The organism is Paenibacillus sp. P4_E11 (assembly GCF_056401635.1).
The window spans coordinates 1-57,671 of the sequence record NZ_JBFUIX010000025.1 but is presented as its reverse complement, the minus strand read 5'-3'; the positions used below and the strand labels follow the sequence as shown (position 1 = coordinate 57,671).

Sequence of the window (57,671 nt, the reverse complement as noted above, 5' to 3'; positions counted from 1 at the left end):
CGGCTGTTGGCGCTGCGCTTCACGAATTTCCGAAAAACTTGCTGCAGCGGCCTCGGGAAGCTTCCGATCTCCTCTTCCGTTACGGTCCGAGTGACGAACAGAAGAACGACATACAGCATGCAAGCAAACGCACCTACAATAATGGCATTGCCCATATCGTTCAGTCGGGAAGCGAACGGCTGCAGCCAATTGAACGTGGCCAATTCCAGTGCAGCACCGGCAGCAGCCGTTACAAGTACCGTGACAATTACTCCGCCCCATTTGCGACCCAGTACCGTAAAGTTCACTTGGCGTTTCAGGATGCGTAAGTTCAAATGCGCCATCACGATAAAACAAAGCGCTGTCGCCGCAATGATACCGTAAATGCCCAACCACGGAGCGAGCAAGAAGCTCGCCACAAGCTTAATCACCAGTCCGACGACAACATGGACGATCAAGGGCTTCATCTTTCCCATTCCCATCAGAATCGCGCCAGACGTCTGCATCACGATCTGGTACATGACACTGATCGTCAACAGCACGATAATGGACGTGCCTTCGTGATTGCCGAACAGGAATCCGTTCAGCGGTCGAGCCGCCACACATATCGCTAACACCATGGGCAGTCCCGTTACTACTGACAAGTAGAGTGCCTTGGAAGCCTGCTTCCGCACCAGCTCCATATCCTTGCGCGCGAATGCCGCCGATACGACAGGAACCGCCGATTGGCTAAGGGCAATGGCCAGAATGATCGGAATACCTGCGAGCGATTGGGCTCGTCCACCCAACAGGCCAAGCGCTTCCTTCGCCGCATCGTATGTAAGATCCGGCTGAAGCAGACTGATCGTAATCGAAGAGTCAATCAGGTAGATCAGCGGCACCGCTGTTGAGAACAGCACAATCGGAACCGAGACGCGGAACAGTCTGCGGTAGATGTCCGCATAGCGAAGCGGTTGCACCGCTGTCGCATTGCCAGTCAGACCGGTCCGTGCATCCTCGCGGCGCAACGCGAGCGCGTAATAGCCCATCACGAGCACCGCACCGATACTGCCCATGACGCCGCCGAACGAAGCGCCCGCTACTGCCTTGACGTGACCGAAGTCGAACGACAGCAGGAAGTAAGCCAACCCGACTGCGGTAACAAGCCGGAGAATTTGCTCAATAATTTGCGAAAGCCCGTTGGGCAACATCCGTTGCCGCCCTTGGAAATATCCCCGCATAATCGCGATTAACGGGAACAGCAGTAGGGCTGGGGCAAGCGCCCGGATGGACAGCACAGCATCAGGGTCGTGACTGATATGATTCGCATAGAAGGGCGCGAATGCAAGTAGAAGCAGCGTCATCACGACGCCGGCCCCCAACGCGAATAAGCCTGCCGCGCGATAGATACGATTGGCCTCTGCATGCTGGCCTAGAGCCGTCTGTTCAGACACCAGCTTACTTAGCGCGCTTGGAATACCGGCTGTAGCTACTACGAGCAGGAAGCTGTATATATTGAAGGCGATCGAATACGTCGCCATGCCGGGGTCGTCCAGCAAATATACGAGCGGAATGCGCTGTACCGCACCTAACACACGGGCAATCAGCGCAGCCAACGCCAATATGATCGTGCCTTTGACAAGTGAATCTTTAGACAATGTGTTACCTTCTCCCTATTATTTCATGACTTCCATTATACAAGTTTTCGGTAATAGGGGCTACCGCGCAAGAATGGTTATGCGAATACTTTACAATTGACGTCTCCTGCATATCATAGTAGGATTGATTCCATGCCATTTATATGTAAATCCGTACACATGGATGACAAAATAGACAAGCGGAGGAAAATCAAGATGAAAGATGCATCCCTAGATGCAACCAAAGAAACACCAAAGGAACCCACTCACAACTTGCCGTTCTGGCCTATTATGATTGCGATATTTTTCGGTTCCTTCGTTACCATTCTAAGCATGAGTACCATTAATGTAGCCATTCCGGTTCTCATGACGCACTTCGACTCGGAGCTCAGTACCATTCAATGGACGATTACCGGCTTCATGCTCGCCACGGGTACGATCGCTCCGTTGACAGGCTACCTGGGGGAACGGTTCAGTTACAAGAAGCTGTATATGTTCTCACTCATCGGGTTTACCTTGTTCTCCTTGCTTTGCGCTCTTGCTTGGGATCCGACATCGTTAATCGCCTTCCGTATTATTCAAGGCGCGTTCAGCGGACTCATTATGCCTGCGACGATGACTATTATTTTCCAAGTCGTTCCTAGGGAAAAACAAGCGTTCGCCATCAGTTTATGGTCGCTGTCTGCGATGCTCGGGCCTGCATTCGGCCCCACACTGAGCGGCTGGCTCATTCAGAGCTTCAGTTGGCAATGGTTGTTCTTCATGAACGTCCCGATCGGCATCATCTCGATTATCCTTGTTGCCAAGCTTATTCCTTACTACAGGCTGAATGTCCCCAAATCGCTGGACGTTCCAGGCCTGCTGACCGTTATGCTCGGTAGCTTGTCGCTTCTGATCGCCTTCAGCAAAGGGAACACTTGGGGCTGGTCCAGCTGGGAAACGTTAACGACACTCGGAGCCGGAATCTTGCTCTTGCTCGCCTTCGTGATTCGCGAACTGAAGACACCGGTGCCTCTGCTCAATCTGCGTGTGTTCAAGAACACCAGATATACCCTTACGCTGATCATCAGCTGTATTATCACGGTTAGCCTGTACTCCGGAACATACTTGACCCCGTTGTTTCTGCAAAATATTCAACACGTTACACCGCTCGACACGGGACTTATCCTGCTGCCGGCCTCTCTCGTGATGGCGATAGCCATGCCTGTTGTTGGTAAGCTATATTCCCGAATCGGCCCTATGCAGCTTATGATTGCCGGGATTGTGCTCATTGCTGTAGGCACGCTAGCCTTGAGCTGGTTAAGCGTAAATATATCCCACGGCTACATCGTGTTCTGGATGATCGTGCGTAATCTCGGAATCGGGATGGCTACAATGCCGGCAAGTACTGCCGGAATGGAGCAAATCTCACCCATATTGTCCGGACACGCTTCGTCGATCAGTAACTGGATTCGTAATGTGCTGGGCTCCTTCTCAATCGCGCTATTCACTGCTATGCTGGGCTCCCGCATGACCGCCCATGTTACAGACATGAGCAAGTCTGCTGCCACTACCGGAGTGGATAAAGCAACGATTCAGCTAGCCTCTTTCACAATGAGCGTGAATGACGTCTATTTGCTTGCTACCCTCGTCGTGTTGATCGGCCTGCCGCTTTGTTTCTGGATTCGCAAAAAACAATCGGCCCCAACGACCAGTCCCACTGCACAGAAGCAGAAAGAAGTCGTTGCCTGATCATAATGTCATCCGTATGAACCAAATCTGGGCGCTTGCATATTATAATCATGACTATACACGGAGGTGCATGACGTCATGGTGATCTATGAAGCAAAGCCAGAATGTAAGAAAGCGGTCCACCAAGCCAAAGAAGAGGCGTTCCACGCTTGCTCCCAATATGTGAACCGGTATGTACGGCTGCAACGCATGAACGGCAATACGCATGAAGGGTACATCGTTCACGTCGATCCAGAGTTCGTATACTTACATGTTCCACAACAGGACACTAACCGCCTTTACAGTCCTTTCCAGAACTACTATTACAACACCACGGTGCTGCCGCTCGTCTTGTTCGATCTGCTGGCCATTACCTTATTGCTGTAGTCGGATCGTAAGTGAGAACGTAAGTCGTTCGTGGCGGGAAGAGAAGAAAGACCTTTACAGGGCTTTCTTTTTTTCTGCGTGTTTATAGGATACAGTGGTGTAGAAGGTTGTGCGCGACTGGCGGTGCTTCCAGCCCCACAGGAGCGGCTGCCGCTGCTTGGAAAGACTTAATCAATTTGTATCGACAGTACTAACCTGGGAGAATCTAATGAAAAAAGGGTGTTGGTCATGTCCTTTACAATAATTGTGCTGTTATTGATCATCCTCACGTTCGCTAGCAACTACTTTTATCACGTCGCTATTGCTCGCGCGGATAAGAGCTTCCTTAATGGCAATCCGGATCTGGCAGTCAGCTCTACCGCCGAGAATCCATACAAGATCGATCAGGATTGGTGGGGTCAGCAAGGTTTTGAGGAGTGGAACATGACGTCAGACGATGGGATCATGCTTCATGCTTATTATTTGGCAACTGATCGACCATCAGACAAAACTGTCATTCTCGCGCATGGATATTCTGGACAAGCCGTTCAGATGAGTAATCTGGCTGAGATGTACAGAGACAAGCTAGGCTTTAACGTCCTACTCCCCGATGCCCGCGGGCATGGGAAGAGCAAGGGGAAATATATCGGTTTCGGTTGGCCGGAACGCAAGGATTACGTCCTATGGATTAACAAAGTTATCGAGCATACCGGCACCCACGTTCAAATCGTTCTGCATGGCGTGTCCATGGGAGGAGCGACTGTCATGATGACAAGTGGTGAAGCTCTGCCTCCGAATGTCAAAGCGATTGTTGAGGATTGTGGGTATACATCGGTTAAAGCTCAGCTGGCCTATCAGTTGAAGCGAATGTACCGCCTCCCATCATTCCCGCTCGTGCAATCGACCAGTCTGGTGACCAAACTTCGCGCGGGGTACTATTTCGGAGAAGCCTCGGCTTTGAAGCAAGTGAAGAAATCCACTACGCCGATGCTGTTCATTCACGGTGATGCCGACTCGTTCGTGCCTTCCGAGATGGTGTACGAGTTGTACGAGAACGGTCCAGCGAACAAAAAGTTGTTTATCGTACACGGTGCAGGGCATGGACTGGCAAGACAAGTCGATCCCGTAGGATATGACCGAGAGGTAGCTCAATTCATCGGAACATTCGTGAATGAATAGAATCGTTATTTCGATAAATATTATTTATCACTCATAAACAATATAACAATTATCGTTTATGATGATTCACGGATATACTGAAATCAATCCATTTCCATGTGAGAAATGATCGAGGAGGTATTCCGAATGATTGTAAAAGGATTGGAAGGTATTGTTGCCGCTGAATCGGCCATTAGCTTAGTTGATGGTATTAGGGGGCGTTTGGTATTTCGCGGGCATTGGGCTCGAGAGCTGGCCGTCAACCGTACATTTGAAGAAACGGCGTACTTACTCTGGTATGGAACATTGCCGAATGAAGTCGCGCTGCGGGATTTCAAGATCACCATGTCCGAGTACCGGACGTTACCGGTCTACATCCGGCAAGTGCTCGATGTGTTGCCCGAGGGTACACCGATGATGAGCATCCTGCGTACCGCCGTGTCTGCCTTGGGCGACAACCGTTTCGCTTGGCCGCCTACTGTCGAGCAGGCTATGCAATTGACTGCCGTTCTTCCCTCCATCATCGCGTACCGCTTCAGAAGGCTGCAAGGCAAGTCGTATGTTGAGCCGCACCCGCAGCTTCGTCACGCTGCCAATTACTTATACATGCTAACAGGAGAGGTACCCTCCGAAGCTCACGTTCAGGCGCTTGACGCATACCTGATCCTGACGATGGAGCATGGTTTGAACGCTTCTACATTCGCCAGCCGAGTCGTCTGCTCGACGGAATCGGACATGGCGTCCTCTATCTGCGCCGGCATCGGTGCGATGAAGGGGCCTCTTCATGGCGGTGCACCTTCGGAAGTCATCGCCATGCTGGAGGAGATCGGCACGATGGAGAACGCCGAGTCCTGGATTCGGGACAGGCTCGAGAATCGCGAGAAGCTGATGGGATTCGGACATCGCGTCTACAAGACGATGGACCCGCGAGCCGAGGCGCTGAAGGAAGTAACTTCACGGCTGAATAATGAAGATCCATGGTTCGCGTTTGCGCTCCATGTGGAGGCAACCGCGATCCGGCTACTTAATGAATACAAGCCCGGACGGAAGCTGTATACGAACGTGGAGTTTTTCGCAGCAGCTGTTCTGAAGGCCGTACGGCTTGATCCTAGCTTGTTCACCGCAACATTCACTGCAAGTCGGATCGTTGGTTGGACGGCACATGTGCTCGAACAGGCGGAGGACAATCGAATCTACAGACCACAATCTGCCTATACGGGCAGTGTGCCTCAATAAAGACTGTCGATTCAATGTTGAGTTCCAAGTGAAAAAGGACCCCTACGCTTTACCCCACAAAGTGAAGACTAGCTCTGTAGATAACGCCGAGTACTTTGCGGGGACCCCGTGAGCTCAAACATCTTGTTTGAACCTCCCTGATTGTATAAGGCATCAAGTGGTATGGAGGTTCAAGCCAAAACTCGCTGGGGTCCTCTTTTTCACTCTCCACTCCTATTGTCCTCAGTTAATCGACAGCCTCATTTCCGACCTTGCATGCTCCCTCTGCGTCGACTTTGCGGCCCTAAGACGAAAAAATCGTCTTGCAGCCTCTCCCCTAATCAATAGCTCAAATGATTGGCCACAAGCAACAGATCTGCCTTGGTTACCTTAGCCGAGGAAGACTGGATGTGGTACATAACGGTACGTCCACCCTCTTGTTCGATCCAATTTAAATCCTGCATGTAACCCGATTCACTAAACACATTGTTCGGATTCATCGTGTAATACCCTTCCAAGCTGCCCTTTACCGAAATCTTCTCCATAGTCGTAGATTCACCTGTTTTCATCCTCACGTCCAGCTTCTTCATCGCCTCAGGCATAACCTGATAACGGATTTCGATCTGATCCTGCTGCTCATTCGTGTAGACAAGCCCCGGTGAATCTAAGGCATCCCGGAGAGAATTGTCCGTCACACTTACTGGTAAGACAATCGCTTGTTTCCCGTCCACCTTCTTGATCTGCTTGTTCAGAGTCGGATACACTTCCGGATCTATCATGCCGAGTGGCGACTGCAGCTCACCTCTGGTGAAGTGGAATCCATCCGGTGCTGCTGTCGGTGTTTGCAACCGTCCCCCATACTTGCCCGCCGCTTGCTCGTTCCATTGCACAATGTCCGTGAAGGCTAGAGGCCGGACTACCTTTAGAAAAGGCTTCACCTTAGCTTGCTCCAGCTCAGGCAAGTACACATAAGCAGACTCTCCCGGCTGCAACTGCTGCCTCGTCTCTGCAAGGAAGGAGTGAATCGCAGTCGCCTGCTCAGCCTTCACATTAAAAGCGGAGCTGGAGGTTAGTTCCACTCGCACGCTATTCCCTTGCAGCTGGTAGAGCAAGCCAGAGGCATAAGCGATTCCGGAGAACAGGAATACACAGGCAGCAACAACAGCTATGCGCGCCAGCCTTCTACTCCCCCTGCGATTGGTCAATTTACGGTCGGACCGTTGCACAGCTTCGCGATACGTGTCGTACAGCCGGTCAATGCGGCTATCTAACACTGAAGGAACCTTCAATTGTTCAGCAAAACGCTTGAGCTCGTGTGTTAATTGATTTTGGATGGACATATGGCCAAGCCTCCCTGGTCTTCATGGATCGAGTTGATGGTCGCATGCTTGCGGAGCTTATCGAGGGCATGATGATGTCTCGATTTCACGGTACCGACTGGAATGCCCAAATGCTCCGCGATTTCTTCAAAAGCGCATTGCTGATAGTAACGCAGCACGACGACAATTCGCTGCTTGTACGGCAGCTTCTGCACGAGGCGAATCAACTCGCCCTGCTCTTCCTGCTGCAGGAGCAGCTCCTCCGAGCCGGGAGTTCGATCTTCCTGGGCATAATGCTTACTGCGCTCGAACAGCCTGAATTTCCGCCATAGCTTACGGTTCCAGTTGTGAGCCTGACGAATGACGATACCTGTCAACCATGCCCGGAATGGCTTCTGGGCATCATAACGGGCGACGGATTGGAACAGCTCCGCATACACCTCGCTTATAACATCGTGAACATCTTGCTTGTTGTTCACGAGCATAGCTACCGTACGGTATACATGATCCTTGGTCTGCTCATATACGGTGTGGAAAGCGTCCTTGTCTCCCTCTTTCAGTCTTCGTAGATCATCCTGCAATTTGTCCAAAGTGTGTGTCATGGGCGGCCGGCCCCCCTATTGATTATTTCACTCTATATTGGTCCGATGGCCGGAAAAGGTTCAATCTGTACAAAAATAAAAAGCCGCAGACTAGCTGCAGCTTGGGGTGATCCGATGTTCTTCAATTTATTAGGTAGTGAATAATGCCTATATTCCCTTAATCGGTTCAAGCGGCTTCGCGTTTCCGTATACCGGCTTCTCCCCGAGCTTAGGCGCTGCCCAATGCACCGCATTGGAAATGACACGCAGCACGTTCTCGTTGTAGTAAGTCGGGTACGTTTCGTGACCGGGACGGAAGTAAAAGATTTTACCCTGCCCACGACGGAATGTGCACCCACTGCGGAACACTTCCCCACCTTCGAACCAACTGACGAACACAAGCTCGTCCGGTGCCGGAATATCGAAGTGCTCCCCGTACATTTCTTCATGCTCGAGCTCGAAGTGCTGCCCAATCCCTTGAGCGATCGGATGGGATGGATCGACGACCCATAAGCGTTCTTTTTCCCCTACTGCTCGCCATTTCAGATCGCAAGACGTCCCCATCAGCTTCTTGAAAATCTTAGAGAAATGTCCGGAGTGCAGCACGATCAGCCCCATGCCTTCCAGGACACGCTTCTGAACGCGGTTCACGATGTCGTCAGACACAAGATTATGCCCACGATGTCCCCACCAGATCAGCACATCAGTCGCATTCAGCACCTCTTCCGTCAGACCGTGTTCCGGCTCCTCCAGGGTAGCGTAACCGATCTGCACGCCCTCCTGCTGGATTCCCGCTCCAATCGCACCATGAAGCCCTTCCGGGTATAGCTTGGCTACTTCCTCATTCTGCTTCTCATGCAAATATTCATTCCATATTACGACGCGGATCAACTTGCATCCCCTCCTTGTCCGTATGTAGATTGATTAATTCCAAATGACCCAACCTATAAATAACACAATCATGATGAATTGTAAAATGAATTTTACGACTACACTTGACAAAAAACCAACCAAAGAGCCTACTCCGACTTTCACAGCCTGATCTGGCCTCGTTCCGATAAGCAGTTCCCCGATCAGTGCTCCAAGAAAAGGACCGACTAGTAGACCTACACCAGGAATGATGAACGGACCGATTAGAATTCCGATCGTGCTGCCTATGACGGAAGCCCGCGAGCCCCCGAACTTCTTCACCCCAAGCGCGCTGACTAGATAGTCGGCTACGATGACAGCCACGACGATGGACGTCTGGAACAACCAGAACCAGAAGCCAAACTCGCTGAATCCGATGAAAAAGCCATACACGAAGAAAGCAGCATAGATGGCAAGCACACCCGGAAGAATCGGAAAAATCGCTCCGGCCATCCCAACGACGAACAACACTATGACAAGAATCCAGCCTGTAATTACCATCCCTGCACCTCCTCCTATACGATAGGCAGTCACCCAGTATGTTTCCCGCTTCTGCGAATTTACCAGCTCTCTCCCCACTTTTCGCCATGGTCCGTGCGAGTTAGGCAGAATTCCCTAGCTTCTGCCTCTACTCTTCAGCTAGCTGCTGTTAGCTGCTAATTAGACAAGAATATGCTCGCGAATGACCTTGGCTACTGCAGACTCCTGATTCGTTACTGTGACTAAGTCCGCAGCCCGCTTCAATTCCTCCTGGGCATTGCCCATCGCCACACCGAGGCCTGCGGCCCGGATCATCGCCATATCGTTCAAGCTATCGCCCATCGCCACAACTTCCGACATCGAATACCCGAGCAGCTTGCATACCTCTTCAATCCCGCTCGCCTTGCTGATCCCCTTCGGGTTGATCTCCAGATTATGAGGGTGTGAATTCGTGATCTCGAATATCCCCCACTCGTTCAGCGCATCCAGAATGCGATGGCGGCTGTCGTCGTTCTCGGTGTAGTAACCGAACTTCAACCACTGGATCGACTCCAGGTCCTCTTGTACCCAATTGTCCTTGTTATGCACGCCTTCCACGGAATAGCTCCAGAACCAGGTGTCATATTGAACCGCCATCTGATGCAAGCTGCGAATCCACTCTACTTCCATCAGATGCCGCTGCAGCAGCACCCGTGGTTCCTTCCACACTTCGCTGCCATTCACGGCTACGATCGGTGTCTTCAAGCCAATTTCATCTGTGTACGGATATACTTTCTGCACCCCGCGTCCGGTCGAGAGAATGACGGTAATGCCAGCGTCCAACGCCTTCTGCATCCAATTCCGGTTGTCCTCGGAAATTATCGATTCCTCGTTCAGCAATGTCCCATCCATATCCAGTGCAAGTAATTTATATCTTCCCATGTTGGTTGATGTCTCCCTCGCATTTGTCTGAATCGCTCTATGAGCCCGTCGATTGACGTCCTAATTGTCCGCTACTCCCACTGTATCCCGTTCCGAACCCTGATCCGAATGCGGACCCCAGTCCCAGATTAGGCACTTCTTTCATATAGGTCGCGTGCCACAAGCCGAATACGTACACCGCCCAGATGAGTCGTGCATAGTCGCCCTGACCGGCCGTATGCTTGTCGAACATCCGATCGACCACGCCGAGATCGAACCACTCGTCGATGCCGCTTGCCCGGATTTGCTCCCGCATCATAGCACCCTGCGGGCCCTTTACCCAGTCGCGCAGCGGAACCGGGAATCCTAGCTTCGGTCGGTTCAGGATGAAGTCCGGGATGATCCCTTCCATCGCCTTGCGGAACACGTACTTGGTCGTCCCTTCGGCAAGCCGATATTCCATCGGAATCGTTCTCGCGAACTCGAACAACTCCTTGTCCAAGAACGGCACACGCAGCTCCAGCGAATGTGCCATCGTCATCTTGTCGGCCTTCATCAGAATGTCGCCAGGCAGCCACAGATTCATGTCAATGTACTGCATACGCGACACAGGGTCCAAGTGTCCGGTCTTGCCGTAGAACTCACCCGCCACTTGCCACGGGTTGCGATAAGAACGCAACCGCTTGCGGTCCAGCTGCAGCAGCTCACCCTTGGCCGCCTCGCCGAACAGCTTGGCGTTGCCAAGGAACCGCTCCTCGAGCGGCGTTGTCCCGCGCAACATGTAGTTGCGCCCCTTCACGCCTTCCGGCAGGAAGCGGACCAAGCGGTGCAGCAGCCGCATGGCCGGCTGCGGTAGCCAACCGAGCGGCCGCAGCGACAGCGGCTCACGGTAGATGCGGTATCCGCCGAACAACTCATCGGCGCCTTCGCCGGATAGCACGACGGTCACGTGCTCACGCGCCAGCCCGGCGACATGGTAGAGTGCGATAGCCGATGGATCGGCGACCGGCTCGTCCTGGTGCCAGATCGCCTTCGGCAGCGCACCGAAGAAATCGTCGGCAGTTATCAGCTTCTCGTAATGCTCCGTCCCGAGCGCCTCTGCGGTCTGACGGGCGATGATCGTCTCGTTGTTCGGTCCGTCGAAGCCGACCGAGAACGTCTGGATCGGCTCAATCGCCCGCATGTGAGCCGCTATGGCCGTCGAGTCGATGCCACTCGACAAGAAGCAGCCACGCTCAACGTCGCTGTGCATATGATGCACGACGGAATCCTGCAGCTTCGCGCGCAGCTCCTCGACGACGTCGTGGAACGGCCGCTTCACCGGCGCGAACATCGGATCCCAGTAACGGCGGATGGTGATACGGCCATCGGCTGTTACTCGGATCGTATGCGCAGGCGGCAGCTTATGAATGCCCGCGAACATCGTCTCGGGCTCCGGCACATATTGGAAAGTCAAATATTGCAGCAGACTGTCTTCATTGAGTCGGCGTTCCATTTCATCGGCCGCGAGCAAGCTCTTAATCTCCGAGCCGAACAATAGCCGTGTACCATCTGCATAGTAGTAGAAGGGCTTGATCCCAAAATGATCACGCGCTCCGAAAAATTCCCGCTTATTGCGATCCCAGATGACGAAGCCGTACATACCGCGCAGATGATCGACGCACCGCTCGCCATACTCCTCGTACAGGTGGACAATGACTTCTGTATCCGTATGGGTCTTGAATTGATGTCCGCGAGCGATCAGCTCTTCCCTCAGCCGCTGATAATTATAGATCTCACCGTTGAAGACGATCCATACCGAATCATCCTCATTGCTGAGTGGCTGGTGCCCTTCCTTCAAGTCAATAATCGACAGCCGACGAAATCCTAGCCCGATACCCGGATCCGTCCAAACGCCCGAATCGTTCGGCCCCCGGTGCTCGATCACATCCATCATCTGCTTAAGCATAGGAACCGACGGTTCCCTTTGATCAAAATACATCACGCCTGTAATGCCACACATAGCCGTTTGTTCCTTTCCTGAGAGGTCCATTATCGCAATTAAACATTTAGTATATCATACCTCTCCTTTTTTTCAGAAACAAGGCTGTACACGATATCAGCAACATACGGTGAATAAAGTGGTTACCGTCAGAAACAGCATCCCCCATATGAACCGTCTGATGGAAGGGCTCAATACTCTTTTTGTTTTCATGTAGATTCAACTCCTCTATCATGTAATCCGTATCATTCTCCCACAACTTTTTATTTAGTATACGCAAAATTGTTTCATTAGTGCAACAATTGATGTCGCAAAAAAAAGAGCCCTTCGTCCAATACGAAAGGCTCCATTCCTTTGTACATCCGCTTCCTATATGCTCTGATCGTTACTACTGTCCTACTGCCTTCACTCCCGCATTCGGGTTCGGCACCCCGTACATGCCGTACTCCCGATCGTAGGCGTCGAAGATGCGGCGAGCAATCGGAGCAGCTCCATACGACCCATATCCACCTTCCGGAATGACGACCGCGACGGCCAGCTTCGGCTTGTCAGCAGGGGCATAGGCGATGAATACCGCATTGTTGATTTCCTGGCGGGCAATGCTCTGAGTCGATGTTCCGGTCTTAGCCGCAACCGGGTAGGCGATCCCGTCGAATCCATCCTTGTTAACGAGCAGCATCCCTCTATGGATCGTATCCCAATATTCCTTCGGGAACGCCACTTCGTTCAACACTACCGGCTCGAATTTCTTAATCGGCTGGTTATCGTAAGTAGTCATCCTGTCGACAAAATTCGGTTTCAATCGTTTGCCCTTATTGCCGAGCATCGCCGCGAATTGCGCTAGCTGCAGTGTCGTATATTTCCCCATCTGCCCCCATGAGGAGCGAACAAGCGCGGACTGTGTACTGGCGTTCTTCGCTTCGTTGTTGTAATCGATAATGCCGGGCGATTCATAACGAAGTCCGCTTTCCGTCTTGATTCCTAGACCGAATTGCTTCATGTAATCGTCCCATACCTTCATCTCGGTATTACTTCTGTTGTATTTGTTGAACAGCCGCAGCCCGATCATCTCCGACATGTACGTATTGGACGAATGCCAGATTGCTTGCCAGGCATTAATAGGCCCCCATGCACGATTGTCCGAGTTATGAATGACCGTCTTGTCTTTCCCGAACGTCATTTCGCCTGAATCGTAGTACGTCTCATTCGCCGATATGATGCCTTCCTTCAACCCAATCATCACGGTCAATGGCTTGATCGTCGAGCCCAAGTACACGAGCGAAGTTGGGTGCTTCGCTCTTTCCTTCGCATCCGGGTAGTTCGCGTATACCTCGGAGATCGCTCCGTTCAAGTACTGATATTGAATGCCCTTGTAATCCTCCGTATTAATGCCGCCGTGCCATATGTTCGGATCGTAATCGGGCATACTGGCCATCGAGACCACGTTCCCGGTATCGACCTCCATCGCTACCGCATAGCCGGTCGTCGCATTCGGTGCATAACGCCAGACGTCGTTTCTCGCGTTCCGAATCACCTTCAAGTGCTCCATAATCGCGTTCTCCGTCTCCAGTTGAACGCTCGTATTGATGGTCAGGTATAGGTTATTTCCCTTCTCAGGTTTCTGGATGGATACCGGACCTACAATCTTCTGAGCTGCATTAACCGGGTAGCTCTTAACGCCGTTCTTGCCACGAAGCTCGTCCTGGAACAAATACTCAATCCCGTCGAACCCTACATCTTCCGTATCCAGGTATTCCACTGTGGGGTCCTTGGACTCTGCCTTCTGTCGATAAAATTCCAGCCCGTTCTCCTTATTGCGCGCCGCGGAGAACGACTTCAGATAGCCGACCAGTTGCACGGCAATCGTCTTGTCATTGTAATGCCGAATGCTCTCTTCCTGAATTTCTATACCGGGGAACTCATCTCGATGCTCGGCTATATAAGCGATCTCGGTATTCACCAAATCCGCCTTGATTCTTCGCGGCACGGAGTAGTAGCTCGGATCTTTGGTCGTATTTTTGTCCAGATCATAGCCGACGTCCATCCGTTTAATGATTTCCTGTGCGGTTATCACTTTCTTCGGGTCTCCGTAATCCTTGAACACCTGCTCCAGTTTCTTGGCCATATTCACTATCGGGTCTTTCTCCTTCTTGCCCGGTTCGATAGAGTAGAATAGTGATTGCGTGGAGGTCGATTCCGCGAGTGGAATGTTGTTCTTCTGGTCGAATATCGTCCCGCGAATCGGCGGAATCGAATGGTGCATCGACTTCATCCGGCTTTCTTCCTCCGCCAGCGCCTTCCCTTCTACAAACTGCAGCAAGGCAAGCCGAACGATCAGGATAGAGAACAACAAGAAGATGCAGAAGAAGAAGAAATTCAACCGAAACGAAAAGTGCCGGTTTTTCCCCGCATCTTCCTTAGAAGGGTCTTTTCTCGTCATGACCGGAATCCCTCCTTAGTCGGCTTCATCTTGCCACAGCTCCCTAAGCGAATGAATTCCCTCGCCTGCATGATATGCATACCGTTTGATCTTCACGGCTTGCATGCCGATTTGGTTCGGTGCCCATATATCGTTCTGATCGTGGTCCCCGACATACAGCACTTCGTCTGCTGCCAGTCCAGATTGCTCTAACGCCAGCTGGAAGATCGCCGGGTTCGGCTTCTCCAGCCCGACTTCCGTTGAGACGATAATCGGATCGAAGTAATGGTCAATCTGCATGTACTGTAAGATGCTGCGCAAAGTCGGGGCGAAATTCGAGATGATCGCCATCCGATACCCTCGCACCTGGAGCGCCTCCAGCGTCATTATCACATCATCGAACAAGACGTATTGCTCCGGCGATACGAACAGGTCGTACATCTCGTGACACCATTGGTGGATCAGCTCTTCCTCCACGAGTGGGGAAGCGCCTAACTCGGCCAACATATGCCGATACAGCTCGACCCAGAACGTCCGATCCGACTCCGGGGAACATAATTCGTTGCCCAACACGGGCTTATTGTAATACAACAAGCGGAAGGCGGCGTCGAACCGCTCCCCAATCTGATCCGCTGTGCGATGGAACGACTGTTCCGCCAAGTAGCGCTGCATCGTCTCGCGGGCTCCGGGAATCGTCAGAAGCGTGTCTCCCGCGTCGAAAAAAACCGCCTTATAGTTCGTAAATTCATTTAAGATCATAAATAAATGCCGCTCCTTGGAAATATCCGATTAAGCTCATTTTAACACAAACATCCCAATCCACAACCTCATAAAGGTCATGATTTGGGATGATGGATGATTATGGTTTCGGTGCTCCAGCATTCGGATTCGGAACGCCGGTCAGCCCGATTTCCCGATCGTAGGCATCGAACATTCGACGCGCGATCGGAGCGGCTCCATACGAGCCGAATCCCCCCTCGGGGATAATAACGGCAACCGCTAGCTTCGGCTTCTCAGCCGGCGCATAGGCGATGAATACCGCGTTGTCGATATCTTTACCCGCGACCGATTGCGTGGACGTTCCCGTCTTGGAGGCTACTTTATAAGGGAATCCATCGAAGCCGCTTTGTTTGACCAGCTCCATCCCCCGTTGCACCGTATCCCAGTATTCCTTCGGGAATGTTTCCTTGCTCAGCACTTCCTTCTGGAAACCCTGCACCGGTTGTCCATCATAGGTTGTAATTTTATTGACGAATTGCGGTTTCAGCCGCTCGCCCCGATTGCCCAACATAGCCGTATACTGGGCTAGCTGCAACGTCGTGTATTTCCCCATCTGCCCCCATGACGCCGGAATAAGCGCCGCTTGAGCCCCATACTTCTTGTTCGATTGATTGTATTCCTTGTATCCCGCATACTCGCCGCGCAGCCCACTACCTGTCAACACACCCAGGCCGAACCGTTCCATATAATCGTTCCATACTGCGATCCCGTCCGTATTCGGTCTGAAGTACAACCGATTACCGATCATCGCGGACATGTAGGTATTGGAGGAATACTGGATCGCTTGCATCGCATTAATAGGTCCGTTTACTTTGCCATCCGAGTTCGATAAGGACGCTTTGTTGTCTTTTCCATAAAAGAATTTCCCCGTGTCATTGTAGATTTCATTGATGCCCATCAACTTCTCATTCAAGCCGAGCAGGACTGTCAATGGTTTGATGGTGGAGCCCAAATAGACTAGAGATGTCGGGTGTTTATTGAGTTCCTTCGCATCGGTGTAAGGTGGTCGAACCTCGCGAATCGTCCCGTTCTCGACGAAAAACTTCACTCTCTCGTAATCTTCCGGACTAATGCCACCGTTCCATAGATTGGGGTTGTAATCGGGCATGCTGGCCATGGCTACCACTTTTCCCGTATCGACTTCCATGGCTACTGCGTAACCTGTCGTCGCATAGGGTGCATAACTCCACCGGTCCCGAGCAGGGCTGCGAATGTAGGCCAAATGCTCCATGATGGCGTTCTCCGTCTCCAACTGCACGTCCGAATGAATCGTTAAGTATAGATTGTTTCCTTTTTCCGGCTTGATTAACGAAACAGGACCTACAATCTTCTCAGCCGCATTTATCGGGTAGCTCTTCACCCCGTTCTTGCCGCGAAGCTCGTTCTGATATAAGTATTCGATACCGTCAAACCCAACATCTTCGGTATCCAAATACTCATCCGTCGGGTCTGTGGATTCGGCCTTCTGCTTGTAAAACTCTAACCCGTTGTCTTTGTTGCGTGCGGATGAAAATGACTTCAAGTACCCGACCAGTTGTACGGCAATCGTCTTTTCGTTGTAGTGACGTATGCTTTCTTCCTGGATTTCCATACCGGGGAGCTCGTCCCGATGCTCGGATAAGTAGGCGATCTCAGCATTCGTCAAATCCGCTTTTATCCGACGTGGTACCGAATAATAGCTGGGATCCTTCGTCTTGTTCTTATCCAGATCGAAGCCGACGTCCATTTTCTTTATGATTTCCTCTGCGGACATCACTTTCTTAGGATCTCCGTATTGGACGAATATCTGCTCCACGTTCCGAGCCAGCTCAACAACCGGATCTTTCTCCTTCTTACCGGGCTCAACGGAATAAAATAGCGATTGGGATGAGGTCGACTCTGCAATCGGGTATTCCTTCATATCGAATATCGTCCCTCGTATCGGCGGAATCGAATTATGCTTCGATCGCAGCTTCCCTTCCTGGTCCGATAGCGACTTGCCCTCAACGAACTGCAGGAAAGCCAGACGAAAGATTAAGATGGAGAATAACAAGAAAATGCTGAAGAAAAAGATGTTAAGTCGAAATGTAAAGTGTCGATGTTGCGTAATATGTTCCTTCGACGGATCTTCCCTATTCATCCGTCTTCTCACTCCTTTCAAGCCAAACGTGATCTACTAATAGTACCACATTTGCTAGAGTCATTAAAAATCATGGCCTGTGGAAGGAGTTGGCATATGAGTTCGGTTAGCGCGTGGAAGGGAGTTAGACGGTTTTTCCGGCTAACTTGGGCACTGGCCGCACTTTCGCGAGAAGTTAGACGGATTTTCCGTCTAACTCGGGCACTGGGCGAGCATTCGCAGGGAGTTAGACGGATTTTCCGGCTAACTCGGGCGCTGGGCGAGCATCCACGAGGAGTTAGACGGATTTTCCGTCTAACTCGGGCGCTGAGCGCACTTTCGCGAGGAGTTAGACGGATTTTCCGGCTAACTCGGGCACTGGGCGAGCATTCGCGAGGAGTTAGACGGATTTTCCGGCTAACTCGGGCGCTGAGCGCACTTTCGCAAGGAGTAGACGGATTTTCCGGAGAGTTAGTCGATTTTACCGACTTACTCTCCCCTCCGTACACTTTCTCGTAATCATTCTTACAAAAAAACATCCCAGTCACCTTCCGGTAACAAGGATGTTCCAATAATCAAACTCTACACATCGCGGATGTGGGTGTTATCGAAGTTCGGCGGATTGAACCAGTTCGCCCCGCTCGACACCCACGTGGAATCCAGTGGAAGCCACGCATTCTTCGCGCCGACGTACACTTCGTTCCATGCATGAGGCCCGTAGCTGCCACGGCCGTCATAACCTTGCCCGGTAATAACTTTCACCTCAAGGCCGACCGCTCTCGCCATCACAGCATATAACCGGGAGTAATCGATGCAGACTCCCTCGCGCGTGGCGAATGTGTCTTCCGGCGTCTGCTCTTTCCATATCCGCTCGCGTTCATACAGCTCTACCTTATCCCAGTCATACTGGATGCGGGTCCCGACCCACTGGTAGAGCGCTCTGGCCTTCGCTTCATCGTCTGTTTTGTCAGCCGTAATCTTCAGAGCGGCTTCTGCGATGTCGGACGGAATCTTCGCATCGACCACTTCGTATTTGCGTTGCAAAATCTTCTTGTATTCCTGCCCAACCGCCTTGGTCAGAACAGGCAGCTGCTTCTCCAGGAAGTCGCCGCTGAACGGGGCAATTACCTGTGTAGCACCTTGCATATAGATGCCTGATGCTTGTACATACCGGGCAAATTCCGATTGAGGGAACAGCGCAGTGAACACGAACAAAGCCGCGATCAACAATAACGCCCGCCCGACACCGATCAAAGCCCCAATGCCTCCACCAACACCACTGCTCCATAGGGGATGGCGACCAAGCGTCTTCAACGGCCGGTCGAACCAGCCCGCCTTGAACACGAATTGCCGCCACAACCAGTATAACAGCTGCTTCACGGCGGTATAGCCAACCAGGAACAAGGTCCCACTCCGCAATAAAGGGAAATCACGAACTCCCGTTATGAACGTATAGTAGCCTTGTTGGAAAAAACCCATCTCGGTGTTGGGGATGACAATATTGTTCGCTACCAGCGTATCGCGGATCAATGGAGACAACCAACCACCCAATTTCCACGCTGCCACTGCGCTAATTACTGTTATAACCCCTTCCGCCGCGAAGAAAAGAAACGATTGGGCAGAGCCGGAAGCGCCTCTAAGAAAGCCTTGCAAGATAGAGGCAGCAACTAGAACTATGATCCCGATCGAGATCCAATTCACATTCGTCTCTTGTAGCCATGCCAGGTTTCCCATTCTTCTTCCTCCTTCAGCTGTATCGTTGACTCCACAATCGAGTGCGGACTGCGCGTAACCAAACTTTATCCGTTCTTCTTAGCCGTCTCGATCACTGCCTTAATCGCCTCATCGAACGGGATCTTGATTGCCGGTGCACCTGCAATGCTTATGCTAACTTCAGACGCCCCTGCTTTCCCCTCCAGCTTCACCTTGCCAGCGGTTACCACGAACGAACCGTCAGCGTTTTGCTGGAATTTCGCATCTTTGCCGGCAAGCGCCTTCACCGCTTCCTCCTTGGCCGAGGCTACGGCATCCTTGACGGTGGCCATCGCATTCGTGCCAAGTTCCTTGAGATCATACGATGCGCCGTAATAGAAGAGCCCCGCTACAATGACAAGTACGATCACCCATTTAATAACGGTCTTCACAATTTTAATAACGAGGAAGAGTACAACAATCGCAATCACAATAACTAACCAGCGATCCTGTACAAAAGCTGTAAGCTGATCCATTTCTCCACCCTTTCCCATATCACAATTTATGCTCGATTTTCACATCCATCATACTATACGTCTTCGTACATGTTCATCCTTTTTTTGCCGCTCGCCCAAAAAAACCGTAATATCCAGTCGGACAATCACGTACAAGTAGTGAAGAATGCATGTACAGGGCTGTGCATAATGTAACGGAAACGGGTGGTTCTGAGAATGAAAACGGCAATCTGGCTTTACCTGTTTATGTTCGTAGCTTTCTTCGACCTGCATGCGCAATATCCGATTCTGACCCCATTCGCCTTGTCCTTAGGGGCGGCTCCTACGTTCATCGGATGGATTATGGGCATTTATTCGATTACACATCTTCCTGGCAATTTGCTGGCCGGTCTATGGGTCGACCGATATGGGAGCAAATGGTTCATTCTGTTCAGCTTAATTGGCGCGGGCATCATTCTGATTTACCAATCGACCGTAACCGATCCTTGGCAGCTGTTATGGATTCGTTCCATAAGCGGTTTCGTGCTGGCTTTCCTATCCCCCGCCTGTATGGCCATGCTCGCCAAGCTTGGCCAGAATCGCACCCAGCAAGGGAAATTAATGGCTGGCAACGGCCTCGTGCACACGCTCGCTTCTGTTGTCTCCCCGGCTGCAGGAGCTTATCTTGTCGGTAAATTCGGGTTCACGACCTCATTCACCTTTCTAGGCTGGGCATTGATTGGTATCGGATTGATGGCCATATTCGGCATCCGGGAGAACCGCAATCCCACTGCAGTCAACGCACTTCCGCCTCAACATATGCACAGTCACGGGGGTCATCACATCCAAGGAAAGGGGAGCCCCGCAAACCCTGAAGAACTGGAGAACAAAGGCTCCATCCCATGGCTGTTCTTCGGTGTTCCGATGGCGATCTCGTGTTCCCAGGGCATTCTCTTCTTCGAGCTTCCTCTTATGGGTTCGGCGAAGAACTCCATTCTGACTTCCGGCCTCCTCTTCTCGATGGTGAGTCTGGGGGCGCTGTTCACATTGAGCCTACTGTTCCTGAACCGCTTCTCCCCCTACGTCCGGACGGTAACTGGCGCTCTGTCACTTGCACTCTGCTTCTTCGGGCTGTCTGTTCATTGGCCCCTGCCCATCTCCGCTTCCTTGTTCCTGATCGGAATGGCCAAGGGTATTATATTCCCGGCGATGGCGACGCTTCTCGCCAGTGTATCCAGTGCAAACCGGTATGGTCGGGTATTCTCGCTCTTGTCGGTGTCCTTCTCGATTGGCGCTTTCATCGGACCTGTGCTTGCCGGGCAGTTACGTACGGAGATCAGCTCCTACTTCATCGCTTTCTTGTTCCTTATGTGCGCCTTGCTGCTCCTGACTCCACACAAATTCCGCACAGCCAATCCAGCCCTGAACCGCTAACTATAGTAATCCGGTACTAGGTGAAAAACACTGTCCATGTCCCAGCCCTTCTGGTTGTCGTATCACAACGCTGATTGTGCTTGATAATGTCATTAAACGGTTTGAGCCGTCCGCTCAAACCGTTTTTTGTTGCTGCAAACGCAAGAGTAGATAGTAGGTGGATAGTAGGCGGGAGAAACGGTAAACTGAGAGGGAGGTGAATTCATAATGATTACATATTCCCGATTGCTCCGATTCTCGCCGCCGCAAGTATTGGCACTAGGCTTCGCCTCCATCATTTTGCTGGGAAGTCTATTACTATGGCTTCCTTTCACATCTCCTCCTGGGAAGTCGATCTCCTACATCGACGCCTTGTTCACGGCGACATCCGCGACTTGCGTAACCGGACTCGTCGTAGCGGATACCGTGAACGACCTCACTGTGTTCGGACAAGTCGTGATCCTTATCCTTATCCAGCTAGGCGGTCTCGGCTTCATGACGTCCGCCACTTGGTTCGCCATGATGCTCGGCCGCCGCATCTCGCTGCGGGAACGACTCGTGCTGAAGGAGTCGATGAACCAGACGAGTATGGAGGGAATCGTACGCTTGTCGCGCCGCGTCATCATCTATTCGTTGACAATGGAAGTCGTAGCGGCTTGCGTGTACACATGGCGCTGGTCCGCAGAAATGCCGCTCGGACGAGCCGCGTATTACGGAATTTATCATTCCGTATCGCTGTTCAACAACGCCGGCTTCGAACTGTTCGGTGGCTTCCGGAGTATGACGCTCTATGTCGATGATATAGTAGTCAACCTGGTGTCCATGCTGCTAGTCGTGGCCGGAGGGATCGGATTTATTGTGTTGTCTGATTTGATTGAATACCGCAATACCCGAAAGCTCTCCCTGCATAGCAAGGTCGTTCTGACCGGGTCGGGCTTACTAATTATGCTCGGGGCAATCGTCATCTTCGTGTTCGAGTATACGAATTCCGCAACGCTTGCTCCTCTGAACGACGGCAGCAAAGTACTCGCCTCGTTCTTCCAATCGGTGAGCCTTCGCTCGTCCGGGACGAATACAATCGATATTGCTGGCTTGCGGCAAGGCACCCAGTTTTTCATGATCGTGCTCATGTTTATTGGTGCTGCACCTGGCTCGACTGGCGGAGGTATCAAAATCACCTCATTCGCCATACTGATCGGCGCTGTCATCACGATGATCCGTGGGCGGGAGGACATTGTACTGTTCCGCCACCGGATTGCCAAAGATCAAGTGTACCGGGCCACCACCATTACGATCCTGTCTGTATTCTTGCTCAGCCTCTCTACTATGTTGCTGTCAACGATGCATCCGCGTCCGTTCTTAATGATCCTGTTCGAAACGGTTTCCGCATTCGGAACGGTTGGGTTGAGCATGGGTTTGACGCAAGATTTGACACTGATAGGCAAAATCATCATCATCGTTATTATGTTTATGGGTCGGCTCGGACCTGTCACATTAGCCTACGCCCTGCAACCCAAGATCAAAAAAGAATTGTATCGTCATCCAGAAGGTAAAATATTGATTGGGTAACCCGTACATATACATAGGCGCACCACGTTCCGACATTTCCCGGGGAATAATTCCAGCAATTCCCCCATTCCAACATACTTAGGTGATCACATGCACATTGCGATAATTGTTGAAGGTAAAAATGACAAAAGCCGTCTAAGACGGCTTCTCTCCGAGGAAATCCTGATCTTGTGCACAAATGGAACGTTGAATACGGACAAATTGGAGAAATTAAAGAAGCAGATCGGGGATCGGGACGTATTCCTGTTCACCGATAACGATCCTTCTGGCAAACGCATTCGCGCCATCCTGCGGGATACGTATCCTGATGCTGAGCAAATCTATACACGGCGGGGGTATGCGGGTGTCGAAGGGACGCCGGATGAGTATATCATCCAGCAGTTGGAGAAAGCCGGGTTAGACGAATATATTCAATACCCGCCTCCCGACACCATCCTCTAAAATGCAGGCGCATAACGAGTCTATCCGTTCCCATCACCCCACGTACTGGATCAAATAAATGACGAACGTCACGGTGAAGATGCTGAACACTGTGGAAGAAAATACAGCCTGCGAAGCAAATTCCGCCTCACTGTCGAACTCCACCGCCAACAGCACGCTGCTAAGCGAGGTCGGGACGGCGCACGACAGGACTAGCGCTTTGGCCATGTCTCCTTCGATGCCGAGTGCCCATACGACGGCGAATCCCAGCAACGGACCCACACATAGCCTCATCGCGTTCGATAGAATGACATCGGACAGCTGCAGCTTCCACTTCATGCTGCCGAGCTGTACACCCAACGTCAACAATGCTGTCGCGATGAAACCTTTCCCCACATAGTCTAGCGAGAGGTAGATCGGGTGCGGGATCGGAATGTGCAGCCAACGCATTATTAAGGCCAGCGGAATGACATAGATGGTGGGCATTGTCGCGATCGTCCGAAGTGTCGCCTTCAACGTCTGCCGGTGGGCATTGATGCTGTAGATGCCGTATGTATTCGGGAGCAGACTCTGCATCATCATGATAATAATCTGAATCGATAGCGTGAACGGGTCATTGACGAACACAAGCTGATTGAGCGGAATCGCATAGTTGGCGCTATTGTAGAACAGCACACTGTTGCGCATCGCACTGCGCATGCTCCCGCTGTATCCTCGCAGCTTCATCACAAGCTCGATCAGAACGTAAGAAGCGGCGAAGAACACACAGAAGAACAGCAGCACTTGCAGCATGATCGAGAGCGAGATCGCCGATTCGTATAACATCAAGAACATGATGCAGGGAGAGAATAAGTAAAAGTTCAGCTTGGATAATGTTCGAATATCAAGTTTGAAGATCAGTTGAAGCAGAACGCCCGCTGCAATCATGAGACTGAGCGGGACGACATTATTGAGTAGGATATGAGTGAAATAGGACACGGAGCGATCGATTCCTCTCTCTTAGCTGGCTTTGCTCAGCTTCTTGACATCTTTCACGATGTCTTTATAATCCATAATCCCGCCTGGCTCCTCCGCGGTCATGTACTTGCGAATATTGCCTTCGCGATCTACTAGCGCTACCGAATTCGTATGCGCGAATGTACCGTCCTTATTCTTCAATACGCTTACACCGTAAGCATTCGCCAAGTCCCGCATCGCCTTCTCTTCGCCTCTAAGGAACTTCCAATTGGTCGAATCTTTCTGGAATCGGGCTGAATACGTAGCTAATTGCTTAACGGTATCTTTGTCCGGATCGAAGGAGACCGAATACATCATGACGTCCTTGCCCATTAGTCCATCCTTCTGCAATTGTTCCTGCACCTTGGATAGCTCATAAGTCGTAGGCTGGCATACGTCCGGACAAGAGGACCAGAAGAAGTAGACCAGTCTGATCTTACCATTGGATTCGGCTAAGCTGACATTGTTGCCATCTGAGCTCTCCAGATTGAATTCCGTCGCTTTCTTCAGAACGGGCAGCTTACCCCCTCCACCGGAAGATGAAGTATTCTTGACCAATACAGCGGCAATAGCGATGATCGCCAAGGCTGCCACTCCCTTGAACCAATGTTTCATAATAAATTGCTGCATGACTTTCCCCCGCAATCGTGTAATTTGGCTAAAACAACCCCACAAAGTGAAGTACCCCTTCGTTGCTCATTCCTATTACTTTGCGGGGACCCCGGATATTTACAATTTGGCTAAAAAAAGAAGCCCTTGAACTTCCATAGGGCTTGTTGTTGTGTTACGAATTGATGAATTACACCCGAATCGTGTCCAGAATCATCACAATGAACAAGATCGGCAAATAATTAATGGAGTAAACGAACATCTTCTTCGCCCAAATGTCGTCGTCCTTCGCTTTGAAGCCCATAATGCCCAGGAACACCCAGATCAAGCCCAGGACCGTTGCCGTCAGCAAATAAATTTCACCGACATACTGGTACAAATACAGCATGAGCGAGACAGGCACTAGCATCACGAGGTACCGCATCATGTGCAGCTTCGTAATGTAATTGCCATGTACGACTGGCAGAAGCGGATAGCCCGCTGCGCGGTATTCTTCCTTGCGACGCATACCGAGCGCCCAGAAGTGAGGCGGCTGCCACAAGAACAAGATGCCGAACAAGATCCACGCACCAGCGTCCAGCTCCGGGGTAACCGCACAGTAGCCGATTACAGGCGGCATTGCGCCTGAGATGGCGCCGATCGTTGTGCTAAGCGGCGACGTCCGCTTCAACCAAGCGGTGTAAATCCACACGTATACGAGCAGACCGACAACACCAAGAAGCGCTGCGAGCGGATTGGCGAAGAACACCAGATCGGTTAATCCGACCACTCCGAGTACAATCCCGTATATAAGCACTTGCTTCGGAGTAACGACACCCGTCGGCAGCGCTCGCTTCTTCGTCCGTGTCATCTTCGTGTCCATATCCCGGTCCAAGTAGTTGTTTAATACACAGCCGGACGCCATGACGAGCGCGGTCCCGATCATCGTACATAACATCGTAATCAGACTGAAATCCTCGCCGGAAGAACCCCAAGCAACCCAGTAACCACCGAAGGCTGCAATTAAATTAGAAAATATAATGCCCGGCTTGGCCAGGTTCACATAGTCTCGGATCGTTGCTCTTCTTACCGGAGTCAGAGGCTCTTGCGTCTCATGTGCAGCTTGCGCATCTACGCTGAGCGTTCCTTCCATCTGGAGCTGTTTGTCCATTTGATGCCCTCCTAAATTACCCCAAAAAGTGAGTAAAGCTATCTCAACCTCACCTATCATATCAACCCAAGCAACATTTGACAACAAAGCCAAGTACGAATTCATAAAATTGTCGAACCCTGTGACGTAATTGCAACAAAATATATCGTCGAGCACAGTCACCAAAACAATCATAGCCCAATATGATGATTATGTAGTTTTCAGCCCAGATGAATGGACCTCTAACTGAAGGGAAGTGAACAAGAGAATATGGCCGTGATTAAAGCGAACTCTGAAGATATCAGGACGCTCTCCCGGCTCATGAGAGCTGAAGCCGAAGGCGAAGGCGAACAAGGGATGTTGATGGTAGGTAACGTTGGTGTGAACCGAGTCCGCGGCAACTGTCTGGATTTCAAAAACATTCGGTCGATTCCCGATATGGTCTACCAAAGTCCAGGTGGATTCGAGGCCACGCAAAAAGGATACTTTTATCAAAAGTCCCGTGAACGTGATATCCGATTAGCTCAACGTATCGTCAACGGTGAGCGTGTGCACCCGGCAAGCAACGCCTTGTGGTTTTTCCGTCCATCCGGCGATTGTCCGGATACTTGGTACAACCAAGCGAACACCGGGCGTTACAAAGCTCATTGTTTCTTCGCACCAACCACCGAGGACTGTCCAAGCGTCTTTCATACGTATTAATCCCATAGAGGAGGCTTTTATACATTATGTCATGTTATCAGGGTTATTCAAGTTATCAAGGTTATCCCGATTTCCGGGGAACAACTGTCCCTCAAAACATTTATCCCATGTATCATCAACCTAAGCCGCAAATGCAAGGTCAAGGTCAAGGCCAAGGTGTAGCTGGATTTTTCGCACCAAGCGGAAGTACGATCCCTGGAACGCCAGGTATGCCTGCACCTGTTGAAGAGTCGTACATCGAGAACATTCTTCGCATGAATCTGGGCAAGACCGGTACGTTCTACATGACGTATGAGAATAACAGTGAATGGAACGCCAAGATCTTCAAAGGCAAGATCGAAGCGGCTGGCCGCGATCATATCATTATTAGTGATCCGACTACAGGCATGCGTTACTTGCTGTTGATGGTCAATCTCGATTACATCACGTTCGATGAGGAATTGAATTATTCGTATCCGATTCGATAATACTGCAAGGATAAACACCTAACGGCGTCCTTTGACGCCGTACGTTTGCCGAGACGATGAACAATCAGCGAAGTTAATCATTCTGAATCGTTAAGAAAAAAAGGTACAGTCCCTCTCAATTGGTGAGGAGACTGTACCTTTTTCCAATTAGGCAAACCCATTACCGCACATACTTCCAGAGATCGGCGCCATAACCGAAATATAGGTTGCCGGTAGAATCTGCAGTCAATCCTACAGTTGGTTCTCGCTGAAGCTGCGAAGCACGGTTACTGTTCACCCGATGTATAGATCCTTCTGTGGCGCCCTGTCCGGACACCTGGAGGACAAATTCGGCGTACAGTGGATGATCACGAACACGTTCTCCGGGGCTCTAGCTTAAGTCGGATGCTCCTGCGTAGAGCCCGTTTGGCTAAGCTAACTCATTCCGTTCCCTTGCACGACGCCACACGACCCACGCACTTGTTCCGTACAACACCGCGCTAACGTAGAATAACGCGTCAATCGTGAGCCAGTCGATGAGATAGCCTCCCATGATAACAGCGAAGCCAGAAGCGGCCGACGTCCAGAAGTGATAAGCGCCTATCGGTTCACCCCTGGCTCCAGATTCGGTATGATCCGCCAGCAGCAGCCGTTCGCTCATCTTCTGCATAGCACTGCACACGCCCATGAGCAATTGAAGCAGCAGAACAAGCCCATATGACATCACCCAAGGAAACGCAACCATGGCGGCCATCATGCCGAGCGAGCTCCAGACTAGCCACTTCTGGCCGTGCTTATCCAGCCTCGGAGCGATCCATTGGGAAGCGGCGGCTGAGCTGACGGTGAAGATGGCAAACGCGAGCCCGTATTTGGAAAAGCTGTTGCCCAGATTTTTCAGAAAAAGCAAATAATAAGGATAGATCATGCCTGCAGCAAGTGTTGCGATGCTTTGGGAGCGAATCAACCATTTAAGATTCATTGCTTGCTAGTCTCCTTTATAGTCCTCGTAGAAATAGTTCGAGAACAGTCGAGTTGGATCGTACTGCTCTTTTTGACCGAAAAATTGCTTGGACCGGGGATACACAGTTTGAAATTGTTCAACTGTCGGAAATGGGGCATAGGGCAAATAATACGTACCGCGATGAGCGATCAGCTGATCAATTATTTTCTGGATGCTTTCCTTCGCCTTGAGCTGCCCTGTATCAGACAGCGGCATGTGGAACAAGCATACTAGTGCGAACATACCCTCCCTCGCATAAGAGAGCATCGCCTCCTGATCTTCGTCCACATATCGTACGGTAATGTTCAGCAGATTGAGCTGTTCCTCGGGCAGCATCTGTCGCAAATCATCAACAAACCCGGCAAACTCGCTTACAGGAACAAAATATTCTTGCAGCAAATCGTTCTTGCTCGCAACTGTGTATTCCATGAACGCCGATTCTGAACGCATCGCGTTATTTCGGCTGATCCGCTTGTTGTTTTGGGTGGCGAAATGCATCTTCTGCAACGACCAAAATGTATTTTTGCCCCAATCCGAGGCTCGGTTCAGATGAAACAGCAGCTTGCTCGGCAATACACCCTGCTCCCGAATAGACAGCTTGTTGTAAGCCGCAAGTGGAACCGATCGATCCAAGGTGTAGTTCAATGCGTACATATCGGTTAGAAAGTTATCAGGCGCTACCGAGATACGGGCTATGTGCATGCGCTTGTCCGGGTCGGCCATTACCTCATTCATGAAATAATTGCTGTACGCATCCACCGATATGAAGTCATTCGTTACCTGATACACTTCATCCACTGTCAGCTCCAGCGTCACATCCAGGATAATGCCGAATAGTCCGTATCCACCCAGAGCAAGAGGGAACAGGTCGGAATTTTCCGAGCGGCTCACTTGCTTAATCTCTCCATCCGCTGTAAGAAGACGGAAGGAGATCACGCTCTTGATCATCGACCCTTGGCGAATATCTCTGCCATGTGCATTGATGCTGATCGATCCGCCGACCGTGAAGATATTCTGTGACTGCATCGTCTTCACCGCTAACCCGTACGCATTGATGTGGTTCTGGATGTCTGCCCAAGTAGCCCCTGCTTGTACGCGAATGGTCAGGTTATTCGGATCGAATGCAAGGATGCGGTTGAACGACGTCATATCGACGACAATCCCGTCTTTATAATAAGTATGGCCGCCTTGGCTGTGCCGCTGCCCGGCAATCGAGACTGTCAACTGCTTCTCCCGCGCTTCCTTCAGCAACGTTATAAGCTGCGCTTCCTCCTTGCCTGGTACGACCCGATCGACCTTCACCGCCCGCAATCGGCTGTAATCCGTTACGAGGAACGGATCTTGGTCTGACGTATTAGTAGTCGCGTATACGTAAACGCATGCCGCCAGCAGAAGCAGTAAGACGACCGCTCTTTTCGTCTGTTCTATCAGTCCGTTCCCCTCCATTTCATCTAAGCACAACAACATCTAAGTGTATTTGTCTCGACTTCCAACCACAGGCATGTTATACTAGTATAGGTCTTTTTTGTCGCAATACCCAATTGCATAAGATTTATATCAGGGATGCAGTGCTGCGTGTAAACAAGCATGAGTCCCATCGGAGGAGCCTGTCACCAAGGGCTCTTTTTTGTGTTTTTTAGAAGTACGTTTCGCGCAGTTGGGGCATAACTAAATTATACCTATACAGGAGGGTCTATGGAACAACAAGCCATTTGGGCAATCGGAATCTTTCTAATCATCTACGGATTCATCATTGCGGAGAAAATTCATCGAACCATCGTAGCCATGATCGGCGGCATTCTGATGGTAGTACTAGGCATCGTGAATCAGGAAACGGCGCTGCATCATATCGACTTCAACACACTTGGTCTTCTGATCGGGATGATGATGATCGTCAGCGTAACGGCAGAGACTGGACTATTCAAGTATATCGCTGTATGGGCGGCGAAGAAGGCCAAGGGAAATCCCGTTAGCATTTTGATTGCGTTGTCCATTCTTACCGCTGTCGGATCGGCGTTTCTGGATAACGTAACGACTGTTCTTCTGATGGTGCCGGTTACGTTCAGCATTACACGACAATTACGGGTACCTCCGCTCCCTTTTTTGATTACGCAAATTATCGCCTCCAACGTTGGCGGTACGGCAACCTTGATCGGGGATCCACCCAATATCATGATCGGTAGCGCGGTGAAAGAACTGACGTTCATGGCATTTATTCAGAACTTGGCGCCAATCGCTATCATCATTATGGTGGTCTACATCCCGTTATTCATCTTGCTATTCCGCAAACAGCTTAAGGCGTCTCCAGAATTAATGCGCAGTATAATGGAAATGGATGAGAAGCAGTTCCTTGCAAATCGCAAGCTGCTGATCAAATGCTTAACTGTATTGGGCTTGACGATTGTTGGCTTCTTCCTGCATCAAATGCTGCACCTCGAATCAGCAACCGTTGCACTGGCGGGTGCATTCCTGCTGCTGCTTCTGACCGGTGAGCATGTGATGGAAGAGGCATTCACGAGGGTGGAGTGGGCCACGATCTTCTTCTTCGTAGGATTGTTCGTGCTCGTATCCGGCTTGATTGAGACCGGTGTTATTGCGGAATTGGCGGCCCAAGCCATTGAACTGACCGGCGGCGATCCTGTGGCCACGTCTATGCTCATCTTGTGGCTCAGCGCTATTGCTTCCGCGTTTCTCGACAACATTCCATTCGTCGCGACTATGATCCCGATGATTCAAGAGATGGGCAATATGGGGGTCGCCGACCTGGAGCCGCTATGGTGGAGTCTTGCGTTAGGTGCTTGCTTGGGAGGCAACGGATCGTTGATCGGGGCGAGCGCGAACTTGATCGTAGCCGGACTATCCGCCAAAGAAGGGCATCCGATCCGATTCCTGCAGTTCATGAAATACGGCTTCCCACTCATGCTACTGTCGATCCTCATCTCAAGCGTTTATGTGTATTTGAGATATTTGATATAAAATAAAACCGTCCGGAAGATCGAAGATCACCGGACGGTTCTTGTGGATGAGTTCAGTTAGCGATTGGGAGGGCAGGTAGAGAGGTTACGGCCGCTGGCACTTCTCCTCTCCAACTACCTGCCCTCTCTTGTTCCTCTTTCATCAAAGTACTACGTCACCCTAGTGGCATCTAATAATTCCGGAAAACTGCAAAAGTGCAGGATTTTCTCCCCCACCCTGTCCAAAGCTAATAGATTCCTGCCTAGGAGAATGTGCAGGATTTTATCGACAAGATCTCGATTTCGCCCGAACTACAGCTAAAAAGTTGCACTTTCGCAGGAATATGGACCATTCGGATGCAAACGAACATTTGCAGGATTCTAGCGAATGAGCTCCTCAACAATCGCTTCCTCCCTAGTAACAACTTCCCTAATCTCGACTGAACTCCATCGGGACTCCCCCAGAACCCCAAAAACTTATACGCTATTATCATAAAATAGACCCGACATTAGTGCACGATTCGACTTTGGCACACTGTCGGGTCTTTGGTATGTCACTCTGAGGTTTTGCGAATACGCTTGGAAACAGCGGGACGCGCATACAGCTGAGTGGGAACTTCCCCTTGCGGGTTATGTTGGTATGTATCCTCACCTCGAACCATATAGCTCAGGAAAGTAGGATTACGCTCAAGGTCGCACCGGACTTCAGTAGCGGAATACCGGAGAATATACCCCACTCTCCAGCGATCCGAGACGTTGCCGGACGAGCCATGCACGATCGCGTCGTCGTGCAGGGAGAAGCCGCCTGCTGGAATGCACAGCGATACAGCCTGCTCCGTACTGAAGTGCCCCTGCTCCAACTCGAAGGACAGGACCGATTCCTCACCGGCTATTCGATGTTTGATAATGCCTGCCTTATGAGAACGAGGGATGACCTTCATGGCACCGTTCGCTTCATCCACGTCCCATAGCGCAATCCAGACGGTTACCGTATTGTGCGGCGATAGCGGCCAGTAGTACGCATCCTGATGCCAGGGAACCGTCTTAGTCGTGTGCGGAGGCTTGACAATAAATTCACTGCCCCACAAGTAAAAGTCTGGTCCAAGCAAGCTCTCGACATAATCAAGCAACTCCGGTTCGTTGGCTACATTATAGAGCCATCGACTCGTTCTATGCCATTGCATGATGTCTGTAGGAGACTCGTCCTCTTGAAGTAATGCCGTGATTTGATTATACCCCATCTGCAACTCGGCCAACTTCTCCCCTGTAAATACAGGATCAAGACCGCTCAAGTAACCATTCTGCCGATAAAATTGAATTTGATCTTCCGATAATTTCATCGCTCTCAACTCCCTTTCAATAGTAAGCAGCTTGCTTGTCGACTGAAATTATCTCACATAAAGATGATTTATACCATATATATTTACATCGTCACATATTATGTTACACATAAAGAAGTAACCATTAGACCATTTCTATCTGCTTTCTTCATATACTTAATTGCTTCCACCACTCGGTTCGGATGCAATCACTGCTCCTTTGTGCTTAAATTACTCGTTTCTCGGCCTAATGCACCTGCATTGCATCTTTTTTCGCTAGGACTTCGTATAATAAGAACTAGTTAAGTAGTCCATATGTCCCTGACAGGAGTGATTCCTTTGAATCGATTATTAATTGGATTCGTCTTGATTGCCAGTATATTGGATGCCGGTCTTACCGATATGGGCCTAAGGCTTCAATTAATCGGGGAGGCCAATCCGATCATGAGCTACCTGTACGACCACCTGTATATAGGCTTTTATGCCTTCAAAATCATCCTCCCCTTATCCCTCTTCTTCCTTATTGCAAAGGCAGGCAAAGGACTGCTGGTCAGCGGACTGTTCCGCTTATCCGTAATCGTATATGTCGGCATTCTCTGCATGCATTACTACTGGATTACAGCTACGCTGAACGCAAATGCTTAATAAATACAAAAAAGCCCCCAGCGCCACGAATCCGTGGACAACTGGAAGCTTCTATATGCTTCGAACGATGGGCACACCCATCAAGGGAAAAGGAGCCGTCTAGCTACTATGTTCAACAGCCGTCGCAAGTGAACGGCGAATTTCCGCCAATAACGATTGGTGGTCGAACGAACCTTTCTGAATGACACTCTTCACATATCCGTTCAACTTCAACCGATCTTCAGAAGTAATCGACTTGGCTGTCACAACGACTACCGGAACTTTGCTCCATGCCTCCTGTCCCCTCAGCTCAGCAACGAATTGAAATCCGTCCATCTCCGGCATCATCAGATCCAGCAAGATCAGCTGGGGAATCTCTTTCTTCATGCATTCCAGAGCCACCCGTCCGTTGCTAGCTTGGGTAACGGCGTAGCCTTCCTTCCGCAACAGCTTGGTCATCAATTCGCTTGTCGTTGCATCGTCCTCAATCACGAGAACAGAGTGATCGGTGCGAGGTGAGACGTACTTATTCATGACGTCGACCAGTCGTTCCCGGGTAACCGGCTTCGTCATGAATTCGGAAGCGCCGAGCGAATAGCCCAACTGCCTGTCGTTCGTCATCGACCAGATCACGACAGGGATGTCCTTCAGCTCCGGATCATTCTTGAGTGCCGACAAGACGCCCCAACCATCCATACTTGGCATGAGAATATCGAGACAGATCACTTGGGGTTTAAGCTTCTTGGTCAGCAGAAGTCCTTCTTGGCCGCTCTCGGCAAAAGCCAACGACCACCCTTCCTTCGCCAAATACCGACGCATCAATTGCTCATTGAGCGGTTCGTCATCGATGAGCAGGATGCTGACCTGGCTGTTGTCTTCAACACCTTCATGGTTTACTAATGGTACTTCCGTGAGAGACGGCTGACCAGGAGGAACAATTGGAAGCCAGCAAGTAAACGCACTGCCAACGTCAAGTTCACTCTCGACGAATATGTCCCCGCCCATAATTCTACAGAAGCTTTGACTGATCGCCAACCCGAGACCAGTCCCCCCATATTTGCGTGTTGTCGATGAATCGGCTTGGGTGAACGGCTGGAACAGCTTCTCTACTTGCTCGGACGTCATGCCAATACCTGTATCTTCAACCCGGAAGCAATAACCTGTTCGTTGCTCCCTAGTTTCGCGATACACATCGAATCGGATGACGCCGTCTTTCGTGAATTTACTCGCATTACTGAGCAGATTGAGCAGAATTTGCCGCAGCTTCGTCACATCGGTCGTCATTTTGCCTTCTTCACACTGAACCAGCAGTTGACTCCCGTTGACTTCTACAAGCGGCTTAACCGTCGTGACCACGTCCTGGATCAGACCATTCAGGCTGCAGGCTTCATAATACATCTCCATCTTACCGGCTTCGATCTTGGATATATCCAGAATATCGTTGATGAGCGCCAGCAGATGTTTGCCTGATTTGCCGATCTTCCCCAGATCTTCTACGAAAGATGGTTCACCCAACTCCTCCGCTTCCTCGATCAGCATTTCGCTGTATCCAATAATGGCGTTGAGTGGCGTTCGCAGTTCGTGGCTCATATTGGCCAGAAACTGGCTCTTGATCATATTCGCCTCAATCGCTTCATCATGGGCTTTCTCCAGCTGCGCGGTGCGCTCCTTCACCAATTCTTCCAGGTGGTCGTTCAATTGCAGCAGTTCCTGGTTCTTCAAATAAATTTCATGGGTCTTTTCCAAAATTTCCGAGTCTTTATGAGAGAACCGTTTGGATATGAATATCCCAAATAATGACAGCCCCAGCGTAAACAAGGTTCCACCCGAGATCAAGTATGCCAGCCACTTCTGCTCCAGCACCGTACCGGAGGTTAGCTCCGACTTGCCGCCCAGATGGAAGTCAGCCGCGATCATCCCTGTGAAATGCATGCCCACGATAGCCGCACCCATAATGAGCCCGCTTCCTAGCTTCTTCCAGACTTCACTGCGTCCCCCGTCTTTACGGAAATAAAACGCTAGCCATAATGCCGCAATCGAGGCGACGATCGCAATTATGATAGATAAGGCAAAGTAGAAAGGATCATATGTAATATCGATCTGCATAGCCGCCATTCCGATGTAGTGCATGGAAGAGACGCCTGTCGCGAGCAACAGTCCAGCGCCGATCAATGAACGCCATGTCAACTGATCGCGGCCGACTATATGCAGAGCAATGAATGACGCAATAATAGCGGCGAACACCGACGCCAGAACAAGCCTCAGATCGTAAGCGACCGGAACCGGCAATGAGAAAGCAAGCATCCCGACGAAATGCATCGACCAGATCCCCATCCCCATGGCAATGGCGCCGAACAGCAGCCATAACGTGCGGTATCTCCCTGTAGATGCACTTATTCTACCGGTCAAATCAAGAACCGTGTATGAAGCCACAACCGCAACAACATACGAAAAAACTACCAGTACAAGGTCGTAAGAGCCATGAATGTGCTCCACTATGAATCCCTCTTTCCATTATGTATACATGACATTCCTTTTGTAAATTATACCACATCCCCATGAATAATTTTTGAACAAAGATTATAAAACCAAACCATATCTCGACCAAATGAACGGACACCAGAGACCTTATTTGCTGTTTACGCCTCTGTTGCTCGATTCTTACGGACCCAGCGGCCCTTATTTCACACATTTCCTGCGTTTGAGCTCTATTAATGTCAAATAAGGGATCCTTGGTCCGATAGACTGCGATTCCACCCTAAAATCAACAAATAAGAGATTCTGTGTCCGTTCAGGTCAAGCCTAACGTGTCAAGCAGTCGATGGAGCAGAAGGTAACGCGAATCCGCCGAGGAGTTGTATAACCCTTTATTGGTCTCCACCCATTGAAACATATTCGCCCCAGTGAATGGCTCCTTCAAGTGCTGTATGGCATTGATTCTAGGGTCGCCTGCCATCTGAAGCGCAACCGACTCCACCTCCGCCAGTCTGCCATCCAACGTCGATTTGCTTTGTTCAAGCAGCGCCAAATTTCTTTGCAACGCGTCCTCCTCGACCATCTTGGCTGTACGTTCATACATGAAGAATCCGATCACGAAAGGCACGCAGAGCACCAACAGGTAGGGTATGAAAAAACGCCAAAAAATTTTCATCCAGTTCCCCCACTCCAGCTCGTTAATAAGAGCGCTTTCATATCATTGAGATGCGACAATCTGAATCGTATCTTCATTATACGTCTGCAACATTGAAATACCAATGTGCAATATTCGCCGCAATGTGCAATTATCCGTATCGGACCAAGTGCTAATAGCTAGAAATCAAGTATATAGGAGAAAGGACGGGTTTCAGTCCGAAGCCGCAGCCGGGTCCGGGCACTATCCCGGGCATGACGGGCGTATCAGTAGGAACCCGGACACAGGCAACCACCTGCAGGTGAAGGTGTTGAACGCTCTGATACCGACGCCGAACACCGGACTGTACGGCAACGGCCGCTTCAGCGGTCGGAATCGAAAACGGGAATCCGCCTATCGTCAGTACAATCGCCATCAAACCGGCCAAGAAGCGATTCTGAATCATCATCCTTGACATCCTTGTCATCCTTTCATGCTGTATTCTTCGAGGTATTGTGAAACCTTAAATTAAGTCCTTCGCTATTCTAGCAAACCACACTCACATAATTCTCAAATGCAGTGAGCACAGCAACACTACCCTCAATTAGATCGTCAAATCATTCGCCTCGTTCAATCGGGCCAGCAAAGCGTAGGTGCTGGCTGCGTTCGATGCGATGTCGAAGGGCAGCGATATGAACTCGGAGCTCTTGAAGCGGCGGCTAGCAACGACAAGCACGCTGCGGAGCCAGGGATGCAAGCCAAACAGCCGCTCTCCACAAAACGTGGCTGGAGCGGCTGTATATGGCATTCGGGGTTATCCAATCTTCTCGATAATAACAGAGGCGTTAATCCCGTCTGGCGTCAAATTTAGAGTGGCATAATCTACTTGGAATCTCAAAAAATTCCCAGCATAAGCTTGAACTATCGTCAGGATTACGACGGTTCCGCCTGCTAAAACATGGTTAGTGCCACTATCATATGGGTTACCATCAATCTCAGTATAAATTCTGGCACCCGCAGCGTAAGCTGAAGCCGTTTGGAACACGGCAGATATTTTATACGTGCCATTCGCAGGAAACGTAAACGCTGTGTTGGTAAGCTTGGTGATTCCTCCCACTGAAGTGGCCCCGTTGCTACCGAATGGAATATAAGAGCCCATATTGATTTGTGTAGGAAAACCAGCTCCCATACCTGTATTGTAAAAGTGAGAAAATACGCTTGGGCCTGCGGTTCCCGCCGGGCCCTGTGTTCCCTGAGCTCCGGTTGCTCCCGTGGCACCGATAGCGCCTGTTGCTCCTTGCGCTCCCGTTGCTCCTTGAATGCCTTGAACTCCCGTGGCTCCCGTAGCACCGGTAGCTCCTGTTGCTCCTTCAGCTCCCGTTACTCCTTGAATGCCTTGAGCTCCCGTGGCTCCCGTGGCACCGGTAGCGCCTGTAACGCCTTCAGCTCCCGTGGCTCCCGTAGCTCCTGTGGCTCCTTCAGCTCCCGTTACTCCTTGAATGCCTTGAGATCCCATAGCTCCTGTGGCACCAGTAGCGCCTGTAACTCCTTCAGCTCCCGTGGCTCCCGTGGCTCCTGTGGCACCGGTAGCGCCTGTAGCTCCTTCAGCTCCCGTTACTCCTTGAATGCCTTGAGCTCCCGTGGCTCCCGTGGCACCGGTAACACCTGTTGCTCCTTCAGCTCCCGTTACTCCTTGAATGCCTTGAGCTCCCGTGGCTCCTGTGGCACCGGTAGCGCCTGTTGCTCCTGTTGCTCCTTCAGCTCCCATTACTCCTTGAATGCCTTGAGCTCCCGTGGCTCCGGTAGCTCCTGTTGCTCCTGTTGCTCCTTCAGCTCCCGTTACTCCTTGTATGCCTTGAGATCCTGTGGCACCGGTAGCCCCTGTAGCTCCTACTGGGCCTAGAACTCCAGTCGCTCCAGTTGTACCTATCGCACCTGTCGCGCCAGTCGCACCAGACCAACCCTGCGAACCCGTTGCGCCGACCGCACCCGTTTCGCCTTTATCACCTTTTGCACCCGTTTCGCCCTTGTCCCCCTTGACTCCCGGATCGCCTTTGTCCCCTTTCGGACCTTTCGGACCTGGGAGAAGTTGATCGACCAGCGCTTCTACGAAGGAAGCCGTATTGCCGCTATAGATGACAGACACTACGTCGCCGCTCTTCAACTCAGAGCCGCGTCCACCAGCGCCATATACGAGGGAGGTGGATTGCAGTGTGAAGCTCTGTACCTGACCGTCGGACTTACGGATCCGGAGCTGGCTGCTTGAAGCTTCCTCCACGACCCCACGGGCGATCCGCTCTACGCCGCTTGTCCAAGTGCGCTCAGCAGCGCTCAGCATCGTAGCCATCTGGGCACGTGTGACCCGCTCCTGCGGCTTGAACGTCTGATCCGGGAAGCCGTCGATCAAGCTATAGCGGAGAGCGGCATTCACATAGCCTCCGGCCCACGGAGACAGCTGGCTGCTATCCATGAAGCCCGTCGCAGTGCTTGACAAGCTAGCCGCTTCGGCATCATGACCGATCATCCGTACGACTAACCGCGCGGCCCACTCCCGGGTCGCAGACTGACTGCCCCAGCCGGAGCCGACCGACTCTTCCGCAGGAAGCACGAGCTTCTGCGCGATAGCGGCTGATACGGCTGGAACGGCCCAGGAGTCTACAGTCCAGGAGCTCGGTATGGTTCCCGTCGAAGCTACGATCTGGCCGGAGAAGGAGAGCATGCGGACGGCCATTGCCAGCGCTTCCTGATGGGTGACGGGGTCGTTCGGATTGAACAGGCCGTTTCCATCACCGCTCACTACCCCCATGGAAGCCAGCTTCGTAATGTCGCGCTCCGCCCAAGGGACCGCAGTCTGATCCGGGAACAGGCCGTTCGCTTGCCCACCTGTCGTATCGTCCGCATATGCAATCTGGCCGATCGTCTGGCTCAGGAGCAGAAAAGCCATTGAGGATTTGTAAAGATTAGATTTCAAGTCTTTCATGAGGAACCTCCATTTTTTGTAAGAATGTATGAATCAAGCGAGACTAGCACTCATCACCAAGGCAGGGTGTGATTCAAAATAGCGTCGGTTGGAAAGCACACGACTGTCGCCCGGGATGAAAGAAGCTGCAATTTCGTTGTGCCGGCAGGCTAGCTCGATCTGTCCCAGCTTGTCGTAGCAGACGCTGAGCTGCAGGTGCGGCAGCCAAGTCCAGCATGCATGATTCACGAAGCCATGAGCCGTATCGAGCCTGTCCAGCCGGATTGCCGTCTCATACCAATAGGCGGCTTCCCGGTACAGCTGCTCCTGCATATGGAAATACCCGAGACGGCAGCAGTTCTCCACTTGGGGAATGCCGAACAGGAAGGACTGCAAGATTTTCTCCCGTGCTTCGCGGTACCGTCCGAGCTGGCTCAGGCAGTCGCCTGCTTTGCCGCAAGCAGTGATCTTATCGTCTACGTTCCCTCCAGACTCAGCCAGGAATCTCTCGTAGAGGTGCAAGGCGCGTTCCCATAGGCTATGGTCGAAGCATTCGTTTCCGTAGTAGTACACGTCACGATTTGGAAACCATTGTCCATCCGCTTCCCGCTGTTCATAAATTTCCAAATTCCGCCTAGTACGCTCGTGCTTGCGGGCATGCGTCACATGGATCGGGCTATGATGAATGTGGCCCTGTACGCTCAAATATTCATGAACCGCCCCAATCCATTGAAAGCCGTTCTCCCGCTTCACGAGCCGGTTTCGTCTTAGGCTGTAAGTGACATTGCCATATTCGTCTGCCGCCAGGTTGTAATTCATGGATACGGCGTCGATATTCCAAGGCAGCTTGCCCTTCAGCGCCCGTAGCTGCTCCGCGTCGCCCGGCAGCAGGACATCGTCGGCATCGAGCCACAGGATGTAGGACTGGGTCGCGAGCGAGAAGGCATAGTTGCGGGCTGCGGCAAAATCCTGGATCCAGGCAAAGTCATTAATTTTATCCGTATACTTGGATGCGATCTCCTTCGTACGATCCTCGGAGCCGGTATCGACGATGATAATCTCGTCTGTGATGTCCCATACACTGGACAAGCAGCGGTCGAGCGTCGCCTCCTCGTTTTTGACGATCATGCAGAGGCTGATGGTGATGGACCGTTCCCATCCATAGAGCGACGATAAAAGATCTTTGCCCCATTTTTGGTGAGCCCTCTCCCGGTTCATAGCCAAGGTGCTATCATACCAACCCGGGCGATCAGGGTACAAATCGTAGTCGCGCTTGCAGCGAACCAGACAGTCCATAGCCAAGTACAGCCCATATCCCGACAAGAGCGCACGATAACACAAGTCGTCATCTTCATAACCCTCGAGTGTGTAACGGGGGTCAAAGCCGCCGATCCGCTCGAAGACCTCACGCTTCGCCAGCATCAAAAAACTGAGCAGCTTCACCGTAAATTGACTCTGCCCGCTGCGGATCATGTCCAACCCCTTCGAGAGGGAGCGGTAATCGCCCCTATCCTCCAGGCTCACCGGAATCCCTTGAGGCCCGCTGACACCATTGCTTACCGGTCCTACGAACGCGGCATCCTCATAGCTATCCATGCAGGCAAGCAGCTTCTCCAGCCAACCCTCGGAGACGAGCGCATGATCCCGCATGAAGACGATATGGGAGGAGAGGGCGTGCCGGGCCCCTGCATTATACGCATCCGCAACACTGGAAGGGCTGTCGACCCAGACAAGCTGCAGCTCGGTGTCCCGGCCGAACCATGCCTCCATCTCCGTCTGTCCCCGCTCCAGCACGAGGAGAACACGGTAGGCGGCATCCGTATATAGCCGGATCTGGGTAAGGCAGGTCTTCACCGATTCGAAATGTTGGGCATACAGGACGATATCCGTCATTACGGTTGCCGCCCTTCGGACGCGGATACCACTTGTACCCGAGCTACAGCCCCTTCAGCACCGACGGTCAATCCGTCTCTGCCGAGATAGCTCAAATACCTATCATCCGGAGAGAGTATGATCGATTGGGAAGCTGATCCAGGGCTACCCTCTGACAGTTGGATCGTCATACGGACACCAAGACCGACCGCAACACGCTCGATCAAACCGACCGGAAGCACGGCGTCCGTACTCCGATATCGGAACACCATAGCCGTCAGGCCCGGGCTGTCGATCATAAATTGTTTCAGCCAACCCACTTGCTCCGGCTGCAACGTTAGCGATGCTGCCGCCTGATCCCCGCTCGAAAGGGCAAATACCAGGGCTCTGCTGCCCGAAGAAGGCACGCGAGTCAATTCATCCAAGACGGCAGAATCGGCAAAGGCCTCTACTCCGCCGCTGCCCGAGCGGTACCGGACAGGTAGCACTTCCTCACGGAAGCCTAAGCTGGCAGAAGGAGACGGCCCCGCAGCCGGCAGCGAGATGGATGTCCCTTCCAGGATAGTGCGAACCGGTGTCCCCACATTTACACCCGCAGCAGGCGAGACGGATATCGGCAGGAGTAACGTCCGATATGTAGTAGGAAGCTGGTAGACGGAAGCGGATACCGTACTAAAATAGTTCTCATAGACCGTGCCAGTGACAGTCGTCCGCCCGGCAGAGACCGGGATCAGCGTTAGTCCGCCACCGTCTATCGTCGCCTGCACGATGCCCGGCGATTGGGAGTCCGCTCCCATGAGCGAACGAGTGATGCCCCCATAGACCGTGGTAGTCAAGGTCGGAGCTCCGTACACGCCGGTCGTCACCGTCTCTTGGCGCAGCGGGAAGTTCACGATCGGCTCGATCCCCAGATCGGTCAAGCTTAGTCTGAGTGGAGCTTGTCCTACGACGAGCCTCACCGTGCCCTCCGCTTCGGTAACAGGTGCTGGCTGAGCGACCGTCTCCCTCGTCAGCGCGCGCGCGCCGGATGCATACGATAGCGCCGCCAGCACCTCCTCTTTCGTCAATATACCTTTCGATTGCGCGGAGATGAGCTTAAGCGAGGCCTGTCCGCCAACTGCAGCGACTGATTGACTTTGCACGCGCACACTACTATCGAGCGTATCCGCGTCGATGAACCGCACGTTCGAGGCATTGGAGTGCGCAAACAATTCCGTCAGTCCGTCGACGGGCCGTCCGTCCGCTCCGAGGACCTGTACGACGAGCGAGTACACGCCCTTCATGGTGGGATCCGGAGTGAACTGCGTCACCCGGACGCTAGCCGCCGCGATCGTCGGCTTCTCCCAGCCGGCGCGATCCACAGCGATCTGTTTGCTGAATAAGCCGCGCTTCGTGAAGTGAAACGCCGGTACCCAGCTCACAGTTCCATCGGTCACATACATGCCGACGATCGTCTTGGTCGGATCCGTGTGGGCCTGATAGGATGCGAACCGTTTCTCCACCCCGAGATCGTCGGCCCGGATCTCACCCAGATAATCGATCACTGAAGCCGTAGTCCCGTCCGAATAACGCACATGGATCTGATCCTGAGCCTGTACGAGGCCCGGCTCCATCCACAGCTCCACCTCGGATACATTCGTCATCACACAGCCGCCCAAGAGAGGCAGCATCGTGAGGAGCAGCAGCCCCTTGCGTCCTCGCTTCTTCCATCCTTTTCTGTCATGCCTATCCCTACTCAAAGCCTCTCCTCCTAGCAAACAATTGGGACTATCGTAGCATATCGTTCTGAACAAACTCCTAACATCGCGCATAGATAATCTGAACAAAATCTGAACAACTCGGATCGGACCTGAAAAAGAAAACCGCTCAGTTCGAAAAACTCTCGGACTGAGCGGCCATTGCGCATTGCTGATATAGCTATTCCGTTCGTGATTGTGAGTTCATGGATTAGACGTGGCAGTAGAGGTTGATTCGGAGTAGAATTTTGCTAGAAGCAGTGTATTCTATATTCGTCAGGCCAACTATTCAAATTTTACGGTTGACTCTGTACTTAGGTACAGGGATTACAATAGCGTTCGAGGAGGCAATTATGAATGGTCTAACAATATGTCATTGCGGACGGTGAGCGTCTCCCCTTGTGTGGAGGCATCGTCGTTATCGATACGCCAGGCCATACACCAGGCCATGTCAGTCTCTATCATGAACCATCACGCACCTTGATTGCCGGGGATGCCCTCGTAGTACGGGATAGCCAGCTATGGGGTGCTGATCCCGAAACGACACTGGATCGAACAACCGCTCAAGCTTCAATCGCGAAGCTGTCCGAATTCGATATCGAATCGGTTATATGCTATCATGGCGGTTTATTTAGCGACAATGTCATGGAACGTCTTGCAGAGCTTGCAACCGAAGCAGCATAGCGTCGATTAGAACTTCATAACACCCAGTACTGTGACCCCTTTCTCAAGGGGTCATTTTCATTTTCAGAAGGGATGGAGCCGCGCCCAGCCCCCAAAAAACTTGCCGTCATTTGCGATACGGTTCTCACGCTATCTGTAGTGGTAACTAATCAACTGAGTTTTCTTGTTGGTATCGGGCGAGCATCTGAGATAGCTTCCTCCGGATCGCATCCTTCAATTCCATCGGCTCCTGCAAGACGACCTCATCCCCTAGTCCAATGAAGAACTTTGTGTAAAAAGGGATGTCCGCTCGGGACACGTCCTTATCAATCGAGCCGCTTCCGTCTTCGCGGACGAGTAGCATAGGAGCGAGCCACAGCTCGGTTTCGCAAAGCTGGACGCCGGCCCGGCTTAGCTCAGCACGAAGGCGAACAGGCTCCCTCGGCACTGCAGCCTCACGCCGGCTGAGGTTAACGTCGCCTATATCGAGCGGCTCCGTGCCGGACGTGTCATACGCCGCATCACGAATCCGGTCGCACCGGAACACACGGAAGCCCTGGCGCAGGAAACAATAGGCGGTACAATACCAGAAACCGTTGTTCGCGTAAATGCAGACCGGCTGAATCCGACGACTACTCGTCCCCTCCTCCTTCGACTCGTATTCGACAGCAAGCACCTTCCGATGTACAGCTGCGTCGAGAAGAATGGCCAGGCAGGGGGCATCGCCCCGCCTTGTCGGCGTAATGAAGTCGACCCGGTTCTTCATTCCGTCGATTCGGTCCCGGACGTCCCCGGGCATATGGAGGTAGAACTTGTTCAACGCCGAGGCGGATTCCGCTTCGAACGGCAACGAGGAGTAATGGCGCAAGGCGTGCACCGCAAAGAACATCGCCACGGCCTCTTCCTCCGTGAATGCGATCGGAGGCAGCACCCTCTCTCTTACTACTTGATAACCCCCGTGCGGACCTACTTCCGAGTAGAGCGGCACCCCCAGCTCACTCAATTCCTGCAAATCCCTTAGAATCGTACGCTTGGAAACGCCGAATTCGTCGGCAAGCTCCTGAACCTTGAACCGCCGCTTCCGGTTGACCGTCATCATCAATTCCATCAGTCTTTTGGACTTGGGCATCCCGATCACCCCTTTTTTATGAATAGTTGGGTTTATGACACATTCTGTCACCATTATACCTTACGATAGAAATCGCAACCAACATCAAACCATTAGGAGTGATCGACCATGCGTAAATACACCGTACTGTTCTTTCTGATCATGTTCATGATCGGAACGGATACGTTCCTCATCTCGCCCTTGCTCCCAACGCTACAGACGCAATTCGGCGTGTCGACGGGAATCGCCGGATGGATGCTTGGCGCCTACACCCTCGGCTCGGCCATCTTCGCCTTGATCGCCGGGCCTCTGTCCGACGGTTGGAACCGCAGGACCGTTCTGCTGTGCGGCCTGCTAGGATTCTCCGTCTCGACGATCCTATGCGGATTCGCGGACAGCTTCTGGACGATGTGCCTGTTCCGCTTCATTGCCGGTGTCAGCGCGGCGTTCACGGCCCCCCAGGTATGGGCTTCCATTCCCGCTGTCATGCCTGCGGCCAAAATACCGAAGACGATGGGCATCGCCTTCGCCGGGCTTGCCGCTTCCCAGGCGCTTGGCGTGCCGATCGGAAGCTGGCTCGCGGCCGCCCATTGGTCCGTTCCGTTCTGGACGATTGGAACCGCTTCGTTACTGCTCATCGCCGTCGCCTTCTACTCGCTGCCCGACATGAAACCTAGTACGCGTGAGCGGACGTCAATTCTTCGCCGATATGTCCCGCTGATCACGAGCGGCAAGGCAAGGAGCGGTTTCCTTGCCTACCTGCTCCTGCACTTAGGGAGCGGTACCGCATTCGCTTTCGTTGGCAAGTGGATGGCCGATCGCTTCGAGCTTCCAATTGGGCAGATCGGCACCGTGATGATGTCCCTCGGATTCGGCACTCTGCTGGGAAGCATGATTAGCTCTTATATGACTCGTAAGCTAGGCCATGCGAATGCGGTGATAGTAGGAATGTCGATGCTCATCGTACTTTACACGGTTATGCCCAATCTGCCGAACCTCCCTATCGTGACGATCGCCTATCTGATCATTTTCACGACACTCGGGATTATTTTCCCGATCGTCATGGGGGCGCTCACTTCGCTGAACGCCTCCATCCGGGGAACGATCTCGAGTCTGGCCAACTCGACGATGAACGGCGCGAACACGCTCGGCGCCTGGATTGCTGGCCTGCTCTATGTCCAGCTTGGCGGATATTCGTCGATTGGCATCTTCTCGGCAGTCTGCCTGGCGCTCTCGCTCGGGACGTTCCTGTTCGGCGGTGTCCTAGGGAAGAAAGCGGCGCGTTCTGGCCAGGAATCGGCATCCGCTTCCTAAGCCTGCTGATCCCCACCTCTAGCCCATTGCCGATGATTTTAACGGATCTCACTGCAGGCAGGACTGCCCGTCACACAAACAAGAGAGCCGTACTTGGCTCTCTTGTTCTTGTTTCTATTAAGGCGTTACGTCTTCCAAGTGGCATCTCCTAATTCCGGAATGATGCAAAAGTGCAGGATTTTATCGACATAATCTCGATTTCGCCCAAACTATGGCTAAGAATGTTGAGCTTTCGCAACAATATCGAACATTCGGATGTAAACCGATCCAAAATCTTGTACTTTTGCAGGATTCTCAAGTTTGAAATTCCACAGACTTCCCCTGACCTACAGTTTTATAAGGGTGCCACCTATATTACTTCCTTACCTCCCCGATAACGTTTCCTCATACTGCCCAGTCACTTTCAACTGTTGGTTGACAAGTTCTTTGATGGTGATGTGCCATACCTTTTTCTCGGTATCAGCTTCTCTCTCAATCCGTTTGATAAGAATCGGAATACCATCTATGTACCTGTATGTATGATCGGAGTAAAAAGTAGGAGACTCGCGAATAGAAGACTGGATCGTCTGACTATCTGAGTCGAACGCTGGAGACATGATTTGCTCGTGGTTGGGATTAGCGACATATGTAGATGATTTCGGATCCCAAAGCCAATATAAATAAGGAATATTAGGTCCAGCCGGAGTTCCAGACTGAATTCGGATATCCAGGTATCCATCAAAATTCATATCTTCAATGATTACACCCAAGCTCCTGCCATTCCACGTATGGGTCGGTTTGAACTGGATTTCTTGAATAAGACGGCCATTCTGTCCTGCGTTATAGACTTCTATTTTATCCGCATTGTACAGACTACCTGGTTTCGGACTATTGGCGCGACCATACACCTTAAACAAGTACTCCGGCATGGTGGGATGAATGGTTGCGATCTGGTAGCTGATTACGGAACCAGACTTAGCAATATCCGATTCTATACTCGCATTCTGCATATAACCGATGACCGCATAACCTTGAAAATGTTCCCGAATCTCGTCCATTTGGAAGAATAGCTTTTGTGATCCGCTTTGTTTCCTGCTGTCTATATCCGTATATTGGTAATAAAGCTGTTGGACAAACGATAATGTATTCCAGTCCTCTTGAACGGAAGAGGCTTGTAAGGAATAGTCGGCTCCTTTGCGTCTGAGCTCCATAATCAGCTCCTTCTGCTTCGCAAAAACCGTTTCATTCTTCGAAAACCGCTTAATCTCTGTTATATCCAACGTATTGATGGCCTTCTCAAGAATCTTGGGATAATTGTGAAGCAGTTCCTCCACATAATACCCGTCCGCCTTTACACTACCGCTACGTTGGTCCATATCCTGCTTATATGTAGTCCATCCATCCAACCTGCTTAACAACAGTTTCCCCTCAACTTGCTGAACGGTGTAGAACCACTGGTACTCATTAATTCTCGGGGCCCGATCCGGATGATCCACTTCAATCCTCTCCGTGACCTCCACTTTGTAACGGTCTTTCTCGACGTAATATCCGTAAATCTCCGTAGCTACGAAACGCTCTTTGATTTTCCTAGAGTAAAGATTCGCAACTAGTTCTTTTTGGGACGTGTATAAGCTGCTGCCTGGTGCTAGATACGGTTCTACAGTGGAAAACGTGTTGGTATTAATAGCTTGAATCAGCTTCTGTTGGTAGTCGCGGATTAGCTTACTGATGCGCTCGAATGTAAGGTCCGGTTCCTTCTCTGTAAACACGATTTGCTCCACTGCTTTGACCTTTGCTGCCGGAGAAGCTGAAGGAGTTGGTACTGCAATAGGTAACCCGGATGCTGTTACATCAATAGGTTCAACGGGTTTGTCACTGTGTTTGCATCCCATGGTAAGGATACTTAACACTACAACAGTGATGATTGCTTTTCTCATAACTGCGGCTCCTACTTTATATATCGATCATCTGCTTAAATGCCCTATATTTCTACATGTTCACTGTTATTTAAAATGTTATCCTCCAATACAGCAAACTTATCACCGTACTCTTTAATAATATGGGTTTCCCCCCAAGCGCATAAGGAATCTAATATCGATTTCAAACTCCATCCATATTCGCTCAGCTCGTATTCAACCTTTGGTGGAACTTGGTTGTAGCTAATCCGATTCAATATGCCATCTTGTTCTAGTTCTCTCAGTTGCTGAGTTAACATTTTTTGCGTAATTGCGGGCATAATACGTTTTAAATCGCTTGTTCGTTTTTTGCCATGTGTTAAGTGACAGAGGATTACACATTTCCATTTTCCCCCGATCACTTCGAGTGTCGCTTCCACTGAGATGTTATATTTTTTTTGGACCACAGTCTCTTCCTCCCCAATATGACTATAGGCACTTTTTAGTGTGTATAGTACTTTTAAGTTCCTATATCACTTAAAAGTACGTACTATTCATTTGTGCTTAATTAACTCATAATATCATTTACCGGCCGGTGATACCATACTGTAGGAGTTGTGTTACAAATGACATTGGATCCAAGGAGAAGTATGTTGGCACTGCTTGCATTAGCAATAAGCGCCTTTGCGATTGGAACAACAGAGTTCATCAGTGTGGGGCTGTTGCCCCTTATCTCTGAAGACTTCCATATATCGGTTTCAACATCTGCATTAACGGTTACTTTGTATGCTTTGGGGGTAACATTCGGAGCCCCTGTCCTAACGTCCTTAACCTCTAATATCCCGCGCAAAACGTTATTAGGTTGGATTATGTTTGTTTTTATTGTGGGCAATAGCCTTGCCGCAGCTTCGAGTACGATTAGCGTACTACTGGTAGCTCGCGTCATCTCTGCCTTGTCACACGGTGTATTCATGTCGATTGGCTCTACCATCGCGGCCGACCTCGTACCTGAGAACCGCAGGGCTAGCGCTATAGCTATTATGTTCTCTGGACTCACTGTGGCCACCGTTACAGGAGTGCCATTAGGTACGCTGATCGGGCAACAATTGGGTTGGCGGGCTGCTTTTATCGGGATTGTTGTCATCGGCATACTGGCCTTCATAGCCAATATGGTTTTGATTCCCTCCGATTTGCGCAGAGGAAGCAAAACACCGCTTCGCACTCAGCTTAAGCTTATTACTAATGGACGTTTGCTTCTTGCATTCTCCATTACTGCCATAGGGTACGGAGGCACCTTTGTCGTCTTTACTTATTTATCCCCATTGCTTCACGACATAACCGGATTTAAGGAATCAACGGTAGCGATCATTCTTCTTGTATACGGAATTGCTATAGCCATAGGCAACGTTATTGGAGGAAAAGCTGCTAACCGCAAACCTGTTTCTGCCTTGTTCTATATGTTTGTTATACAATCCATTGTACTCCTCATCTTAACGTTCACCGTGCCGTTTAAAGTTGCCGGTTTGATTACGATTTTCTTTATGGGATTGTTAGCATTTATGAACGTACCGGGTTTACAAGTGTATGTGGTTATGTTGGCTGAACGTTATGCACCGAAAGCGGTAGATGTAGCTTCTGCTGTCAATATTGCTGCGTTTAACGCTGGGATTGCAATTGGGGCATTGTTGGGTGGAGTAGTTACAGACTCGATTGGACTTATTCATACAGCGTGGGTGGGAGCATTGATGGTTCTCGGAGCCGTAATCTTAACCGGCAGGGCACGTGCTTTGGAAAGAAAGGATGAGGCAAACCTCAAACACCAGGCTGCTTAATGATGAATCAACAAATTTAGGAGGTTATTTTATGATCGCACAACATTTACAAGACACAACAACCTTACACAATGGTATTGAGATGCCTTGGTTTGGGCTCGGCGTATTTAAAGTAGAAGAAGGTTCTGAATTGATCCATGCTGTAAAATCAGCCATTAAACATGGTTATCGCAGTATCGATACAGCAGCTATATATGGCAATGAAAAGAGTGTCGGACAAGGAATTCATGAAGCCATTCTTGAAACCCGAATTCCTAGAGAAGAGCTCTTTGTTACTTCAAAAGTGTGGAATGCCGATCTGGGCTATGAGTCTACACTGGCTGCCTACGAAACAAGTTTAAATAAACTTGGTTTGGAGTATCTCGATTTATTCCTGATTCATTGGCCTGTAGAAGGTAAGTATACCGGGGCGTGGATGGCTCTAGAAACCCTATATAAAGAAGGACGTGTAAAAGCCATTGGAGTAAGCAATTTCCAAATCCATCATCTTGAACAACTAATGATGGAAGCTACAATTAAACCCATGGTGAACCAAGTGGAATTCCATCCACAATTAACTCAGAATGAGTTGATGATATACTGCAAAGAACAGGGCATTCAAATGGAAGCATGGTCTCCATTAATGCAAGGTCAGCTGTTGGATCACCCTATCTTACAAGAAATCGCAGATAAATATAACAAATCTATTGCCCAAATTATTCTCCGTTGGGACTTACAACATGGTGTTGTGACGATTCCCAAATCTACTAAAGAACATCGAATCATCGAAAATACAGCGATATTCGACTTTGATCTGTCAATAGAAGATCTGGCTCGGATTGATGGTTTGAACCAGAATCATCGAGTCGGTCCAGATCCGGACAACTTTGATTTTTAATTTAGTTTGATCAAAAAGGAGCCATTCTTTCAACTACGAAAGGGATGGCTCCTTGCTTTTCCACCTGACTTACAGTTTTATTAGGGTGCCGCCTATATAACGTACGCCGCCTCTTTGCTGGATAGGGTCACTGGCGTCATTAAAATAGTACGAAGCCAGCATTTCACCCGGTCTCACTTCAACCGCTCTCGGGTACCCAATATCAATGCTGCCACCGTCATCGCGAAGGATTAGCTCGGGTCCCCAAGTGAGTCCGCCGTCCTCACTAACCCGGGCGCGGATGCCGAATGGCGGGCGTCTATAACCACACACGGCGAACAATCGGCCATCCTCCATAAGCGTCAAATGAACGGTATCCCCATGGTCGTTGATTCTAGAAACAAAGCGCCAAGTAAGTCCCCCGTCATCCGACGCGTACAGCTCATCCCAAGCAGCCACCATGGAAGGTTTACATCGGACTGCAACCAATATTGTGCCATCCTCCAAAATGACGGGCGAGGGACAGATGACCCTATACTCATTACTCCCCGGCATCAACGATACGAGTGACCAATTACGCCCCTCATCAAAGGAAGCAAATACGACAGGACGGTCATGCGGATTGTTTTTCGGCCTAGCGGTTAAGAAAAGGAGAACGACTCCATCGGGCCTTACGATGTAAGAAGGTCTGCCTTGATAGCGGGGAATGCCGCAATCCGGTAGCATAACCGCTTCGCTCCATGACTCTCCTGCGTCTCTTGACATCTTGATCCACGGCTGTGCATTATCGACTCCCGAGTTGGGTGTGCACCAGCACTCCAGCAAAGTATTGGGATCATTGAAGTCGTAGCCTTCCGTAAACGAATGAATCTTACCATAGTGAAGCTCATCGTTTAACTTATTGTTGTCAGCCAGCTCGGAAGGGGTGCTCCACGTAAGGCCGCCATCCTGAGTACGAACCGAGATGATTTTCCCGAATGTTTCGACTCGGTCATGATTAATCGTTAAGGGAATGGAATAATCGCAGGAAATGTTCATAAATGCGACCAGTATGTTGTTTTTGTTGATTTTCCACATCCCGCCGTTAAAGGGCCAGGAGCAAAATTCGTTCGGATTCTTGTAAAGGACAACCTGCTTCATCTCTTGGGGCTTGATTGGCTTCTCGTATTTCATTCAATGAGATCCTCCTTCACTCAATTGCTCAACCATTTACAATCGCCCTTTTAACTGATATGTTGTATACAACATACTATATGTTTTCCAAATAAATCCGTCAAGATCTATAGCTTAGAAGGAGACAATGAAATGAATTTACCGAAAATAGATAACTCAAACCTTTGGGATAAAACCTACCACATTTTGAAACAACGAATCATTGAAAGAACATTCAGCGCGAATCAAAAATTATATATACCAGAACTGGCAGAGCAGCTTGGCGTAAGTCGAACCCCGATACGAGACGCCTTAAACCGGTTAGAGATGGACGGCTTGGTTACAACCGTGTCGAAAGTCGGAACTTTCGTGAAACCCATTGAACTATCGGATGTCATAGATATTATGGATACCCGTCTTATGCTGGAGTACTGGGTCGTCGATAAATTAGCCTCACGCACGAAGGAACAACTGCTTGTTGAGATCAACCAAATGGAGGATATCGTCCGGCAATCCTTACGAGACCTGGAAACCATGAGTTTGAAAGAATACCTGCAGCATGACTACAATTTGGCCTTTCATCTGAAATTTATTAAGCTAGGTGGTAACTTGAAAAACATCTCCATCTATAAAAACTTAATGAACTATCGCTTCTTATTGTATAAAAACGCTTTGGTTTCCAAGGAGATGGTCACCTCCGCCATCCATCAACATTTGGCAATCACCGAGGTTCTTAAAACCGGTCATCTTGCAGAGATAAAAGCCGCTATTCAAGGACATTTGGAAGATTCCAAAACGAGACTGATCGAAAAAATCAACAATAATGGCGGTGTCATCTAGTCAGACACACAGGAAATTTAGCCGTCATTTATGACCTTCGCCGGGAATCGCCTCGTCTTTGTGGCTTTCGAGCAGCCGAAACCAGTTCTTCGGATGGAAGAGCAGCACGAAGATGACGTGAAACAGATAGGCACAGGTAAACCGCTTCCTGGCAGCAGAGCAGCCAAATGTCAGCAAGCAGATGGTTTTTGCGAATGAAGTCCGACGGATCGCGCGGATCGATCAGTTGTTTCAAATAGTCCGTAACGTTTCTTTACTCTACAACGCTTGTCCGAACCCAATCATGTCTACGATTTCATACTCAAAAAGTCCCTCCTCGGCGATCAGCATGATCCAGTTCGAATACACGTCCACTTCCAAATAAAACCTCTCGCGGTTTTTGACGGACGACTCCTCTCTCCTTTTGGAATAAGGGAAAAGCCCGTCATGGCACGAATTGACCTTGACAGGCTTTTCCTATTTGGGTTTAATTACTGGCCAAAGGCAGATTAGTTGGATACAACCACTTGTTGCGTCAAACTCCCATGGCGACGTTAATCCGCTGCCCTTTTTCACTAACGGCAGTTCTTGTCCGTTCATCCAGACCCTGGCTGACTCATCGATGCTGCTGAACCAAAGGCGAATCGGATTGCCGTTGTCGAACTTCTAGTCTACCTTTACTTCCGTCCGATACCATGCGTGCCCTTTGTATTAGCGAAGTCTTTGGCTGGACCAGGTTTCGGAATAAGTCTTCAGCTTCATCCAAGACTCCTCCGTTCCCAAGCCGGGTTTCCAGAAGCCTAACAGATCGCCGTTCTCGTGTAAACGAGCGGCAGTTGTCCCTTCCGTGCGCTCCCCTGTGGTACCCCACTTGATTCGTCAGTCGCGCGCGGACTGTTAATTTGCCCTCATCATATCAAAGTGTGCTGGCCTTGCAGGCCAGCTCTATTTTTTCAGCTCCTCCTGAATCTTTTTGTTCGTCACTTCCTCCGCTTCCCGCAGGGCGGTGTTGACGTCCTTTTTGCCGAGGATGACATTGTTGAAGCCTATAAGCAGGTTACCTTCAGCGATGCTGTTGGATTTTCCGATCGGTGCCGCCGGAGCGAACTTGGCCGGCACGATTGCTTTGTTGTTTTTCCCTTTATACATCGCCGCCTCTTGGCCGAACACTTTTCTTAGCTCCTCGCTCTTCAGCGCGGATAAAAACTCTCCCCGCTTCACGCCGGACAGCTGGAACTCCTCCGAAGCAAGGTAAGCCATCACCTGGAACGCCTGATCTTTATACTTACTCGTATTCGTCAGCCAGAACGCATTCGGATACGGCTGCGGTCCTACGCCGGGCTGGTCGGCCATCGCCGGGAACGTCGCCAAATCCCAGTTCATGCCTTCCAGCTCCTGAGCCGTGTGCAGCGTGCTTACCGGAATCCACATCGCTACCGTCCGGTCTTTAATGAACGCATTGCGCTGATTCGTTACATTCGTCAGATTGCCATTCATGTTATAACCCGGAAGCGTATAAAAACGGGTCAAATTATCAAACAGCTTTTTCCACTTTTCCTCGGAATAGGACGCCTTCTGAGTGGTCGGGTCGAATGTCTTGAGCGAATACGGGTTCAGCCTCATGAAATGCTGGGCGGATATGAACAGCCCGCGATACGTGACGCCTCCTTCTTCCCGCGTCAGCCTTTTGGCCAGATCGTACAGGTCGTCCCACGTATTCCCGTCCTTCGGATAGGGAACCCCGAACTTGTCGAAAATGTCCTTGTTGTAGTACACCGTCGCAGGCGACATGAATACCGGCAGCCCGTACATGCCGCCCCCGCCCAGCAGCTTCATCTGATCGACAACCGCCGGCTCGAGTTTATTCAGATCGAACTTGTATTTCTGAATGAGCGGCGTAATATCGGTTTGAAGCTCATGCTGGAGCAAATTGTTGTAAACGAGACCGGTCGACGAGAAAATGAGGTCCAGTTGCTCCCCGGCCGTAATCATCTCCTGCACTTTTTTCCCGTTCGTCATCGGCACGAACTTCGGCGTAATGTGCGGAAACTTTTGTTTGACCGGACCAGCGATCTCTCTCTCGAACCTCTCGGCCGGCCAGTCGCCGCCGCCGTCATAAAAGACGAGCTCGATCGGATCTTCCTTCTTCGCCGTCTGCTGAACGTTTTCTCCCTGAACACCGGCTTGGTCCTTCCCCCCGCATGCGACCAGCAGCGTGGATACAAGCACTGCTGCAACAATACCGTTTATAGCTTTTTTAATCATAACGGACACCCCTTGTAGTTAACTGTTTTGAATTAAGTTACCGGTTCGTATTCTTCTATCGCGATCCGAACGGCGAGACTCTGGCTGTTCGGGTTCGTCAACTGTACCTGCAGTCCTGTCCCTCCGTTACCCAGAGCGAAGGCTGAAGTAAAATTGGATGCGGCATTTCCCAGCACAGACTGCAGCGGTCCCGGCGAGATTTGTATACTGCCTGCCTGGTTTGTAATAAGAACGCGCTGCTCGCTGGCGTCAAATACCGCTGACGTCGTCCCAAGCTTCGAGGAAAACGTGACTCGGGAGCATTTCCCCGCATTGGCAGCTATGGACGACAGTTCGAATGTAACCGAAACCGTCGACGACGCCGGAACGACGATCTGCTGCGAGCGAATGAACTTCACGTCCGCGACTTGCAGCGAGGAGCCGGAGGAATGATACAGCTTTTCCATAACCGCAGAGTCGGTATTGCCGGTCAAAGTATAGCCGCGATTGCCGTAAAACCGGATGCTGCCGCCCGAGCTGCTGAATATGACCGGACCGTTAATGTCGTTGTCCACGATATCCAGATCGAGTCCTGCTGCCCGTCCGACTCCGACCGACCCTTGCGTAAAGACCGACGCGGCGATCCGGTTGTCTTTGAACCGGCATCTTTCCGTATAAGCGCCGCTGATGAAAATGCCCCAGCTTCCCGGACCGATTATCTGGTTGTGGCTAATGTCCGCATTTTTAATTTTGCCCGCCCGGTAAGTGCTGAAGCTCGACAGGAAGATGCGGCCCGTAATGTTGTTAGAGATTACCAACTTGTCGCAATCATTGTCCTGAACGGTGACGAATATTAGCTCTTTCACGATATTCCCGTCGATCACTACGGTGGAGCTGTCGTCGATCCACAGCTTCTTCTCGAAATTGTTCGCCGTTACGATTACCTCGGCATTCGGGCAATTCTCGATCTCGCACGAACCGTAAGAATTGTTATAGTCGTAATTGCCGATAATTTTGATTTTCCCGTTAGACCCGAGGAAGTTGTAGCTGGTCGCATTTTGCCCGTGGTAGCACTTGTTTTCGCTGTAGACAGTGTTGGTCGTAAACACGTTTTGAAAATGTCCTGCGTTTTTGCCGACAGGGGCGGTCGACTTGCAGTTCAAGACGGCGATATCGGCGACCGTATGGGTTGTGTTTCCACGGAAATCGGTTGCGTAGAAGAAATCCTCGAATTCGCAATTTTCGATCGTAATCCGCTCGATCATGCGTCCGGCTGCCGTCGTATCCGCCCGGATCCCTCTGATCTGGCTTGTCGTATTCGCTGCTTTAAACCGGAGCCCGCTGCAAGTGAAGGCATCCCCGTTCAGCCTTATCGAATCGCCCAGGATCAGCTTTCCGGTTCCCGTCAGCTTGACGTAATTGGAGGAGACCGTAAATCCGGCGCTAACCAAATAATCCCCCGCCGGAACGTAGATGCAGCCGCCTTCTCCCGCATCGACCAGCGCTTGAACGAACGCCGCGGTAGCGTCGACCGTCCCGCCCGGTACGGCGTTATACGGGGAAGCAGTAATATTCAGGCATGAACCGCATGACGAGTCGTCGTTCGGCACCGGGCTTCCCGGCTTACCGCCCGAATAACCGGGCGTTCCCGGATGGCCCGAATTTCCCGGACGTCCGGAGTAGGTGCTTTCCGTAACCGAACCCGCAACCGCACTCCAGCCTCCCGCGCCCACGGTAATCCCGAGCACTCCCATGGATGCGAGCAGCTTTCTGCGGCTGATGGCCAACGGACGCGTGCTCTCTTCTTGTTCCATATGCTCCCTCCTGTAGATCCAAGATTCATACCCTGATCCTGCAAGCGATTTCATACATAAATATAGCACAGCACTCCGTCCGATGGCTTTAGACATGAATGGGAAGGCTGGCGGTTCATTTAACTGTCAGTGGCATTTTAAGTAGGCCCCGTCATCGGCACCGGCATCGGGCGGTGGTCGGCCCCCGGCTCATGCTCCCGCTTTTCGCCCAAGCCAGATGTGATATAATACAGGAACATGATGACCGTGCACGGGTAAAAAGGAGGATGTCATCGGAATGAAACCAAAGTCTAATCCTATCCGGATGTTCACCGAATATTATTACAAATGGAGTTATTTCCCCGTCACTACTTCTTTTCACTCTCATTCCCAGTACGAAATCTATTATTTTCATAGCGGACGGTGCGACTATTTGATCGGAGACCGGATCATTCCCTTAGAGTCCGGCGATCTGATCATTATGAACGGCATGACCCGCCATTGTCCGAAAGTAGATCCTTCTTCAGAATATGTACGTACGATGTTTTCGTTTAATCCGCACCTGATTCAGCTGTTCGGACCTAGTCTGCTTGCTTGCGGACCGCTCAGGCCGTTCGAGCTGCTCGGAAACCATCATATCCGCCTCGATGCGGAATCGAAAGCGGAATTCGAGAACATTTTGGAGCGTATCAACAAAGTTTATTATAAAAACGACGTCATTAACCGGAACAGGCTGATGAGCGCTTTCTTCGATCTGTTGATGCTGATCTATGAGAAATGTCAGGTCGATATGGAGTTTGCACGCGCCAACGTAACGGACCGGGAGCGGCATGTGCAGCGGATGATCGCATATATTGAGGAAGGTTTCGCGGAAGATATCGAGCTCGACCAGATGGCGGCCGTCCTCCATCTAAACCGCTTTCATTTGATGAAGCTGTTCCGCGAGGTGACGGGCATGACGGTGTTCGATTATATTTACTCACGCAGGGTCAATCAGGCCAAAATATTGTTTTTCCACAGCTACGGCAATACCGTAACAGATGTATGCTACAAAGTCGGTTTCAAACACCTGTCCCATTTTAGCCGCGTGTTCAAAAAGCAGGTCGGGATGACGCCCGATCAATACCGGAAGATGATGCAGGTTACGCCGCTGAAATAGACTGGAATGAAGATTCATCATAAAGGCTATATCAGCAAGTTGAAATATCCGATGAATCGCACCGAACAATGAAGATTATATCGATCAACACGGGGTGTCTAACTCATGTTATTAAATGAGAGGTGTCGATTCGTGAGGACAAGCCCGCGATAGTTCGTAGCTTGCTTTGGCCATATCAGTACCAATGATCAGATGAGAAGTGGTAATTCGTTCAATTCGTTGATTTTGCCCTTCTGATTGTTTAAACTTCATAGTTAGAGCGCCTCCTTGATGGTGTTGGGTATTGAACCCGTGGACATACCC

At 50.9% G+C, this 57,671-nt stretch carries 49 protein-coding genes and 1 riboswitch (1 of these 50 running past the window's edge); of the genes, 17 read left to right on the top strand and 32 right to left on the bottom strand.

The genetic code is table 11. The features are described from left to right. A protein-coding gene (locus AC1DWB_RS12440; protein ID WP_477541384.1) for a putative polysaccharide biosynthesis protein crosses the window boundary here: on the bottom strand, positions 1 to 1,616 show its 5' portion. 13 nt of this gene lie to the left of the window's left edge; 1,616 of the gene's 1,629 nt are visible here — the first part of the coding sequence; the start codon lies at positions 1,614 to 1,616; its stop codon lies beyond the left edge, outside the window. A 195-nt stretch (positions 1,617 to 1,811) separates the two neighbouring features. On the opposite strand from AC1DWB_RS12440, the gene AC1DWB_RS12435 reads away from it, so the two are divergent. The 4 genes from AC1DWB_RS12435 to AC1DWB_RS12420 all read left to right on the top strand — a co-directional run bounded on the left by AC1DWB_RS12435 (position 1,812) and on the right by AC1DWB_RS12420 (position 6,065). After that, complete coding sequence (locus tag AC1DWB_RS12435; protein WP_477541383.1) at positions 1,812 to 3,326, top strand: DHA2 family efflux MFS transporter permease subunit; 1,515 nt, start codon at positions 1,812 to 1,814, stop codon at positions 3,324 to 3,326. 78 nt (positions 3,327 to 3,404) lie between these two features. Next, complete coding sequence (locus AC1DWB_RS12430) at positions 3,405 to 3,692, top strand: hypothetical protein (RefSeq protein WP_477541382.1); 288 nt, start codon at positions 3,405 to 3,407, stop codon at positions 3,690 to 3,692. Between the two features lie 228 nt (positions 3,693 to 3,920). Then, positions 3,921 to 4,850: an alpha/beta hydrolase gene (locus AC1DWB_RS12425; protein WP_477541381.1), complete on the top strand. Its 930-nt coding sequence runs from the start codon at positions 3,921 to 3,923 to the stop codon at positions 4,848 to 4,850. A gap of 126 nt (positions 4,851 to 4,976) precedes the next feature. Further along, a complete protein-coding gene (locus tag AC1DWB_RS12420; RefSeq protein WP_477541380.1) occupies positions 4,977 to 6,065 on the top strand; it encodes a citrate synthase in 1,089 nt (362 codons plus the stop codon). A gap of 320 nt (positions 6,066 to 6,385) precedes the next feature. Here the strand turns inward: AC1DWB_RS12420 and AC1DWB_RS12415 are convergent, their stop codons facing one another. From AC1DWB_RS12415 to AC1DWB_RS12365, 11 genes are all read right to left on the bottom strand, one after another. Further along, the gene (locus AC1DWB_RS12415; RefSeq protein WP_477541379.1) at positions 6,386 to 7,384 is read right to left on the bottom strand and encodes a hypothetical protein; all 999 of its coding nucleotides are present in this window, start codon (positions 7,382 to 7,384) and stop codon (positions 6,386 to 6,388) included. Continuing rightward, the gene (locus AC1DWB_RS12410) at positions 7,363 to 7,965 is read right to left on the bottom strand and encodes a sigma-70 family RNA polymerase sigma factor (protein ID WP_477541378.1); all 603 of its coding nucleotides are present in this window, start codon (positions 7,963 to 7,965) and stop codon (positions 7,363 to 7,365) included. The genes AC1DWB_RS12415 and AC1DWB_RS12410 overlap by 22 nt, the downstream gene beginning before the upstream one ends. Positions 7,966 to 8,112: 147 nt before the next feature. After that, the gene (locus AC1DWB_RS12405) at positions 8,113 to 8,835 is read right to left on the bottom strand and encodes a ThuA domain-containing protein (protein ID WP_477541377.1); all 723 of its coding nucleotides are present in this window, start codon (positions 8,833 to 8,835) and stop codon (positions 8,113 to 8,115) included. 33 nt (positions 8,836 to 8,868) lie between these two features. Continuing rightward, positions 8,869 to 9,354, bottom strand: coding sequence for a DUF456 domain-containing protein (locus tag AC1DWB_RS12400; RefSeq protein WP_477541376.1), 486 nt, complete (start codon positions 9,352 to 9,354; stop codon positions 8,869 to 8,871). Between the two features lie 159 nt (positions 9,355 to 9,513). Further along, positions 9,514 to 10,254, bottom strand: a complete 741-nt coding sequence (locus AC1DWB_RS12395) for a Cof-type HAD-IIB family hydrolase (protein WP_477541375.1) — start codon at positions 10,252 to 10,254, stop codon at positions 9,514 to 9,516. Positions 10,255 to 10,291: 37 nt separating this feature from the next. After that, positions 10,292 to 12,235, bottom strand: a complete 1,944-nt coding sequence (asnB, locus tag AC1DWB_RS12390; protein WP_477541374.1) for an asparagine synthase (glutamine-hydrolyzing) — start codon at positions 12,233 to 12,235, stop codon at positions 10,292 to 10,294. A gap of 367 nt (positions 12,236 to 12,602) precedes the next feature. Next, on the bottom strand, positions 12,603 to 14,654 hold the full coding sequence (locus tag AC1DWB_RS12385; RefSeq protein WP_477541373.1) for a peptidoglycan D,D-transpeptidase FtsI family protein: 2,052 nt from the start codon (positions 14,652 to 14,654) through the stop codon (positions 12,603 to 12,605). Positions 14,655 to 14,669: 15 nt separating this feature from the next. After that, positions 14,670 to 15,392 carry an HAD-IA family hydrolase gene (locus AC1DWB_RS12380; protein WP_477541372.1) on the bottom strand — a complete coding sequence of 241 codons (723 nt, stop codon included), beginning with the start codon at positions 15,390 to 15,392 and terminating at the stop codon, positions 14,670 to 14,672. 100 nt (positions 15,393 to 15,492) lie between these two features. Continuing rightward, entirely contained in the window at positions 15,493 to 17,532 is a 2,040-nt protein-coding gene (locus AC1DWB_RS12375) for a peptidoglycan D,D-transpeptidase FtsI family protein (RefSeq protein ID WP_477541371.1), read from the bottom strand. Between the two features lie 561 nt (positions 17,533 to 18,093). After that, a complete protein-coding gene (locus AC1DWB_RS12370) occupies positions 18,094 to 19,245 on the bottom strand; it encodes a transglutaminase domain-containing protein (RefSeq protein WP_477541370.1) in 1,152 nt (383 codons plus the stop codon). Positions 19,246 to 19,310: 65 nt separating this feature from the next. After that, entirely contained in the window at positions 19,311 to 19,739 is a 429-nt protein-coding gene (locus AC1DWB_RS12365; RefSeq protein WP_477541369.1) for a hypothetical protein, read from the bottom strand. A 195-nt stretch (positions 19,740 to 19,934) separates the two neighbouring features. On the opposite strand from AC1DWB_RS12365, the gene AC1DWB_RS12360 reads away from it, so the two are divergent. From AC1DWB_RS12360 to AC1DWB_RS12350, 3 genes are all read left to right on the top strand, one after another. Further along, entirely contained in the window at positions 19,935 to 21,131 is a 1,197-nt protein-coding gene (locus tag AC1DWB_RS12360; protein WP_477541368.1) for an MFS transporter, read from the top strand. 207 nt (positions 21,132 to 21,338) lie between these two features. Next, complete coding sequence (locus AC1DWB_RS12355; protein ID WP_477541367.1) at positions 21,339 to 22,679, top strand: TrkH family potassium uptake protein; 1,341 nt, start codon at positions 21,339 to 21,341, stop codon at positions 22,677 to 22,679. 90 nt (positions 22,680 to 22,769) lie between these two features. Continuing rightward, positions 22,770 to 23,120, top strand: coding sequence for a toprim domain-containing protein (locus AC1DWB_RS12350; protein WP_477541366.1), 351 nt, complete (start codon positions 22,770 to 22,772; stop codon positions 23,118 to 23,120). A 33-nt stretch (positions 23,121 to 23,153) separates the two neighbouring features. On the opposite strand, the gene AC1DWB_RS12345 is transcribed toward AC1DWB_RS12350, so the two are convergent. The 3 genes from AC1DWB_RS12345 to cyoE form a co-directional block, all read right to left on the bottom strand. After that, a complete protein-coding gene (locus AC1DWB_RS12345) occupies positions 23,154 to 24,077 on the bottom strand; it encodes an AEC family transporter (protein ID WP_477541365.1) in 924 nt (307 codons plus the stop codon). Positions 24,078 to 24,098: 21 nt separating this feature from the next. After that, complete coding sequence (locus tag AC1DWB_RS12340) at positions 24,099 to 24,725, bottom strand: SCO family protein (protein ID WP_477541364.1); 627 nt, start codon at positions 24,723 to 24,725, stop codon at positions 24,099 to 24,101. 169 nt (positions 24,726 to 24,894) lie between these two features. Further along, entirely contained in the window at positions 24,895 to 25,854 is a 960-nt protein-coding gene (gene cyoE / locus AC1DWB_RS12335; RefSeq protein WP_477541363.1) for a heme o synthase, read from the bottom strand. 249 nt (positions 25,855 to 26,103) lie between these two features. On the opposite strand from cyoE, the gene AC1DWB_RS12330 reads away from it, so the two are divergent. Both AC1DWB_RS12330 and gerQ read left to right on the top strand, forming a co-directional pair. After that, a complete protein-coding gene (locus AC1DWB_RS12330) occupies positions 26,104 to 26,535 on the top strand; it encodes a cell wall hydrolase (RefSeq protein WP_477541362.1) in 432 nt (143 codons plus the stop codon). A gap of 26 nt (positions 26,536 to 26,561) precedes the next feature. Beyond that, the gene (gene gerQ / locus AC1DWB_RS12325) at positions 26,562 to 27,002 is read left to right on the top strand and encodes a spore coat protein GerQ (RefSeq protein WP_477541361.1); all 441 of its coding nucleotides are present in this window, start codon (positions 26,562 to 26,564) and stop codon (positions 27,000 to 27,002) included. Positions 27,003 to 27,411: 409 nt separating this feature from the next. On the opposite strand, the gene AC1DWB_RS12320 is transcribed toward gerQ, so the two are convergent. Together AC1DWB_RS12320 and AC1DWB_RS12315 are read right to left on the bottom strand one after the other, a co-directional pair. Beyond that, on the bottom strand, positions 27,412 to 27,960 hold the full coding sequence (locus AC1DWB_RS12320) for an MFS transporter (protein ID WP_477541360.1): 549 nt from the start codon (positions 27,958 to 27,960) through the stop codon (positions 27,412 to 27,414). 6 nt (positions 27,961 to 27,966) lie between these two features. After that, positions 27,967 to 29,448 carry an FAD-binding protein gene (locus AC1DWB_RS12315; RefSeq protein WP_477541359.1) on the bottom strand — a complete coding sequence of 494 codons (1,482 nt, stop codon included), beginning with the start codon at positions 29,446 to 29,448 and terminating at the stop codon, positions 27,967 to 27,969. A gap of 228 nt (positions 29,449 to 29,676) precedes the next feature. On the opposite strand from AC1DWB_RS12315, the gene AC1DWB_RS12310 reads away from it, so the two are divergent. Next, complete coding sequence (locus tag AC1DWB_RS12310; protein ID WP_477541358.1) at positions 29,677 to 30,957, top strand: ArsB/NhaD family transporter; 1,281 nt, start codon at positions 29,677 to 29,679, stop codon at positions 30,955 to 30,957. A gap of 532 nt (positions 30,958 to 31,489) precedes the next feature. Here AC1DWB_RS12310 and AC1DWB_RS12305 read toward each other — a convergent pair. Then, positions 31,490 to 32,275: a phytanoyl-CoA dioxygenase family protein gene (locus tag AC1DWB_RS12305; RefSeq protein ID WP_477541357.1), complete on the bottom strand. Its 786-nt coding sequence runs from the start codon at positions 32,273 to 32,275 to the stop codon at positions 31,490 to 31,492. Between the two features lie 318 nt (positions 32,276 to 32,593). Here AC1DWB_RS12305 and AC1DWB_RS12300 point away from each other — a divergent pair, with 318 nt between their 5' ends. Then, positions 32,594 to 32,899 carry a DUF5658 family protein gene (locus AC1DWB_RS12300; RefSeq protein WP_477541356.1) on the top strand — a complete coding sequence of 102 codons (306 nt, stop codon included), beginning with the start codon at positions 32,594 to 32,596 and terminating at the stop codon, positions 32,897 to 32,899. Between the two features lie 99 nt (positions 32,900 to 32,998). Here the strand turns inward: AC1DWB_RS12300 and AC1DWB_RS12295 are convergent, their stop codons facing one another. From AC1DWB_RS12295 to AC1DWB_RS12265, 7 genes are all read right to left on the bottom strand, one after another. Next, positions 32,999 to 35,374, bottom strand: coding sequence for a hybrid sensor histidine kinase/response regulator (locus AC1DWB_RS12295; protein WP_477541355.1), 2,376 nt, complete (start codon positions 35,372 to 35,374; stop codon positions 32,999 to 33,001). A gap of 295 nt (positions 35,375 to 35,669) precedes the next feature. Further along, positions 35,670 to 36,029 (bottom strand): hypothetical protein, encoded by a 360-nt coding sequence (locus AC1DWB_RS12290; RefSeq protein ID WP_477541354.1) that lies wholly within the window; start codon positions 36,027 to 36,029, stop codon positions 35,670 to 35,672. A gap of 151 nt (positions 36,030 to 36,180) precedes the next feature. Next, positions 36,181 to 36,456, bottom strand: a complete 276-nt coding sequence (locus AC1DWB_RS12285; RefSeq protein WP_477541353.1) for a hypothetical protein — start codon at positions 36,454 to 36,456, stop codon at positions 36,181 to 36,183. Positions 36,457 to 36,591: 135 nt separating this feature from the next. Beyond that, complete coding sequence (locus tag AC1DWB_RS12280; protein ID WP_477541352.1) at positions 36,592 to 36,795, bottom strand: hypothetical protein; 204 nt, start codon at positions 36,793 to 36,795, stop codon at positions 36,592 to 36,594. Between the two features lie 6 nt (positions 36,796 to 36,801). Next, positions 36,802 to 38,967, bottom strand: a complete 2,166-nt coding sequence (locus AC1DWB_RS12275; protein ID WP_477541351.1) for an S-layer homology domain-containing protein — start codon at positions 38,965 to 38,967, stop codon at positions 36,802 to 36,804. A gap of 33 nt (positions 38,968 to 39,000) precedes the next feature. After that, positions 39,001 to 40,839 (bottom strand): glycosyltransferase family 2 protein, encoded by a 1,839-nt coding sequence (locus AC1DWB_RS12270; RefSeq protein ID WP_477541350.1) that lies wholly within the window; start codon positions 40,837 to 40,839, stop codon positions 39,001 to 39,003. Then, the gene (locus AC1DWB_RS12265) at positions 40,839 to 42,557 is read right to left on the bottom strand and encodes a hypothetical protein (protein WP_477541349.1); all 1,719 of its coding nucleotides are present in this window, start codon (positions 42,555 to 42,557) and stop codon (positions 40,839 to 40,841) included. The genes AC1DWB_RS12270 and AC1DWB_RS12265 overlap by 1 nt, the downstream gene beginning before the upstream one ends. 396 nt (positions 42,558 to 42,953) lie before the next feature. On the opposite strand from AC1DWB_RS12265, the gene AC1DWB_RS12260 reads away from it, so the two are divergent. Further along, positions 42,954 to 43,238: an MBL fold metallo-hydrolase gene (locus AC1DWB_RS12260; protein WP_477541348.1), complete on the top strand. Its 285-nt coding sequence runs from the start codon at positions 42,954 to 42,956 to the stop codon at positions 43,236 to 43,238. 145 nt (positions 43,239 to 43,383) lie between these two features. On the opposite strand, the gene AC1DWB_RS12255 is transcribed toward AC1DWB_RS12260, so the two are convergent. Then, on the bottom strand, positions 43,384 to 44,346 hold the full coding sequence (locus AC1DWB_RS12255; protein ID WP_477541347.1) for a helix-turn-helix transcriptional regulator: 963 nt from the start codon (positions 44,344 to 44,346) through the stop codon (positions 43,384 to 43,386). A gap of 108 nt (positions 44,347 to 44,454) precedes the next feature. Here AC1DWB_RS12255 and AC1DWB_RS12250 point away from each other — a divergent pair, with 108 nt between their 5' ends. Then, entirely contained in the window at positions 44,455 to 45,639 is a 1,185-nt protein-coding gene (locus AC1DWB_RS12250; protein WP_477541346.1) for an MFS transporter, read from the top strand. Between the two features lie 362 nt (positions 45,640 to 46,001). Here AC1DWB_RS12250 and AC1DWB_RS12245 read toward each other — a convergent pair whose 3' ends face one another. Together AC1DWB_RS12245 and AC1DWB_RS12240 are read right to left on the bottom strand one after the other, a co-directional pair. Beyond that, complete coding sequence (locus AC1DWB_RS12245) at positions 46,002 to 47,555, bottom strand: XAC2610-related protein (RefSeq protein ID WP_477541345.1); 1,554 nt, start codon at positions 47,553 to 47,555, stop codon at positions 46,002 to 46,004. A 44-nt stretch (positions 47,556 to 47,599) separates the two neighbouring features. Then, positions 47,600 to 47,980 (bottom strand): winged helix-turn-helix transcriptional regulator, encoded by a 381-nt coding sequence (locus tag AC1DWB_RS12240; protein ID WP_477541344.1) that lies wholly within the window; start codon positions 47,978 to 47,980, stop codon positions 47,600 to 47,602. Positions 47,981 to 48,139: 159 nt separating this feature from the next. Here AC1DWB_RS12240 and AC1DWB_RS12235 point away from each other — a divergent pair, with 159 nt between their 5' ends. Then, on the top strand, positions 48,140 to 49,345 hold the full coding sequence (locus AC1DWB_RS12235; RefSeq protein ID WP_477541343.1) for an MFS transporter: 1,206 nt from the start codon (positions 48,140 to 48,142) through the stop codon (positions 49,343 to 49,345). Positions 49,346 to 49,379: 34 nt separating this feature from the next. Continuing rightward, the gene (locus AC1DWB_RS12230) at positions 49,380 to 50,222 is read left to right on the top strand and encodes an aldo/keto reductase (RefSeq protein WP_477541401.1); all 843 of its coding nucleotides are present in this window, start codon (positions 49,380 to 49,382) and stop codon (positions 50,220 to 50,222) included. Positions 50,223 to 50,291: 69 nt separating this feature from the next. On the opposite strand, the gene AC1DWB_RS12225 is transcribed toward AC1DWB_RS12230, so the two are convergent. After that, complete coding sequence (locus AC1DWB_RS12225; RefSeq protein ID WP_477541342.1) at positions 50,292 to 51,374, bottom strand: sialidase family protein; 1,083 nt, start codon at positions 51,372 to 51,374, stop codon at positions 50,292 to 50,294. A 132-nt stretch (positions 51,375 to 51,506) separates the two neighbouring features. Between AC1DWB_RS12225 and AC1DWB_RS12220 the strand changes: the two genes are divergently transcribed. Then, on the top strand, positions 51,507 to 52,193 hold the full coding sequence (locus AC1DWB_RS12220) for a GntR family transcriptional regulator (protein WP_477541341.1): 687 nt from the start codon (positions 51,507 to 51,509) through the stop codon (positions 52,191 to 52,193). 782 nt (positions 52,194 to 52,975) lie between these two features. Continuing rightward, positions 52,976 to 53,069: riboswitch (ZMP/ZTP riboswitch) on the bottom strand. A 48-nt stretch (positions 53,070 to 53,117) separates the two neighbouring features. Here AC1DWB_RS12220 and AC1DWB_RS12215 read toward each other — a convergent pair. Both AC1DWB_RS12215 and AC1DWB_RS12210 read right to left on the bottom strand, forming a co-directional pair. After that, positions 53,118 to 54,437, bottom strand: coding sequence for an ABC transporter substrate-binding protein (locus AC1DWB_RS12215; RefSeq protein WP_477541340.1), 1,320 nt, complete (start codon positions 54,435 to 54,437; stop codon positions 53,118 to 53,120). Positions 54,438 to 54,469: 32 nt separating this feature from the next. Beyond that, on the bottom strand, positions 54,470 to 56,230 hold the full coding sequence (locus AC1DWB_RS12210; protein WP_477541339.1) for a hypothetical protein: 1,761 nt from the start codon (positions 56,228 to 56,230) through the stop codon (positions 54,470 to 54,472). Positions 56,231 to 56,507: 277 nt separating this feature from the next. Between AC1DWB_RS12210 and AC1DWB_RS12205 the strand changes: the two genes are divergently transcribed. Beyond that, positions 56,508 to 57,368, top strand: coding sequence for a helix-turn-helix transcriptional regulator (locus AC1DWB_RS12205; RefSeq protein ID WP_477541338.1), 861 nt, complete (start codon positions 56,508 to 56,510; stop codon positions 57,366 to 57,368). Positions 57,369 to 57,479: 111 nt separating this feature from the next. Here AC1DWB_RS12205 and AC1DWB_RS12200 read toward each other — a convergent pair. After that, positions 57,480 to 57,671: hypothetical protein (locus AC1DWB_RS12200; protein WP_477541337.1), on the bottom strand; the 192-nt coding region annotated here is incomplete at its 5' end.

Bases quoted from the DNA above. Each gene is read 5' to 3' on its own strand.
- AC1DWB_RS12280 (WP_477541352.1), bottom strand. From the start codon at position 36,795: ATGCCATATACAGCCGCTCCAGCCACGTTTTGTGGAGAGCGGCTGTTT.
- AC1DWB_RS12420 (WP_477541380.1), top strand. From the start codon at position 4,977: ATGATTGTAAAAGGATTGGAAGGTATTGTTGCCGCTGAATCGGCCATT.
- AC1DWB_RS12210 (WP_477541339.1), bottom strand. From the start codon at position 56,230: ATGGAACAAGAAGAGAGCACGCGTCCGTTGGCCATCAGCCGCAGAAAG.
- AC1DWB_RS12330 (WP_477541362.1), top strand. From the start codon at position 26,104: ATGGCCGTGATTAAAGCGAACTCTGAAGATATCAGGACGCTCTCCCGG.
- AC1DWB_RS12310 (WP_477541358.1), top strand. From the start codon at position 29,677: ATGGAACAACAAGCCATTTGGGCAATCGGAATCTTTCTAATCATCTAC.
- AC1DWB_RS12350 (WP_477541366.1), top strand. From the start codon at position 22,770: ATGCACATTGCGATAATTGTTGAAGGTAAAAATGACAAAAGCCGTCTA.
- AC1DWB_RS12435 (WP_477541383.1), top strand. From the start codon at position 1,812: ATGAAAGATGCATCCCTAGATGCAACCAAAGAAACACCAAAGGAACCC.
- AC1DWB_RS12235 (WP_477541343.1), top strand. From the start codon at position 48,140: ATGACATTGGATCCAAGGAGAAGTATGTTGGCACTGCTTGCATTAGCA.
- AC1DWB_RS12285 (WP_477541353.1), bottom strand. From the start codon at position 36,456: ATGATGATTCAGAATCGCTTCTTGGCCGGTTTGATGGCGATTGTACTG.
- AC1DWB_RS12430 (WP_477541382.1), top strand. From the start codon at position 3,405: ATGGTGATCTATGAAGCAAAGCCAGAATGTAAGAAAGCGGTCCACCAA.
- AC1DWB_RS12205 (WP_477541338.1), top strand. From the start codon at position 56,508: ATGAAACCAAAGTCTAATCCTATCCGGATGTTCACCGAATATTATTAC.
- cyoE (WP_477541363.1), bottom strand. From the start codon at position 25,854: ATGGACAAACAGCTCCAGATGGAAGGAACGCTCAGCGTAGATGCGCAA.
- asnB (WP_477541374.1), bottom strand. From the start codon at position 12,235: ATGTGTGGCATTACAGGCGTGATGTATTTTGATCAAAGGGAACCGTCG.
- AC1DWB_RS12250 (WP_477541346.1), top strand. From the start codon at position 44,455: ATGCGTAAATACACCGTACTGTTCTTTCTGATCATGTTCATGATCGGA.
- AC1DWB_RS12305 (WP_477541357.1), bottom strand. From the start codon at position 32,275: ATGAAATTATCGGAAGATCAAATTCAATTTTATCGGCAGAATGGTTAC.
- AC1DWB_RS12290 (WP_477541354.1), bottom strand. From the start codon at position 36,029: ATGAAAATTTTTTGGCGTTTTTTCATACCCTACCTGTTGGTGCTCTGC.
- AC1DWB_RS12370 (WP_477541370.1), bottom strand. From the start codon at position 19,245: ATGGGAAACCTGGCATGGCTACAAGAGACGAATGTGAATTGGATCTCG.
- AC1DWB_RS12400 (WP_477541376.1), bottom strand. From the start codon at position 9,354: ATGGTAATTACAGGCTGGATTCTTGTCATAGTGTTGTTCGTCGTTGGG.
- AC1DWB_RS12375 (WP_477541371.1), bottom strand. From the start codon at position 17,532: ATGAATAGGGAAGATCCGTCGAAGGAACATATTACGCAACATCGACAC.
- AC1DWB_RS12245 (WP_477541345.1), bottom strand. From the start codon at position 47,555: ATGAGAAAAGCAATCATCACTGTTGTAGTGTTAAGTATCCTTACCATG.
- AC1DWB_RS12270 (WP_477541350.1), bottom strand. From the start codon at position 40,839: ATGACGGATATCGTCCTGTATGCCCAACATTTCGAATCGGTGAAGACC.
- AC1DWB_RS12425 (WP_477541381.1), top strand. From the start codon at position 3,921: ATGTCCTTTACAATAATTGTGCTGTTATTGATCATCCTCACGTTCGCT.
- AC1DWB_RS12255 (WP_477541347.1), bottom strand. From the start codon at position 44,346: ATGCCCAAGTCCAAAAGACTGATGGAATTGATGATGACGGTCAACCGG.
- AC1DWB_RS12410 (WP_477541378.1), bottom strand. From the start codon at position 7,965: ATGACACACACTTTGGACAAATTGCAGGATGATCTACGAAGACTGAAA.
- gerQ (WP_477541361.1), top strand. From the start codon at position 26,562: ATGTCATGTTATCAGGGTTATTCAAGTTATCAAGGTTATCCCGATTTC.
- AC1DWB_RS12395 (WP_477541375.1), bottom strand. From the start codon at position 10,254: ATGGGAAGATATAAATTACTTGCACTGGATATGGATGGGACATTGCTG.
- AC1DWB_RS12225 (WP_477541342.1), bottom strand. From the start codon at position 51,374: ATGAAATACGAGAAGCCAATCAAGCCCCAAGAGATGAAGCAGGTTGTC.
- AC1DWB_RS12320 (WP_477541360.1), bottom strand. From the start codon at position 27,960: ATGAATCTTAAATGGTTGATTCGCTCCCAAAGCATCGCAACACTTGCT.
- AC1DWB_RS12340 (WP_477541364.1), bottom strand. From the start codon at position 24,725: ATGCAGCAATTTATTATGAAACATTGGTTCAAGGGAGTGGCAGCCTTG.
- AC1DWB_RS12385 (WP_477541373.1), bottom strand. From the start codon at position 14,654: ATGACGAGAAAAGACCCTTCTAAGGAAGATGCGGGGAAAAACCGGCAC.
- AC1DWB_RS12220 (WP_477541341.1), top strand. From the start codon at position 51,507: ATGAATTTACCGAAAATAGATAACTCAAACCTTTGGGATAAAACCTAC.
- AC1DWB_RS12275 (WP_477541351.1), bottom strand. From the start codon at position 38,967: ATGAAAGACTTGAAATCTAATCTTTACAAATCCTCAATGGCTTTTCTG.
- AC1DWB_RS12215 (WP_477541340.1), bottom strand. From the start codon at position 54,437: ATGATTAAAAAAGCTATAAACGGTATTGTTGCAGCAGTGCTTGTATCC.
- AC1DWB_RS12380 (WP_477541372.1), bottom strand. From the start codon at position 15,392: ATGATCTTAAATGAATTTACGAACTATAAGGCGGTTTTTTTCGACGCG.
- AC1DWB_RS12355 (WP_477541367.1), top strand. From the start codon at position 21,339: ATGATTACATATTCCCGATTGCTCCGATTCTCGCCGCCGCAAGTATTG.
- AC1DWB_RS12365 (WP_477541369.1), bottom strand. From the start codon at position 19,739: ATGGATCAGCTTACAGCTTTTGTACAGGATCGCTGGTTAGTTATTGTG.
- AC1DWB_RS12360 (WP_477541368.1), top strand. From the start codon at position 19,935: ATGAAAACGGCAATCTGGCTTTACCTGTTTATGTTCGTAGCTTTCTTC.
- AC1DWB_RS12315 (WP_477541359.1), bottom strand. From the start codon at position 29,448: ATGTTGTTGTGCTTAGATGAAATGGAGGGGAACGGACTGATAGAACAG.
- AC1DWB_RS12415 (WP_477541379.1), bottom strand. From the start codon at position 7,384: ATGTCCATCCAAAATCAATTAACACACGAGCTCAAGCGTTTTGCTGAA.